This is a genomic window from Pedobacter africanus, assembly GCF_040548825.1.
Classification (GTDB): Bacteria; Bacteroidota; Bacteroidia; order Sphingobacteriales; family Sphingobacteriaceae; genus Pedobacter; species Pedobacter africanus_A.
Window position 1 is genome coordinate 1 of sequence record NZ_JBEPSL010000005.1, and the last position, 57671, is coordinate 57671.

Here is a 57671-nt window from a genome sequence, read left to right on the forward strand (position 1 = left end):
GGAAGGGACAATGTTCGGTTTGCGTACATGCCTACCGTAATGGATGGGGCAAGACCCCGCTATACCTATAAAATGGAAGAAGGGATCACTGAAGACCGCCAGGGCATGATGATCATCAGGAATGAAGGTATTCTGGATTTAATCGGATCGTGATATGAAAAGATGTCTTTTATTTGGCATTTGTTTGTGGTTAAGCGTAACAGCAGTTAAAGGGCAAAGTCGCGGAGCAGAAAATGAGTATGTAAAATATAACGAATTTATTGGTGAGGCACTCCGGGAAGGTTTTATGTCGGGCAAGGAGAGCAAGTCCAAAACCATTAAGGAAATACGGGCGGCCTCTGCTTTACTGGTAGATGAAAAAGAGCCAATGGAAGCTGTTACGGCACTAAAAGGAAAGTCGAAAGTGCTCGATGGGGAAGAAATTTTTAAACAAAGAAAGCGTAGTGTCTTCATCTTTGGTAAGATATTGTCGTCAGATCCTAAAGCACTGAAATTTGACCTCTCCGGGACAGCGTTCGCTATTGCTGGAGATGGGGTTTGCATCACAAATTACCACGTCCTGAAGGACCTGATTGGTAAAGACGGGCCGACTAGTAAAGACAGCATCTATTTCCTGATGTCGGCCGATAAGAAAATTTATCGGATAGACAGGATACTGGCTTTTTCTCAGAACAACGATTTGGCCGTGTTTAAAGTCGACACCCATGGAGAGCAACTTAGTGCCATACCTATCGGAAGGCCCGCAAATACCGGCGCGCCGGTATACTGCCTCTCCCATCCATTAGGGCATTTTTACTATTTCAGTAAAGGTATAATGGCCAGAAACGTAGCCGTTGATAGTTTGAGCATTACATATGGCTACAATAAAAACGGGAAGGCTCCTGTCAGGATGGAGATTACAGCGGATTACGGTGTTGGGTCAAGCGGCGGGCCAATTCTGGATAAATACGGAAACCTCATAGGAGTTGTTACTTCCACTCACCCGGTGGGTACCCAGGGCGGGCCCGGTGCGGGTTCGTATATCCAGATGATGGTGAAAGAAACCATTCCTGTAAAAGCACTAATTGATCTTTTAGGCACTAATTTAAACTATAAACGATAATGGATAGCATTTTAAGAATAGAAGGACTTTCGCACAGGTATAGCAGCAGCTGGGCCGTACGCGATATCAATATGGAAATCAGCCAGAATGGCATTACCGGTTTACTGGGTTCAAACGGGGCAGGTAAATCAACCACCATGAACATCATTTGCGGGGTGCTGAACCAAACAGAAGGCAGTGTGCTTGTGAATGGCTTTGACATCAGGGTCCAGCCCGAGCTGGCAAAAAAACAGATTGGATTTTTGCCCCAGAACCCACCCCTGTATACCGACCTGACCATTGATGAATACCTGACCTATTGTGCAGAGTTGCGGTTTATTGAAAAAAGTAAAATAAAAGCAGCTGTGACCGAGGTAAAGGAGCGATGCGGTATTGCACATTTCAGTAGCCGGCTGATCCATAACCTCTCGGGAGGGTACCGGCAGCGGGTAGGCATAGCGCAGGCCATTATACATAAACCCAAACTGGTGGTATTGGATGAACCCACCAATGGATTAGATCCAAATCAATTGATTGAAGCGAGGAAGCTGATTAAAGAAATAGCACTTGATCATGCCGTGCTGCTTTCATCACATATCCTGACAGAGATACACTTACTCTGTAAAGAAATTGTAATGATTGAGGGGGGCAGGATTGTATTTGCTGATTCTATGGACGCCTTTGACAATTATGTGCAGCCTAATAGTTTAATTGTAAAAATGGAAAACCCACCAGCGACAGAGGAATTGCTTAAAATACAGGGAATTACCAAAATAGAAGTGCTTACTTATAAAGAGATCCGGGTATACTTTGATGGTGACGAAGAGATTACGGAAAGACTGGTCGCTGCCAGTTTGCAGCACAAATGGCAATTGCGTGAGATCAGCCTGGAGAAAAGTCTGCTGGATGATATTTTCAAACAATTGTCCGGCACTCAGACCTACTAATATTCAAACATATGAAGATCATATTCAAAATTGCCAAAAATGAGGTGCGGAACCTTGTTTACTCGCCCGTAGCCTGGTTTCTGGTAATTGTATTTTTAGTCCAGTGCGCTATTTTTTATGCGGAACCGATAACTATGGGTTCAATGCTTCAGGAGATCCTGTCAAAAAATAACCCGAAGTTTAAACAGTTTCCTTCAGCGCTTACTGCTCCTCTTTTTTTAAGTGAAACAGGGGTTTTTGCTAAAGCACTACAGAATTTATTTCTGTTTATCCCATTGCTTACCATGGGCATATTGAGCCGGGAGGTTAATAGTGGCACCATCAAATTATTGTATTCCTCGCCAATCAGGTTGCGGGATCTTGTTTTGGGGAAATACCTGGCCCTGATGTGCTATAGCCTGGTGTTGGTGGGGATACTGTGCATATTTATGGTTTCAGGAGCTTTTCAGATTAAATCGATTGACTATCCCGTATTGTTATCTGCCACCCTGGGCTTTTATTTGCTGGCCTGTGCTTACTCCGCTATAGGTTTGTTTATGTCAAGCCTCAGTAATTACCAGATCATATCTGCGATCGGTACTTTCATGGTCCTTTTTATATTGGGCCGAATAGGGGGCTTTTGGCAGCAATATGATTTTGTACGCGACCTTACCTATTTTTTATCCATCGCAGGGCGAACGGCTAAGATGATGGCGGGTCTGATCACGACCAAAGATGTGATCTATTTTGTCGTTGTGGTTTATATGTTCCTGGGCTTTACGCTTTTTAAACTCAAAGGCGGAAGGGAGGCAAAACCCTGGACGATTAAGGCGCTAAGATATATTGGGGTGGTTATTTCGGGAGTCTTAATTGGTTATGTCAGTTCCCGTCCGGCCCTTACAGGCTACCTGGATGTTACCGTAGGAAAAATCAATACCATTCACCCCCGCAGCCAGAAAATACTGGCGCGCATGGGCGATAATGCCCCTCTGGAAGTAACACTTTATACCAATTTACTGGGTAGCGGGGCTCAAAGAGGGATGCCGGTAGGGAGAAACCCATACTTAACCACACTTTGGGAATCCTTTTTGCGGTTTAAGCCTGATATTCAATTTAAATATGTATACTATTATTATAACGATGGTAGTTTGGACAACAGGCAATATTACAAGGCTTATCCGGGAAAAACAGAAAAACAGATCGCTGGAATCACGGCAAAACAAATTAACGTTGATTCGGCCATGTTTATGCCTCCGGCAGAGATTCGCAAAATAATTGACCCCAATTTGGAAAATGGGCGGGTTTTTATGCAGCTGAGATATAAGGACAAGAAAGTGAACCTGCGTACTTTTGATGACAGTTATTTTTGGCCGGACGAAACGCATGTTGATGATGCCCTAAAACTTCTGATCGGGGACAAGGGGCCCAAAATATATTTTCTTTCGGGCAACCTGGAACGCAGTATACACAAAACAGGTGAACGGGAATATTCAGGAATAGCTATTGATAAAGGCAGTCGGAATGCATTGATTAACCATGGTTTTGATACAGATACCTTGTCACTGGATAGTCGGGATATTCCTGCAGATGCCGATATCCTTGTAATAGCTGACCCTAAGACTAACTTAAGCCAGGCAACCGAGGAAAAAGTTGAGCAGTATATAGATAAGGGAGGGAATTTGCTGATATTTGGCGAGCCGCGGAAACAAGGGGTGCTCAATCCCCTGCTCGGGCATCTGGGGGTACAATTCAGAAATGGCACATTGGTAGAATTGAGCAAAAATGAAACGCCAGATAAAGTAATACCCTATGTAACGGCGACCGGTGCTAATCTTGCGGAGGAATCTAAGCTCTTACAATGGAAAGAAGCCCTGCGAAAGAAAGCGACCGAAGACGATACCGTGACGGTCCCCATGCCAGGTGCAATGGCACTTTCCTATGCGATAAATGGCCCTTTTACCATAAGCCCCTTGTTAGAAACCAGACCCAACAAAACATGGCTTAAAATAGGCTCCATGGTATTAGATTCTGTAGCGCCGGTATTTAACCCGCGTGAAGGAGATGTGAAGGCTTCGTCATTTATTACTGCCGTTCAGTTAACCCGGCAGATCAATAACAAGCAGCAACGCATCATTGTATGTGGAGATGCCGATTTTACCAGCAATATGAGAATGACCAACAATTCTTTCCGGAATGCTTTTTACAGCTGGATGGCCTATGGCATATACCCTCAGTACCTTCCCCGAAGGATCGACGTTAAAGATAACCTTTTGCTGATCAGTCATCGTACGGGTAAAACCTTAAAAATAATTTACATATGGGTATTACCCGGATTATTGCTGTTGGGGGGGGGCTTGCTTTTAATCAGGCGGAAAAGAAAATAATTGTGCGGGATGTTGCGGCCCCTGGCTTATAAAATGAATTCTAAATTGAAAAATAAACTAGAGGTAATCGTTGGTAGCACTGCGTTCGTTATTTTAATCCTTGGCGGAAGGACACTAATGTTAATCTTTGGATAGTGATAACCACGTGAATTTAGTGATGTTTTTTTGCCTTATTGAGAAATAAACAATCGAAAAAGAAGAGAAAAAATAATTTATTAGAGAATATTAGTTTCTTGGGTTTATTTTTTTATGTTTGATTGTTACAAAACACTAATTACTCAAATAGACCGCCAATGAAATAAAAATAATATATCATATAACCATTACTTCTTAACCGAGGTATTAATTAAAGAGTCTCGCTCGCTAAATTCTGAGAACTAAGGGCCAGAGACAATAGATTAATGCCCATAACATTTATTATAGTACTTTTGAAGTGCAAATAGCGTTATGGGCTCTATTGTAGATCCATGCCCAAGGCCGTCAGAAGCCCAGCGAGATGGTCTTTAGAGCCCGCTATTTGCATTTCTGTTTACGATATCTATTGTTGCTATTTGGAGATCAAATGTAGGCTGCTAAATTCTTTTGAGACTCATTTTAAGTTTAAACCAACTAAAGTGAGTATATGACAAAGATCTCAAAAAAATCAGTTCTATCTAATGAAACGACAAAGCCAATACCTCTGCAAGTTCAGGAATTTGCATGCAGGATCGCTAACCTTATATCAATAGAGGAAATTTATTTCAATCATTTTAAGTATCAGGATGTGGACTTTAAGGAGTTAATTATTCTGATCCCCAAAACGAGCCGCCTGCATATTATGGAGGCCCGCCCATTGATGTTCAGAATGGGATAACACAAGGAAGCATTCCCTTTTTCTTGATCTGTAAACCAGAAAACCTGGTGTATAAAAGCTCCGAAGGTAGCTTTGCTCTAAAACCAGCATGGTTAGCGGCGAATGACATATTAGATAAAGCCAGAGAGAATTTTAAAGGGGAGCAGCATAAAATAAAAGGATTTAATACTGGGGTAGCATTTTACATAAAAACGCATAACTATCCGCTTGCCACTTTAATGCTACATCAGGTAATGGAATTAAGTTATAGGGTTGCTGAACAAATTATAGTTGGTCGTGAAAAAATCTCGCATAGGATCCGGAACCATCAAAAATTTCTACAGCCATATCTTCCGAGAGTCAATCAGATTTTTGATGAACATAATGAAGGGGATATGCAATTGCTGGATAAAGCTTACCATGCAGTCCGCTATGAAGAAAATTATAGAATAGGTTGCCGTTTTAATAAGCAAAGCCCAGCTACTACAGTTATTGGTAAAGGAATCATACACAATTGCTATACATCAATTTGAATCAAATATTTAGATCAGGAAATTTAAATTACGGTAATTAATCCCAGGTATTGACTAGTACTGCGCCGCTTCCTATCTTCAGATAAATGTCAGGTAAACATCTACGTGTTTTCCGGCGTAAGTTTCATCCAACTTAAGTGTTGCATGTCCGCTGTTTGCCTTTTCAGATGCCGTATTAAAAGTAGCAGTGCCGCCGGTAATGTCATAAACCAACAACATGGCCCTGTCATTATATACAAAGTTGCCACCACTCCAATTGAAGCTAATGATGTTGGCTCCTTCGGCAATGGCGAAAGCACCTGCCGGTTGTTTCATGTCTCCGTAACTGACCACAGTCAGAGTGGGGTCGATCTGGAAATAAGGAGAAAATCCAATAACAGCATTTTTACTATTGTAAGATTTAGCTGCTACAAAACCCTGAAAATTGGGATTATAGTCTTGAAAACCAACTCTCAAAAAGTCTGTCAATGGTTGTAGCCAGGCTTGTACATAGGCAAATTTCTCCCTGTTTATCAGTTCTTTTTCAGAGGGGGCACTTGTTCTTAATTTTGGTATACCCCGCATCAAATCTTTCCGTAAGCGTGATAGCCTGCAACTTTACCAGCTTTACCTTTAAAACCGCCAAGAATTCCATTTAATAATAGCCATAGTCTTTAGTATTAATTGATACTTTCTAATATGCTATAAATCTGAAATTTATTTCTAATTAACCAGTAACAAAAACGGAGTTTACAAGGTCTTATCCCTATAAAGTTCGGACTATATCCGAGTTATATCCGGGTAGTAACCCCGCTTGTCTTAGTGATATGCGAATCTAAGTAAGGAGCTCATTGGAGAAATTACAAAGGAAGCACACCGGCAAGGCCTGATGGCCTGGGCCCATGGGGCTATTTTTCCTTCAAAGCCGATACAGCGATCCTGGACCGGTTGCTGTTGGCCATGAAGCAGGGGAACATATACCTGGATGCGACGGTTTTTCACGCCGAAAACAATAAAATGGTCAATGCCGCAATCATTACACGAAGGGCACACCAGCGGGGCGTAAAGATTGTTTCAGGAACAGATTGGATATATCCTACTAAAAACGAAGATGTTGCATTAATGCAGGAGGTAAAATTGCTGGCTTCCAAATGCGGAATGAACAACCTGGAGGTCATACAATGTGCAACATTGAATGGTGCGCAGGTAACCGGCTTAAACGACCGGGGGGTAATCCGGCCAGGAAAAAGAGCTGATCTGCTGCTTTTGGGACAAGATCCACTGAAGGATATCGGGCATCTCTTTCATCCGGAAATGGTTTTTAAGCAAGGACAGAATTTGAAAGGCGGGTTATAACCCGCCTTTCTGCTGATAAGTTCCGTTAACCTCTTTATCTTAAAAAAGGAATCGCTGGTTGGTAAAAGACCCTTTTGTTGTTATAGCTTGTGATGGAGTTGACAATGATCAGTATAATGTTGAAAATATAAATCAAAGGAATAAACAATGTGAGCAGCAGCTCTGCCCCATTTAGGTTTAACATGGAAAAAGAAAGACCAAGATGCATCACCGAACCCAGAAACAGAAAGATGAAAACGCCAAAAAACGCCATACACCAGGTAATCTGAAAGTTGATCAATTTTTTCCCAATCTGGTTCAGGTTTTTGATCTTGTCTTTCTTCATGAACCATAGTGCCAGCGGAATGATGATTCCCAAAAGGGGAAACGCAAGAAAACTCAATGCAGATAAATTTAAGAAGGCAAGGAAGCCCCTGTCCTCTTCCTCTGCCCAGTCAATCAGTTCATCGGGCGTAACGTTCAATGCCCGGGCCAATCGTTTCATACTATCGCCACGCGCCTCCGTCTCCCCGTTTTCTATTCGCTGAATGGTTCTCAGGTTCAAGCCAGAGGCTTCAGCGAGTTCTTCCTGGCTCATACCTTTACGGTTGCGGAGCTCTTTAATCTTTTTGGCAAGGTCGGTGTTTTTCATTTTTTGTCTTTTTCTGTTTTTCAAGGCAAAACTAAAATGAAGTCCTCATTTTTCTTGTCGGCATGTTTGCGGCATTCTTACGGCATCCTTGCCTAAGCCCTGTTAAAGCCGGTTTTTCCGTTAGCCGGGCACGCAAATACAAACCCATTAAAGAATGCTTTGTAAGTCGGCAGGCGAGTAGTTGACGGACTTTAAGGTCTTATCATCGTTGGAACGATATACCAGGAACAGGGAATCTTCTTCTTTATGATACGCATCGCACTGGTGGTTTTTCCGGTAATGCTGTATGGTTTCATTGGCTTCCTCGATTGACTTGCATGCTTTACTCATATTTGAGCGGTGCACCTCATCAAAAAGCTGTTTGAATTTTTCTCCAAGCCCGAATTCCAGGATGGCACCCGCCAGTACATATTGCAGGTCGCAAAGTGCATCGGCAACTTCAACAAAGTCGTTGGCTTCAATGGCCTGCTTTAATTCCTGCAGCTCTTCTGCCAGTAACGAAACCCTCAGGTTTGCCCTTTCCCTGGAAGGAATGCCCGGCGTTTCCTTGATCGGATGTTTAAATGTTTTATGAAATTCTGCTACCTGGTTTAATGAATTGGACTCTTGCATAGGTTTAAAATTGCGGATTAATTTACAATTGTTTCGATGCAAAACTAAACTATATTTTTCTGGAAAATTGGGGATGTCTAAAAAAATATAGCCGGTACTGTAGCGTTTTTGAAATCGCGCTCGTTTTAGGAACAAAAAGAGTTAATGGCCGTTAACCCCTTATTTAATTGAACTAAAATATATACGTCCTGATTTTGATGGCTGCCATCAAATATCAAAAGACTTTTACACAAAAGACACGATAATGAAAAACTCAAGTAAATTCAAAATGATATTTAAAACATTTGTTGCAGCAATAGCCCTTTCGGTAGTGTTTGCCGCTTGTTCAAAGGACAGAATAGAGCCTCAGCAGGTTGCAGGCCTTTCTGTGATCATGGCTTTTCCTGATACCATGTCTTTAGACTTTATCATTGATCAGACCCGGGTAAATGAGCGCAACCCCTTAAAGTACAACAGTAAAATTGATTATTTGAACCTGTTTCCTGGTACCAGAAGGTTAGGGGTAACCAAAAGAAACGGAAATAAACTGCTGATGTCCGAAAACTTTAACCTGAAATCTGGTGTGGGTTACTCTGTATTTGTACTGGATACACTTTCTACCAATACCAAGAAATTTCTTTTAACTGAGGACGACCTGAGCGCTCCTGAGGCCGACAAAGCAAAAGTTCGTTTCATCAACTTAAGTAAAGACGGAGGCGCACTGAGCCTGGGTATTCAGGGTAAAGAAACAAACCTCTTTACCAGCAAGGCTTTTTACGAGTATACTACCTTTGCTGCCGTTGATCCGGGTGAAAGCGTAACCTTTAACATCAAGGAAGGTGCGACGGCAACAGTTAAAGCAACGGTTCCTAATGTGAAGATTGAAAAAGGAAAAATCTATACGATCTATGCCAAGGGAATTCAAACGGCAACCATCGACAGCTTAAAACTGGGTGCTGCAATTTACACACACAAATAATATCTGCTTATATTTGAGGATGTTCTATACAAAAGTATAGGACATCCTCTTGTTTAAAAACAATTGTATACTGATGGACAACGTATAACCCAAACCCTTAATTGTACCAGGAAAGAATGCTCAGATTTGAGGACGCAATAGCGGGGTGTTTAAGGAATGACAGTAAGAGTAAAGAAATGGTCTATAAATCTTTCTATGGGTACTTAATGGGCGTAGTTTTGCGGTATGTTGATGACAGGAATGATGCCGAAGAGCTTGTAAATGACAGTTTTATAAAAATATTTAAGAGTATAGGGCAGTTTAGCGCCCCCAGGGTCGAGGACCAGCTGCAGAAAGCTTTCAAGGGCTGGATTGCCAGGATATCGTCCCGCACAGCGATAGATTTTTTAAGAGGTAAAAGAACTTTTTTATATGTAGATGATATCGTCGAGGAACAGCAGCCGGTAACTGAGCTCACTGCGGTTTCGCGGTTAAACGTGCAGGATATTATGCGGTTGCTCAATAATCTGCCCGAAACACATAAAGTGATTTTTAACATGTATGAAATTGAAGGCTTTTCGCATGAAGAGATTTCAAAAATGCTGAATATCCCTGAAAGCTCTTGCAGGGTTTATCTTACAAGAGCAAAGAACAAGTTGCGGGAGCTGTATAAAAACTCGCTGACGAATGTATATGAACAAACAACAATTCAAACCCGAAAGATATGAAACCAGCTGAAGACGAGCTGTTAGCTCATATTAGGGAAAGTTTAACCGGGCACGAGGAGGCCTATGCCCCCGGGGCATGGGAGCGCTTTGAAAAAAGAGCGGGAGGAGAGCGAATAGCGCAGGTAGCCAGCGGGGAACGCAAAGGCAAAAGACTGCTTTGGCTGCTAAGTCTGAGCAGTGCAGCTGCGGTATTGCTTATTGGATTTGCTCTGTTCTTTACAAATAGTCACAAAACTCCTGTAAATGAAATCCCGCAACAGGCGCAAACCAAAGCGGATCAGCCTCAGCAGATCCGGGAGCAAAAGCCTTCGGGGCAAGAAATAACCGCAGACCTGACAGGCGGTGCGACTAAAACAATAACTGAAAAATTCAACACTCCGATAACCGAAAACAAGGCCGTGGTTGTACAACGTGAAAACAACAATGTACCGAACAGCCCTTTAATTGTTGCCTCGCAGCAACCTTCGACGAGAAAAGCAGCAGATGTTACCGTAAGACCAATTGATGAAACCGTTAAAACAGCAGCGCTTGTTGTTGCGCCGCCTGTAAAAAAAGCAAATCCTGTTGATTCCGGGCTTATTGCAAAAACTCCCCCCAAAGCAGATAAGCCCCGGAGTTTCCAGGAGTTTCTGGAAGCAGAAGTAAAAGCTAATCCACAACTGGCCCAGAAAAAAATAACCGCTAAAAAGAGCGACAAATGGGAAATGGGGGTTATGGTGGCACCTTCCATTGGCAACAGTAAAAAATTGAATATGGGTTATGGTGTAAGTATGGCTTATGCCTTGTCCGACAAAGTTTCCATCGGTTCCGGGGTGTCTTATAGTGAAATGGGCGCTACAAAAGACATGACCAGTGGAAGAGAAGGCGTGTTAAACAATCCCTCCACGAGTATGGCCATGGTTGCTGAAACCAAAAACCTCCAGTCTGTTGATGCCAGTCTTGCAGGCCTGGATATTCCTTTAGAGATTAAATACCACTTTACAAAGAAACTGTACACCAATTTTGGGGTTTCAGCCTTTGCCATCTTAAACCAGAAACAGCGCAACAATTACCTGCAGGGATCAGTAGAAACCCTCGCTTCTGCCGATGTAAGCCAGCCCGGTTTTAATGCGGTGTTTAGCCAAAGGAGCGTTTCAGAACCCGTTCCAACCGGCGAGATCAGGAATAATAAATACCTGGGCTTTTACAATATCTCCTTTGGTTATAGACAAAAGGTTTCCGAGAAACAGTCATTTTCCGTGGAGCCCTTTATGAAACTGCCCATGAAGGAATTTTCAAAAGAAAACCTGTACCTTATTGGCACAGGTGTAAGGTTGAAATTTGATTTTTAATGCGCAGAAGCACTTAGTCTTCTTTGAGTGATTTCAACACGTTCTCTATTTCTGTTGCGTACTTCTGATAGTAGGCTTTGAGCCAGTACACGGCTGAAAAGTGCAGCATGATATAAATAATGACCACACTGAGCCCAAAATAAAGGTAAAAGCTGCTGTGTGAGAAATCAGATTGCAGGAACCGGAGCATCACCTCATACTTACTGTTAACCAAAAGCAGGCCCAGCATCAGGTAAAGGAAAGGGAACAGCATATAGCAGAACATTTTATAAAGTTCCATATTCAGTTTGATGTCGTAATGCACTTCATACAAAGCATCTTTAGTGCTCAGGGAGGCCGCACCTACACGTTTATAAAAAACATAAAAGCGGGTAAAAAAGTAAACACAGGTAATTACAAACAAAATGTATATGGCGTTGAAAGGTAAAAGTAGTGCCGGCTTAAGTTTGTAAAGCTGCGGCACAAAAGCGATCAGAATTACTGCAATCAGCTGTGCAATAAATTCATACCGCATGTTTTTCCTAATCTTGTCCAACGGCAGTTCTGCCCGCTTGATCTCTTCAATTTTATTGGGCACCTCTATATTTGATCCTGAATCCTTTTTCCAGGCCGATTTCATATCCTCAAAATTCATATCCTTGTTTTTTTATAAGTTCTTTTAATTTGTTTTTTGCCCTGTTTAATTTTACCCGAGCATTGCCTTCACTGATCCCCATATTTTCCCCGATTTCTTTGTGCGAATAATCCTCGAGATAATAGAACATCAGGGCTTTTTCTATCTTGTCCAACTGCTGTAATGCCTTGTAAAAATGCGCCAGCTGCAGCTCTTTTGTTTCTGCATCTTCTGACGGCATTTCTATTTCCCGTGCAATGATGACATAAGCATCTTCTTTTCTTTTGTGTTTTTTGAAGTATACAATTGCGGTATTTAAAGCCACTCGATACATCCAGGATGAAAACTTGCTTTGATGGTTAAATGAATCATAAGATTTCCACAGCTGGCAGATGATTTCCTGAAAAAGATCTTTCTGGTCGTCCTCATCATCTACATACATTCTGGATATCTTATGGATGATCCCCTTGTGGGCTTCCACCTGTTCCAGGAACTCTTTTTCTCTTGTTTTCAAACCTTACTTCAGTATGGGTTTAACGGTATAGCCCTGGTCTTTTAACAGTTGCAATATTCCGTCTTTTCCAGCCAAATGGCCAGATCCTACCGCAAAAAAACAACTTTTATCCTTCATCATTGGCGGTATCTGCTTTGCCCAGTTGGCATTTCTAACTTCCAGCATCCATTTGTTGCTTTCGTTGGTATTGCCAAATCTCTGATCGTTCAGTACGGCATACAACTTTTTCAGGTCTTCTTTTTTGTAGGCATCAACCATTTCAGTAAATACGGCTTTATAGTCGTCAAAGCTCAGGATCTGATCAATGATCATCTGATCTGAAAAGGCCTTTGCGAAATACTCGCTTTGTTGTTTCACGGTTTCCAATGCGCCAATTGGCTTGTGCTGTGTTTTTGCAAAATTAGCAAATTCCAGTTCATAAGACTTTATTTCGGTGCATGGCAGGGTCTTGGTAATGGCAAAACTGGAAATGGTGGTCATGCTCAGCTGCTCCATTGATTTCAGGCTGGTCCCGGTTTTTAAGGTCAATACAGAGTCGAGCAGTCTGAACTGTACGGGGCTTAGTTTTTTGCTCAGTGGTACTGGCGACATCATCGCTTTCTGGAGTTCGGCCGTTTCTGAAGGATCCGTGAAATTAACCTCCATTACCAGCTCCTCGGCTGTATCGAATGCTTTTTTTGTTTTATCAGTAATGCTGAAATCGGCCGGGCACATCATGTGTATAGTGCCAAAAATGTAGGATGGCCTAGTGAGGCCTTTCCCGCTAACCTCCCAAAGTAGGGAGTTTCCGTTATTTTTTGACTGGGCTTTGGCCGTTCCGGTTAATAAAAGTATGGTGCAAAGCGCAGCTGCGAACAAGTTTGTTATTTTCATGATGCAATAGTTTTAGTGTTTTTACATACAGTAAGTATTTGACCTGCCGCTTTCGTTACAGAAATTTTTGAATTTTATTTTTTCCTGCCTTAAGGCCGGTTCAACAAGGGAATGTCAAAAGATAAACGCGGCTGTACGGGTGGAAGTATTAATCTCTATTTTTACAGAAAGACGTTTGCCGATGAAGAAGATATTGAACAAAAAGAATATCATAAATGCTGTTTTCATAGGGTTTTTCCTGGTGCTGATATTTGTTCCGGCGGCAAAGGCGCTAATGATCAGAGGGCTAATGGAGATTGGGCTCTTTAGTGCAGATGTGAAGGAAAGTTCACTGAAACCGGCCGAAGCGCTCAGTCCGGCCGACCTTTCGGGGATCAGGTTTAAAGACGCATCTGGTAAGGAACTGGATTTAGGGAGCCTGAAGGGAAAAGTAATTTTTCTGAATTTCTGGGCCACCTGGTGCCCGCCCTGCCTGGCCGAAATGCCTTCTGTAAATAAATTGTACAATCAGTTTATTGATCACAAAGATGTGGTGTTTATACTGGTGGATGCCGACAGTGATCTTAAAAAGGCACAGCAGTATATGGATAGAAAGGGCTACAAACTTCCGGTATACAATGTCGCCGGCGATATCCCCGAAGTCATTTTTAAAGGGTCATTACCCACTACCGTAGTTTTCGATAAAAAAGGCCGCCTGGCCTATAACGAAGCCGGGGCAGCAAACTACGGCAGTGAAAAATTTATAGATTTTATTAAAAAATTAAAAGCCAGTAACATTTAAGGCGGTTTGTTCGTCTTATATACGGATGCGGTATGATTCCTGCTGCATCCATCAAATAAAAATTATACAAATGAAAACGAATTGGATTTTTGTATGGACTTGTGTAGCGGCATTGGCGTATTCATCAGGCGGCTATGCACAAAAAAATGATCCCGTTAAGGACCAGAACCCAAGGTATCAGGAAAGCCGCGCCAAGTATATAGAGCAGGCCGATTCTCTAAACAGAACGCAAGGCACAACTGTTCAGCAAACTTATAAGGCGTACGACTGGTATGAAGCCCGTGAAGAGCGCCGTAAGCTGAGAAGGGAAAGAAACTATCAGCTTAACCTCAACAACGGATACTATTACGGCAGCCCTTATTATTATCCTTCTATAAGCTATGGCCATTACGGTTTTGGCAGGGGCTTTAGTTATGGCGGCCATATCGGCTATAGCTGGGGCAACAGCAGACCCTGGTTTGGATGGTAAAAAAATAAAACAAGTAGAAACCTTATATTCAATAAAATGCAATTTAAAAAGTTAATGACCATAGCGGCTATCGCCGTTTCCGGAATGATGATCACATCATGCTCCAGGCAAGTTACACGTGTAAATACCGATCAGGCAATCGACGTAAGCGGTAACTGGAACAATACCGATTCCAGGCTGGTAGCAGAGGAAATGACCCAGACTGTTTTAGGCGGCAAGTGGTTGTCAACACATCTGGAAGAGAAACAAGGCAAAAGACCAGTAGTGGTTGTTGGTGTGGTAAAAAACAAAAGCCACGAACATATTGATGCCGAAACCTTTGTTAAAGATGTAGAACAGTCCTTTATAAAAAGTGAACGTGTGCGCTTGGTACAGGGCGGTAAAAAAAGAGAGGAACTACGTGCAGAGAAAGCAGACCAGCAGGACAATGCATCCGTATCTACCATGAAAAAATTTGGCCTGGAAAATGGTGCAGATTACATTCTTCAGGGTTCTATCAATTCTATCGTAGACTCTCATAAACGTAAGAAAGTGGTTTACTATCAGGTAAACCTGGAGCTTACAGATATCCAGACCAACGAGGTGGTATGGATTGGCGATAAGAAGATAGCTAAATACGTTAAGAATTAGTCGGCAGCAGCCCGCTAAAAACGATATGACAAATATCCGCAGGAATATTTTTAAAGCATCATTCCTTTTAGGGATGATGCTTTTTCTTTTCGGCTGTGCCAGTTACAATGACATGATCGCCTCTTACTACAAGCAGGTCTCATCTGGTAACTATACGGAAGCCCAGAAAGAACTGGATAAGAACAAACTGCTGCAAAAGCCACGTAACAAATTGCTTTTTTTAATGGAGAAAGGCAAAATGAGCCATCTGGCCGGCGATTATGAAAACAGCAACCGTTATTTCAATGAGGCCGATCAAATGCTGGAAAACGGTATGGGTGGGGCCATGGATGCCGTTGTAGGAACCCTGGTGAACCCAATGACGCAGAGTTATAAAGGAGAGGATTTTGAAAAGTTCATGATCCATTATTATAAGGCCCTGAATTATGTATACCTGAACCAGAGCGAAGATGCCATTGTAGAAGCAAGACGCATCAGCCTGCAATCGCAGGAACAGGGCGATAAGTTCAATGATAAAGACAGCCGATACTCAAAAGACGCTTTCTCTTTGATGCTTCAGGGACTTATTTATGAACGGGACGGCGATGTAAACAATGCTTTTATTGCTTACAGAAATGCTGCCGAAGTTTACCTGAAAAGTAAGGATCAAAGCTATTACGGCGTAAAAATGCCTTTAGAGCTGAAACAGGATGTGCTGCGGATGGCCGATAAAAATGGTTTCAGTTCAGAGCTAAGTCGTTTTGAAGAGCTGTTTGGAATGAAATATGAGCAGAAGAACGAGCCTGAAGGTGGCGCACTGATCTTTTTCTGGGAAAATGGCCTGGCTCCGGTAAAAAAGCAGGAAGAATTGTTTTTTTCGCTGATTAAAGGCAGCAATGGCGACCTGTTTTTCACCAACCTGGGCGGAACGATTGTTATTCCCTTTAACCATGCGTACAGCAACAGCAATTTTAGCCTGAATGGTGTAGAAAGCCTGCGCGCTACCTATCCAAAATATATAGCCCAAAACCCTTATTACAGCAGTGCCACACTGGCCAATGGGCAGCAGACTTTTTCATTTGAAAAAGCAGAAGATATTAATGAGCTGGCATTTAAAACCCTGGAGCAGCGTTTTATGAAGGAAATGGGCAAGGTTTTAACCCGCCTTGCGGTTAAAAAAAGTGCTGAATATGTCTTGAGGCAGAGCGCCAAGGGCAATGGAAAAGACGGTAAGGACAATTCCCTGCTGGAAGGCCTGGGCATAGGGATGCAATTGTACAGCCTGCTTTCAGAAAAGGCCGATACCCGTAACTGGCAATCGCTGCCGGCGCAGATCAGCTATAGCCGTATACCCCTCAAAAAAGGGCCTAATACCATTACCCTTAACTTAAAAAATGCCGCAGGAACTGATGAGTCTAAAACCATAGAAGTGAACGGAAATGGGAAACTTCAATTCTATAATTATTCTACTTTACGGTAATTATTGCCAAATTGCGTCGATTTTAATAAATAGTACCCGCACAGTATGCAACAACCCTTTGACATCAATATCGGACCAGACGCCTATGCCGTCTTCCCGGAAGGAAACGATACCTATGTGATCTTTAAAAACGGCAAAGAATATGTCCAGATCCAAAAAGACACCGAAGAGCAATGGTTAAAACTAGACCCGGAAACTGCTTTGCCGTTGTTTGAACCGGATGAAGAGATCAATGCCATAGGCCGGGAAATTGTGGCTTATGTGCCTGATGAGGACGACGAAGAGAGCGAAGAAGAGGATATAGAAGATTAAGCCGTCCAGCTGTCGCGGTCTAAACTGCGGTAATGAATGGCTTCGGCCAGGTGCTCCAGTTTAATCTCTTTGCTTTCCGCAAGGTCGGCAATGGTTCTGGCCACTTTTAAGATCCGGTCGTACGCACGGGCCGAAAGCCCAAGCTTTTCCATAGCCTGTTTGATCAATGCCTTCCCTGCCTCGTCTATTTTACAGATTTCCCTGACTGCCCTGGGGCTCATCTGTGCATTGTAATGCAGGTTGTTGTTGGCCTTAAACCTGGCATCCTGTATCGTGCGTGCGCGGATTACCCTGTTCCTGATCACCGAACTCTTTTCTGCCTGTATCTGCGATGTCAGTTCGTTAAAATTTACCGGGGTTACTTCTACATGCAGGTCGATGCGGTCTAACAAAGGGCCGGAAATTTTGCTCATGTATTTCTGTACCTGCCCTGGACCGCAGATGCATTCTTTCTCTGGATGGTTGTAAAAACCACATGGGCAGGGGTTCATAGAGGCAATGAGCATAAAACTTGCCGGGTATTCCACACTCAATCGCGCCCGTGATATGGTTACTTTCCTGTCTTCCAAAGGTTGTCGCATTACCTCCAGCACACTGCGCTTAAATTCGGGCAGTTCGTCTAAAAAAAGCACGCCGTTATGTGCCAGGGAAATTTCCCCGGCCTGCGGGTTGGCGCCCCCGCCTACCAGGGCCATGTCGGAAATGGTGTGGTGCGGGCTGCGGTAAGGCCGTTCCGTCATGAGTGATTCTGCAACACCAAGCTTCCCGGCTACAGAATGTATTTTGGTGGTTTCCAGCGCTTCCTGCAGGTTTAAAGGAGGCAATATTGTGGGAAGCCTTTTGGCCAGCATGGTCTTTCCTGCCCCGGGCGGACCAATCAGGATGAGGTTGTGCCCGCCTGCTGCTGCGATCTCGAGCGCCCGTTTGATGTTCTCCTGGCCTTTTACATCCGAGAAGTCCTGCTCATAGCTGCTTACATGATTAAAAAACTCGTCTCTCGTGTTTACCACAACCGGTTCCGGCACTGCGGTCCCGTTAAAGAAGGCTGCCACCTCTGCCAGGTTACGCATACCATACACCAGCAGATCGCTCACAATTGCCGCTTCCCTTGAGTTGGAGGCCGGCAATATGAAGCCTTTGAAGCCTGCCGATCTGGCCTGTATGGAAATGGGCAGGGCCCCTTTTATAGGTTGCAAACTGCCGTCGAGCGACAGCTCTCCCATGATAAAGTATTTGTCTGTTTCGGCGGTGCTTTCCAGCTGCTCTGAGGCAGCCAGAATGGCGATGGCAATGGGCAGGTCGTAGGCCGAGCCCTCCTTTCGGATGTCGGCCGGGGCAAGGTTGATCACGATCTTCTGCCGGGGCATTTTTAATCCGGCCGATTGGATGGCACTCTCAATCCTTCTTAAACTCTCTTTAATGGCATTGTCGGGCAGGCCCACAATGTGGTACCTGTTGCCGCCGCCTATACTTACCTCGATGGTAATGGTTAAAGCATTTACGCCAAAAACGGCGCTTCCATATGTTTTTATCAGCATAAAAAATCCGTATAAATCACTGTTGTGAATCTATACGGATTTCATCTTATAGCGGTCAAAAATGCCTGACTATTTTTTATAAAGGAATTACATCCTGCCCTGTGGCATTTTAGGCATGTTTTTCATCATCCTTGCTGCGGTGGCCGGATTAGAGAATTGTTTCATTACCTTACGCATATCCTCAAACTGTTTGATCAGCTTGGTCACATCTTCTACCTTATTGCCAGAGCCGTTGGCAATGCGCAGGCGACGGCTTTGCTGGATGCTGTCCGGGTTTTCGCGTTCGTATTTGGTCATAGACTGGATAATGGCCTCTACATTTTTAAAGGCATCGTCCTCTATATCCACATTTTTCATCATCTTTCCTACACCAGGTATCATGCCCATCAGGTCTTTCATGTTACCCATTTTTTTGATCTGCTGGATCTGGTTGTAGAAGTCGTTGAAGTCGAATTTATTCTTACGGATCTTTTTCTGAAGTTCTGCGGCTTCTTTTTCGTCAAACTGCTGTTGTGCACGTTCAACAAGGGAAACCACGTCGCCCATGCCCAGAATACGTGAGGCCATCCTTTCCGGGTAAAACACGTCAAGGGCCTCCATTTTCTCGCCGGTACCAATGAACTTGATGGGTTTGTTTACTACCGATTTAATGGAAAGCGCAGCCCCACCACGGGTATCGCCATCCAGTTTGGTAAGCACCACCCCGGTAAAGTCCAGGCGGTCGTTAAATGCCTTGGCTGTATTTACGGCATCCTGTCCGGTCATGGCATCCACAACAAATAGGATTTCGTGTGGCTTTGTACTGTCTTTTACAGCGGCAATCTCATCCATCATCTGCTCGTCTACTGCTAAACGGCCGGCTGTATCTATAATAATTACATTATTGTTTTGTTTTTTACCCTCGGCAATACCTTCCATAGCAATGCCCACCGGGTCTTTGGAAGCGGTATTGGCATATACAGGAACGCCGATCTGCTCGCCCAGGATCTGAAGCTGGTCAACCGCCGCCGGACGGTAAACGTCGCCCGCAACCAATAACGGTTTCTTGCCTTTGCTTTTCAGGAAGTTGGCCAGTTTTCCGGTAAAGGTAGTTTTACCGGCACCGTTTAAACCTGCGATCAATATGATGGTAGGATTTGCTTTCAGGTCAAGTTCTGTAACCTCGCCGCCCATTAAGGCGGTAAGCTCATCGTTCATGACTTTGGTCAGCAACTGACCCGGAGAAACAGCTGTAAGTACGTTCAGGCCAATTGCTTTTTCTTTTACCTCGTCGGTAAAGCTTTTGGCCGTCTTGTAATTTACGTCGGCATCCAATAAAGCCTTGCGGATCTCTTTCATGGTTTCGGCCACGTTGATCTCTGTGATGCTTCCTTGTCCTTTTAAAACTTTAAATGCGCGGTCTAGCTTATCCTGTAAATTTTCAAACATTTTTCTTTAATGCTTAGTGTTCAATTTTTTGTAGCCCCAAAGGTAATTAATTTTGGAGGAAAAGATTGGGTAATAATAAAAGTATTAGCGGGGGAAAACAAACATTACGCCAAGCGCAAGGGCCTGGCTGGCCTGTATCTTGGTGTCATTGTCCTTGTCAAATAAGCCCACACAGGTCAGTGAAACATTCATCAGCCGGTTTAATTTAGAGGTTACAGAAACATCCAGGCGGTGATCTACATGTGCCAGCGGCCTGTCGTATGGTATAAACATCTGATACCTTGCCTTAAGCATAGTATTGGTCAGTACTTCTTTTTCAAAATTGCTCACGATCTGAAAAGCCAGCTCATTTTTGAACTTTTTCCCAAAATCTACACCGTACTTGGTGGCTGCCTTTTTATCTTTTACCGGGTTATCCGGATCATTTGCATCTTTGGTGATGTAAACAGCCGTGTCCAACACGAAGGTTTGTCGTGCACTTCCTGTACCAATCCGGGTAGAAAAGAATTTATTGGGTTTATACTCAAAACCGAAAGACTCTGTCAGATAGCCAGGCGCCATGAACCTGGAAATGAGGTTCGGGAACTCCCTGCCATCACTGGTTTTGCCATAGGAATAACCGGCATCAAACTGCGATTCAAAACTCACCGAACCGAAGAAATACCAGTTCTTAGACAATTGTAAGGCAGCCTTGTTGTCCCAAAAAATACGATCGCGTGTCTTTTTCTGCAACTGATCCTTATTTTTTACCTTACCATATTCCAGGACAACCTCGCTGATATAACTATAACTTTCTTTAGCGTATTCGGCTTTATAATTTACCAGACCACCTACTGCCAGTGAGTTTACCCCGCCACCTTTCCAGTTGTTGGAAAATGTAGCCTGGTTTACATTGATCCCCACTGAAGTTCTGGTTTTCCAGTAATTTACCCGCGCATCTACTACAACGGGGTTCAGCTCAACAGGCTTAAACGGAATGGTTCCGGTTCTTGAAGGTAGCGGACTGCGTTTTAACTTAATGTCCAGACCTTTGGTGTTGATGGGGACGGTGTCAACCTCCTGCGCACGCAGGCTGGTGATACCCATAAAAACGAACAGTAAATAGGCATAAAAAATCTTCATTGTTACAAAGAAAAACAAAAAAGTGCTTGATTAAAAGTTTAATAGCAAACTAATTGGATCGGAGAATGCCGGAAGCATGCTTTCAGCAATATTTTAACCAGGCAAAGAACGGCCTGTTGCGGAGGTAAAGCGGCTTATGGTCGCAGGCGTAGGCTTCCTTTTCAAAAACGATATTGAAATAGGCCAGGTAATGGTTTTTATACCGGATCAGGTTAAACAGATAGTTAATCAGGTACAGCAGGTAGAAAGGGAAAACCAGTAGTTCCAATTGCTGCCTCAGGTGTATGCGTTCATGGTTGATCAAAACCGGATCGGCCTTCTGATCTTTGTCTTTTAACAGGATAAATGGAAAAAGGGCCATGGCGTTGGCCGGTATTTTAGGTACGATAATGAACCAAGGCTTCAAAACTCTTCAACTTTTATCTTCGGCAGTGCAGGCAGTCTGAAAGCCGAAGGGTTCCGTTTATAGCTGGTGTAACTGTTTTGCAGGTAAACCACAAAGGCATAATCGGAAGCACCCAGCACAAACTGGTATGAGGGGCGGTATTGCTGCATAAAGTCTGTGAGTTCAAAATCACTGATCCTTAAAATCCTTTTTACGTAATCCGGTGTAAAGCGGTAATCGACAATTGCTTCCTTATAGTCGCGCTCCAGTATTTTCTGTAAATGCCTTGCGTTTTTTCCCTCCCGGCTCAGCAGGTTATATATTGCGTCAATTCCCAGGCCGGCACCGCCCAATCCCAGGTTAAGCAAATCTTTCGCTTTTCCCTTATCCAGTGCGTATTTATACTCCTTCAGCGTTTGCTCGTGCCGCTGCATCGGGGTATACTTATTGCCCACAATGGAAACCTCCTTTAAGGGGATGCCCAGTGATTTTAACTGGAAATAAACGGCTTTTTGGTTTTTTACCACCAGGGTGTCCGGGGCATAGCCCTGCAGAACGGCAAATAAGGTGTCCCCTGCTTTGGCCTTAATCCCAAATTCCCCTTTTGGGTTATTGTAAATCCCTTCGTCGTTGGCCGGATTATAAACGTAAACTTTGGCCAGTCGTTGCCTGGAATCCTTGTCAACCACAAAGCCCTGCACCACAGTTTGCTGTGCAAAAACTTTAAAAGTTAAACCGTAAAAAATAAGCAGGAGGCCTAAAAACTTCATTTAAAACAAAATTACAAGATAACGATATCTGTGTAATAATATTAACATTATTTAACTAAGATCAGTTTTTGTCCGATTTTAATTCCTGTATCTGTAAGGTTATTTAAGGATTTCAGCTCGTCAATGCTGATTTTGAACTTTTTAGAAATGCCGTAAAGGGTATCCCCTTGTTTTACGGTATAGGAGGCCGGTTTAAAAATGGGTGCAATATCTGGTTGCGCTGCTATGGCGGTGTCGGCCGCTACAGGGGCTGATATCCTTAAAGTATCCGGGGTTTTGATCACCTGTTTTGACGGAGGGGTGTCAACCGGCGTGAACTTCTTTTTCTCATTGGGGATGTTGGCGTTGATCTCCGAAAATACTTTGTCTTCGCGTTTCAGCTTGTCTTTCTCAGATTCCGGCTGATCGTACTGGTACAATTGATATTTGTCTATCACATTGATCAGCAGGTCCGGGTATTTAGGGTTGGTGGCATAACCGGCCTGCTTTAGGCCGTAGGCCCAGTTCTTATAGTCGTTTTTATCCAGTTCAAACAAAAAGCTGTAGCGCTTTCTTTTCAGGAACTCTGAATGGTCTTTGTATGATTCCCGGGCATCTTTATAAACCCTGAAGCAGTCGTTCGCCTGGTCGTCATCCTTGTAGTAGGCCTTTCCCTTCCATTCGGAGGTGCATTTAATGCCAAAATGGTTGTTGGCATACTTAGCCAGGCTGCTGTTGCCGCTTCCCGATTCGATGATGCCCTGTGCCAGGGTAATGCTGGCCGGAATGCCGTATCTGTTCATCTCTTCAATTGCTACACCTTTAAACTGCTCAATATAGCTCAGGGTGGTGAATGATTTGGCATCGGGGTTTGCCTTATTGGCGGCCTTTTCAATCTGTTTGTTGTTACGGCTGTATTTTTTTGTTTTGCAGGCAGTCAGAAAAACAACTGCAAGGGCCAGGACAAATAGTTTTTTGTTCATTATAATTTTAGTTTTTGTCCGGGCTTAATTGCCGGGCTCTTTAAACCGTTCTTTTTCATTATCGCGGCTGGTGTGGTGTGGCGGGCCCTGGCGATGTTATGCAGGTTGTCGCCCCGCTTAACCGTATAGGTTTTTGAGGCGCTGCTTTTGCGTCCGGCACTTGCTTCGGCTACAGGCGCAGGGGGCTCTACATAATCATCCGGTCTTTCATCATACTGGTAAAGGTTGTTTTTTCTGATGATGCCGATGATTTGTGCTGCCCAGGTCCTGCTTCTGGCGTATCCTCCCCGCTGGATGCCCCTTGCCCAGTTTTTATAATCGTACTGGTCGTATTTATCGAACAGCTTGCTAAAGGAGATTCTGCTTTTCAGAAATTCAAGAAAATGACCGTACGACTCGGCTACCGTGGGGTAATCTTTATAGGAAGAGCGGATCTCGTTGCTACTGTTGGGCCCCTTTATGCCAAAATGATTGTTCAGGTAACGGGCAATTTTGCTGGTTCCTGAGGCCGATTCATGAATGGCTACAGCCAGGATAACACTTGCCGGGATTTTGTATTCACGCATCAGCATTTGTGCATTTTCGGCATAGGTGCTGATGTAATCGTCGGTAGTTTGTGCGGCAGCATGAAAATTGAACAGGGTAAAACTTAGCCAGGTATAAAATACTGTTTTAAGCATACTTTATTTTTTTCTGATGACAAACAGACCATCTCTCACCGGGAGGATAAGTTTCTCTACCCGGCTGTCTGCCGCTATTTTATCGTTAAATGTAGTGATATTTTTAGTGTCTTTGTCTGGGTTGCTGCTGAGTACTTTTCCACTCCACAGCACATTATCAACAATAATGAGCCCCCCCGGCCGAACCCTGTCGAAGATCAGGTGGTAGTATGTGCCGTTGTTTTTTTTATCGGCATCAATAAAAACAAGATCAAAGATTTCCTGAAGGGAATGAATGGTCTCTGTAGCGTCCCCCAGGATATAATTTATTCTGGAGTGGTATGGTGAAGCTTCAAAATTACGGCGTACCATTTCTTCCAGCTCTTCGTTGATATCCAGGGTGTAAATCATGCCGTTTTCGGTTAAGCCTTCTGCCAGGCAGAGGGTAGCATAGCCGGTAAATGTGCCTACTTCCAGTATCCTGTGGGGGCTGATCAGCTTACTGAGCATACTCAGTACCCGGCCCTGGTAGTGTCCGGAAAGCATTCTGGGCATTAAAACTTTCAGGTTGGTTTCCCGGTCTATCTTTTGCAGCAGGTCGCTTTCAGGTTCACAATAGTTGAGCAGCAGCTGCTGCATGTCTTCATTAATTAAACTCATCTTCGAATGCTATAAACGGGGTTGTTCCATAAAATATTGCAGGATCAGGGTGGCCGATATCGTGTCAACCCTTTCTTTATTCCTCCTGTCCTGTTTTTTTAATCCGCTTTGCAGAATAGTTTGGTGCGCCATTTTGGAGGTAAAACGCTCATCTATCCAGTACTGCGGAATATCGGGAAAGGTTTTTTTCAGGGTTTTTGCAAAGCCCTTTACGTGCTGTGCGGATTCGGAGGGCGATCCGTCCATTTGTTTGGGGTCGCCAAAAACAAAGGCCTCAACCGGTTCTGCAGAAAGGTATTTCTTTAAATATTCTACAATATCTTTCGGGTGTATGGTATCTAATCCGGTTGCAATAATCTGCAGGGGATCTGTAACAGCTATCCCGATACGTTTGGTCCCATAATCAAAGGCAATAATCCTTGGCATAAGGGCAAAGATAAGTAAATTCCAAAAAGGGACCAGCTATTGGTCAAATCAAGGACTGATCAGGGATTGCTTCGGGTTTTGTTCGGAAAGGAGGTACTTTACCCGAAACAGTCCCGAGCCAATCCCGAAGCAATCCTTGATCAGGTAGCAGGTTGTCCTGTTCCTGTCAAGTTTAAGGGGGCTTACAGGCAAGTGTTAAAATTTTACTATTTTGCACCAAATGCAATTTAAAGAGATCATCGGTCAGGAGAATATAAAGCAGCAATTGATACAGACAGTTGCCGAGAACAGGATTAGTCACGCCCAGTTGTTTTTGTCATGCGACGGCAGCGGGGCCCTGCCTCTGGCTATTGCCTATGCACAATACATCAATTGCCTCGACAAAAAAGCCGATGACAGCTGCGGCGAATGTTCTTCCTGCCGTAAATACGAGAGGTATATTCATCCCGATCTGCATTTTTCCTATCCCTTTTTCGCTTCGAAGGATGTAAGGGTTGCAGTTGATGTGCTGGAAGAGTGGCGAAGTATGCTGCTTGCAGATCCTTATTTTGACATAGACATCTGGCGTTCAAAATTGAATGCCGAGAACAAACAGGCCAATATCAATATTGCCGAATGTCATGACATCATTAAAAAATTAAGCTACAAGGCTTTTGAGGCGGAGACAAAAGTACTGATCATGTGGCTGCCTGAATACCTGGATAAGGAGGGCAATGCTTTACTGAAAATTATTGAGGAGCCACCTCAGAATACCCTGTTCATTCTGGTGGCCAATAACCAGGAACAGATCCTCTCTACCCTGCTTTCGCGTACGCAGATTGTCAAAATACCAAAGCTTTCCCACTCCATTGTAGAAAATTACCTGATGGAAGGCCATGGCTTACCGGAAAATCAGGCTACAGAATATAGTTTTCTGGCAGATGGAAATCTGATTGAAGCAAAATCACTGGTTTCCAATACACAAAACGAAAATGCGGATAAGTTTGCGGAGTGGCTGCGCATGGGCTATGGAAACAGGGTGCTGGATTTAACCGGTTTTGTAGAGCAGATTGCGGGATGGGGAAGAGAAAACCAAAAGAATTTTTTAAAATACGGGATCAGCTTTTTAAGGGAATGCAGCCTGTTGCTCAGCGGAGCTGAAGAACTGGTAAAACTGCCGCCCAGGGTATTGGAAACCGCTAAAAAACTGGCAACACATGTGCTGGACCTGAACATGGCGGATGCCATTATTTCAGAACTGGAACAGGCACATTATCACATTGAAAGAAATGCGAACCCGAAAATTCTGTTTTTAGATGTATCTTTACAATTGGTAAAAATAATTAAGTTTAAAACGCTCCCGAAAGGGACTCAATATATATACAATTAGTATGGGATGTGGAAGTTGTTCTACCGGTGGCGGTTGCGCCCCCGCAGGCTGCAAAAGTAATGGCTCATGCCTTACCGGAGGATGCCAGAAATTAGAAGTATACGATTGGCTGTCAAACCTTGACATGCCCTCAAATTATAAACCTTTCCAGGTAATAGAAGTTAAGTTTAAAGGCGCAAGGAAGGAATTTTTTGTAAATAACGATAACATTTACCTGGAAATAGGCGAGCTGGTGGCTGTTGAAGGCCCTACAGGCGGCTATGATGTCGGTCATGTTTCCTTAACTGGAGAACTGGTGAGGATGCAGATGAAGCGAAGGAAAACTACGCTGGACCAGGTAACCCGCAAGATTTACCGGAAAGCTACGGAAGCCGATGTAGAAAAATGGAAAATTGCCAAAGGGATGGAGTGGGAAACGATGCACAAAGCCCGTACCCTGGCCCTCGACCTGCGCTTGTCTATGAAGATCAGTGATGTGGATTACCAGGGAGATAAAACCAAAGCAACTTTCTTTTATACAGCCGAGGGGCGTGTCGATTTCCGGGAGCTGATCAAGAAAATGGCCGAGACCTTCCGGATCCGGATTGAAATGCGCCAGATTGGGATGCGCCAGGAAGCCGGACGTTTGGGCGGAATTGGTTCATGCGGACGGGAATTGTGCTGCTCTACCTGGCTTACCAATTTCAAAACTGTATCTACTGCCGCGGCCAGATACCAGAACCTCTCCTTAAATACCCTTAAACTTGCCGGTCAGTGCGGTAAGCTGAAATGCTGTTTAAATTATGAACTGGATACCTACCTGGATGCGCTGAAAGACATTCCAGACCGTGTAGACAGCTTACAGACAGAAATAGGCGTGGCCAGGCACCAGAAAACCGACATTTTTAAAAAACTGATGTGGTTTGCCTATCCGAATACGGAAGACTGGATCCCCTTGAAAGTTGACCGTGTGAAAGAGATCATGGCGATGAACAAGAGGGGGCAGAAGCCAGTTAACCTTAAAGAAGAAGCTGTTGAATTGGTTACAGCCACAGTATTGGATAAAATTCCGGATTATGAAAATGTGGTTGGCCAGGATAGCTTAACGCGCCTTGATGATAAGCCACGTAATAAGGGTAATAAAAACAACCGTAACAATAACCGCAATAGGAGCAACGGAGAGCGCGGAGAGCGTTCAGATCGCGCAGAACGAGGGGAAAGAACTGATAAGCCGCAAAAACAGCAGCAAGGAAAAAACAGGCCCGAAGGGAAAAAAGAAAATATTCCAGGGCAGCAGCAAGGTCAGCCTAAGCCTAAGGCTCCGCAGCAGCCAGCAGGTCAGCCGCAACAGGGAGAAACGAAACCATCGGGCAACAGAAACAACCGGAACAGGAACAATCGCAGGAAAAAGCCAACGGATAAGCCTAAAAATGAACCTCAGTAAAATTTTATTCTTATTTGTCGCAGTGCTGGTAGCCCTTAGTGGCTGCGACACCAATAATATTGCTGATACCAATCAGACCATGCCTTCACGCAACTGGAGTTATGCCAATAAAGTAAAGGTGGTGGTTGACATTAAGGACAGCAATAAATTGTTCAACATCTATTTTAAGCTGCGGCATACAGCAGATTACCGCTATTCCAACATCTTTGTGCTTTTTAACGTAAAAAGCCCCAAAAAGAAGCGCAACAGAAGGTATGAGTTTAAATTGGCGCAGGCAGACGGGCAATGGAATGGTTCTGGTTCAGGGAACCTGTATACTTATACTTTCCCTTTGCTGACCAATTTTAAATTCCCCGCCCCGGGTAAATACGAGCTGGAGCTGGAACAGAATATGCGCGATAATCCGCTCAAAGAAATAAGCGACGTGGGCATTAAAGTAGTTTCCGTAAATTAAAGCAAGGGAAGGAGCTGTTCAAGGGCCATTCCCCTTGATCCTTTTAACAGTACCAGGTTGTTTTTTACGGGTTTGTGCTTTAAAAACTCAGCGGCTTCGGCCGGGCTTTCAAAGAATTGTCCTTTGTGGCTACCTTTTGCCTTATGGAAATCTTTTCCAATAAAGATCAGGGTATCCACCTTTAGTTTTTCTGCCTGCTCTACAATGTTCTGATGCTGAACGGCAGATTCCTGCCCCAGTTCAAACATATCTCCTATGATGACGGTTTTATTTTCAGCACTCAATTGATTGATGTTGCTCAGGGCGGCCGACATGCTGCTCGGATTGGCATTGTAAAAGTCGCAGATCACAGTATTGTGTGCTGTTTTGCTGATCTGTGAGCGGTTATTGTTAGGCGAATAACCTGAAAGGCCGGCGTTGATCTGTTCTGGGCTCAGTTCAAAAAACTGTCCGATGCAAACGGCAGCCAGGATATTCTCGAAATTATATGCGCCTGTAAGCTGCACGTTTGTATGAAATGTACCTGCATTGTTCTCCCAGTTGAGTTCAATAAGCGGGTCAGCTTTTAACAGCTTCCCGGAGATGGTGTTGCTGGCTTCCGTGCCATAGTAAACCACTTTATTTAGTTCGGCTTTTTCGCTCATTTCCAATAGGTAAGGATTGTTCCGGTTGATGAAAGCAAAGCCATGATGCGCTTTGAGGTAGGCATACAATTCTGCTTTTCCTTTTTTTACACCTTCAAATCCACCAAATCCATCTAAATGTGCCAGGCCTACATTGGTAATCAGGCCATGTGTTGGCTGTGCGATATTGCAGAGAAATTCTATTTCCTTTTGATGGTTGGCCCCCATTTCGATGACGGCCATTTCTATTTCGGGGCCTAGCGACAGAATAGAAAGCGGAACGCCAATATGGTTGTTCAGGTTGCCCCTGGTAGCAAATGTTTTGTATTTGCGCGACAGTACCGCATTGATCAGTTCTTTGGTGGTGGTTTTTCCGTTGCTGCCGGTTAAACCCACTACCGGAATGTTAAGTTGTGTACGGTGGTGCCTGGCAAGTTCCTGCAAAGCACTGAGCGCATCTTCAACCAGAAGGCAGCGCTCATTGAGCTGGTAATCTTTATTGTCGATAACCACATAAGCCGCGCCTAGTGCCAAAGCCTGTTCAGCAAAGGTATTGGCATCAAACTTTTCTCCCTTCAGGGCAAAGAAAAGACAGCCCGCTACAATATTCCTCGTATCTGTACATATCGTTCTGTGTTTGAGGTAATGCTGGTATAAGGAGCCGGTGCTGATCATATGCTAAAATTAATGCAACAAATTTATTCTAATGAAGCCTAAACAAAGAATAATCTTTATTATTTTGGTATATTAACTACCACGTACCGGGCCATCACGAATGTAAATGAATCTATATGGTAAAATGCCTTCTGTTCTCCTTTTTGTTGTGGTGCGGCTGGAATATTGCAGAGGCACAGGTCAAATCTCCTGATGAGTTCCTTGGCTATTCACTGGGGAGCAGGTTTACTTCACACAATAAAGCACTGGAGTATTTCCGGTATCTGGGAAAGATGGCCAAAAACGTCAGGCTTGTAAATTATGGAAAAAGCTATGAAGGGCGCGAGTTACTGGTTGCTGTGGTATCGGCCAAAGAGAATGTCGACAACCTGGAACAGATCAGGAAGCACAACCTGCGTTTAAGCAGGGGCGAAAAGATCACAGGAAAAGCGGCTAAGCAACCAGCGATACTGTGGTTGAGTTATAATGTACATGGCAATGAGGCCAGTTCAACAGAGACGGCCTTAAAAACATTGTATGTTTTGGCAGAAGGTAAACTGCCGGGCGTTCAGGATTGGCTAAAGAACACCGTGGTTATTATAGACCCCTGCCTTAATCCGGATGGGAGGGAACGTTATGTCAATTATTTTAACAGTGTAAGCGGCACAAAGCCAAATCCTGACCCTATGGCCAGAGAGCACATGGAGCCGTGGCCAGGAGGAAGGTCCAACCATTATTACTTTGACCTCAATCGCGACTGGGCCTGGCAAACACAGGTGGAAACGCAGCAGCGCCTGGTGCTGTATCAGGACTGGATGCCACAGGTTCATGTTGATTTTCATGAACAGAACTATAATGAACCTTATTATTTTGCGCCTGCGGCCGAACCAGTGCACCAGGACGTCACCCCATGGCAAAGGGAATTTCAGGTCACTGTTGGAAAGAACAACGCTAAATATTTTGACCGCAAAGGCTGGCAGTATTTTACCAAGGAACAATTTGATCTGTTGTACCCCTCTTACGGAGATACTTACCCTCTATATAATGGTGCTATTGGCATGACCTATGAACAGGGAGGTATTGGTGCCGGTTTGGCGGTAATCACTATTGATAAAGATACTTTAACACTTAAAGATAGGATCGATCATCATTTCACCACCGGAATAGCCACACTGGAAACGGTGTCAAAAAATGCAGACAAGCTGGTAGACGAGTTCAGGAAGTATTTTGAAAAGGCACTGGTTACTCCTCCCGGTATTTTCCGAACCTATGTGGTTAAAGCTCAAAACCTGAGCAGACTAAAACGCCTGGCAGAACTTTTAAGGAAAAACCACATTGACTTTGCCTTTGGCGGTAGCAAGGAGTTAAATGGTTATAACTATGAAACAGGAAAGGTAGAGGCCTTTAAGGTAGAACGTAATGATTTAATTGTGAATGTAGAGCAGCCCAGGGCCATGCTGGCAAATGTGCTCTTTGAGCCGCAGACGGCAGTTAGCGACTCCAATACCTACGACATTACGGCCTGGGCTTTGCCTTATGCTTACGGCTTGAATGCCTACGCCTGTAAAGAATCTCTAAAAGGAGCGCACCCGCTTCCGGAAATAGCTGTTGCTGCGGTGGCGGGCGCTGACAAACCTTATGCCTGGCTTTTACCCTGGACTTCAATCGAGGATGCGAAGGCGCTGATAGCCTTGCAAAAATCGGGCATAAAAGTTAGAATGGCGGAAGAGGGTTTTACTATTAAGGGCAGGACCTACCCTATTGGTTCGCTGCTGATTTACAGATCGGAAAATGAACGATTGCTTAAAGACCTTACATTTCATATCGCTTCAATTGAAAAGACCGAAAAAGTAATGTTTGAGGTCGCTGCAGGAGGCTTTGTAGACAAAGGAAAGGATTTTGGATCGTCAGTTTATCCCATATTAAATATCCCTAAAGTAGGCATTGTTGCCGGATCGGAAAGTTCGGCCCAGAGTATGGGTGAAATATGGCACTTTTTTGAACAGGAACTGGGGTATCCCCTTACCATTATCAGCCCGGATGATATTGGTGCCCTGGACATCAATAAAATCAATACATTGATTTTTCCGGATGGCACATACGGGGACAATATCAATGAGAAACTGGAAGATTGGATTAAGATTGGCGGCCGGCTAATTTTAATGGAAGATGCGATCCTGAGTGCTGTAGGAAAGAAGCCTTTCGATGTGCTGAAAAAGGAACATCTTAAAGATGATCTGGTGATCAGCAATGCGCCAAGATTCTTTAGCCGTAAGCAGGCCAATTTATCGAATGCAATTCCAGGGGCAATTTTGAAAGTAGAGCTTGATCATAGTCACCCTATTACTGCGGGGCTGGGAAATTACTATTATACGCTGAAAACGGATGATAAACTGTATGAGTTTTTAAACAAAGGCTGGAATGTGGGGGTGCTGAAACCAGGAAGTTATGTGGCTGGAATTGCAGGACAAGGGGTGTTGAAGAAGTTGGGTAGCGGTATGCTCTTTGGGGTGCAACCAGAAGGTAAAGGAACAGTCATTTATTTTGGGACGAATTTGCTTTTCAGATCGTTTTGGGAGCATGGAAAGCAGCTCTTTACAAACGCGATTTTTTTTGTGAATTAGGTTTTAGATTAACATATATGATTTGTTGGATTATTTTCCTAGCGAAAAGAGATGATGAAAGTTGTTAAAAGATGTTAAATGTTCTGTTACAATATCGTGGTGTTTAGTTTTGTGAAACTTAAATCTGTATTGTGTTTATTATTGAAAATAATATTTTGACAAAGCCAAGGTTTGCTTGGTTGAAATGTTACATTTACAATGTCATACTAATGTCATTTGTTGTTTTGAGAGAGAAAGTAAGCTATGCAAGCATATCAAATTCGGTATATTTGATCATTATTAACTAACCTAAATTTTATTTTCTTATGAAAAAACTTTTACAAAGTTTGTTCATTTTGGTGTTTCTCGCAGGAGCTGCGATGGCACAGGACCGTACAGTTACGGGTACAATTACCGGAAAAGACGATGGTCTTCCTCTTCCTGGGGTTTCTGTAAAGGTAGTTGGAACACAAAATGGAACATCAACAGATGGTGCAGGTAAATTCGCTATCAGAGTCGGTGCTGGTGCAGTATCACTCGAAATCTCATCAATTGGATACCAGACTCAGATTGTTTCGGTCGGGTCTTCAAACGTGGTAAATGTTGCGCTGTCAACAGATGCCAAGCAATTGGGTGAGGTAGTTGTAACGGCAATGGGTATTACGAGACAGGCAAAGTCTCTGGGATATTCTGTTACTACAATAAAGGGTGATGATCTAACAAAGGCTAGAGAAACTAATGTGATCAACTCCCTCGCCGGTAAGGCTGCGGGCGTGAGGATTACATCACAATCGGGTACTGTAGGTGGGTCTTCCAAGATCATTATTCGGGGAGCGTCCTCCTTCAATTCGACAGGAACATCAAACCAACCTATATTTGTAATTGACGGATTGCCTGTAGACAACAGTTCTCAACAAATCAATACCATTACAACAAGTTCTGTTCCTCAGGGTAGTGCTGGTTCCGATTATGGTAACAGAGCAGGAGATTTAAATTCTGATGACATTGAAACAATTACAGTTTTGAAGGGTGCTGCTGCAACTGCGTTGTATGGAGCCAGAGCCAAGAACGGAGCGATTGTAATTACTACAAAAAAAGGTAAAAAAGGTCAGGCTTCAGTTTCCTTCAATTCATCAACACGAGTAGATAATGTGTTGAAACTTCCAAGCTTCCAAAATGAGTATGCTCAGGGTGTTCAAGGGGTGTATAGTACTGGTCCGGGTGTTAACAGTTCCAGTTTGAATGGTTGGGGACCAAAGATAAGTGAGGTACAGGATAGGCAGTTTACAGACTATCTTGGAAACCTGGTTACGTTGAAAGCCTATCCAAATAATGTAAAGGATTTTTATGAAACAGGTAAAACTTATATGAACTCTGTTGCTTTTGAGGGTGGAGGTGAATCCGGTGATTATCGCTTTGGTTTTACAAATACAACCCAAAATGGAATTATTCCGAACGAAAAGCTAAGGAAAAACTCTTTGAGTCTGAATGCAGGCCGAAATATTGCTCCAGGTCTGGACATCCGTACGAACGCCAATTATACACGTACAGCTGCGGATGGCCGTCCGGTTCAGAGTTCTAACAACCCAAGTGTATTGCAGTCGATTGTTTACGGTTTGCCTAGGACAATTGATGTGAATGTTTTGAGGAACAACTACGTTGATCCTGTGACAAAGCAACAAATTGCATTAACCCCAACCAGAACAGGTAATAACCCATTCTGGGTGGTGAACAACAATAATTTCTCCAATGTTGTTGATCGCTTCTATGGAAATGCTATTGTCACCTACAAGCCTATAGAGTGGCTGTCAATTTCTAATAACCTGGGTACTGATTTCTACAACGAATATAGAAGGGGGGTAACCAGGCAGGGAACTATTGGTTCATTAACAGGAGATTTCTATGCCGCAAACATTTATAACAGAATTATCAATAACGATTTGATTCTGACTGCGGATAAAAAATTAACAGAAGACCTGAGTTTAAAGGTAATTGCGGGTTACAACGTTTATGAAGCATTTTACCGTAGGGATTTAACGGATGCCCAACAATTAACTGTAGATGAATTGTATAACTATTCAAATGCAGGGAGCGTGGTAACTACCAATACTTCTAATAAGAGAAGAATTCAGGGCATTTACGGAGATATTGGTTTATCTTACAAAGACTATTTGTTCTTAAATGTAACGGGAAGAAACGATTGGTCTTCAACATTGCCTGTTCAGAACAGGTCCTATTTTTATCCTTCTGTGAGTTCGAGTTTTGTTTTTAGCGAAGTGCTACCGGAAAGTACCTGGTTTAACTATGGTAAAATAAGGGCCAGTTATGCAAATGTTGGAAGTGATACGGAGCCGTATCAGGGTATGTTTACCTATACCCCAATTAGTGCTGCTTTTGCACAATATGGTTATGGTTCAACTTTCCCGTTCAATGGCGTATTGGCATTCAGTAGTCCATCGGCTATCCCTAACTTAAATTTGAAGCCACAAAATCAGGCTTCCTACGAAGTTGGGGCGGAATTGAGGTTTCTGAACAGTCGTGTAAATCTGGATGTAACTTATTACAATACTAATACCTCAGATCAGATCGTAAGTTTACCACTTCCTCAATCGACAGGGTTTTCAACTGCTATAAGAAATGCAGGTTCAGTAAAAAACCAGGGTTTTGAGGTAGCTTTAGGCTTGGTTCCAGTTAAGACAACCGATTTCACCTGGAATATGGACATCAACTTCTCCAGAAATATTCAAAAGGTAGAACTCCCTGCTGAATTGACTTCTTATCAGCTGGCAAGCGGTTGGAGCGGCTTGTCTATTAAAGCGGAGTCTGGTAAATCATTTGGTATATATGGTGTCGCATGGCAGAGAGATAATGACGGGAACTTGGTGATTGATGCTGCGAACGGACTAAGAAAAACGGTAAGTGATAAAAGGTTAGGAAACATGAGTCCGGACTGGCTTGGAGGTATCAATAACACTCTTTCTTACAAGGGAGCTTCGCTAAGCTTTTTGGTTGATATTAGAAAAGGTGGCGTTATTTATTCGAACTCAGTGTCTTCTTTAAGAACAAGTGGATTGGCAGAAGAAACTTTGCTGAACAGAGGAAATATCTTTATAGACAAAGGTGTGGTTGCTTCTGGAAGTACATTTGTTCCTAATACAACGCCGGTAACAAGTATGCAAGAATATTGGGCCCAGTATACCACTACAAATACGGAAGCCAACATTTTTGACGCTTCCTATGTGAAGTTAAGAGAGGTTCGTCTGTCTTATCAGATTCCAGCTAAGTTATTACAAAGAAGTGTTAAGTTCATAAAATCTGCGGAAATTGGACTTGAGGGACGTAACTTATGGATCATACATGATAATGTACCGCACATTGACCCAGAAGCAAATTTCTTTGGAACTGAAAGTGTAGCGGAAGGTGTAGAGTTTAATTCAGTTCCATCTACCAGGACCCTTGGTTTTAATCTGAGATTTAAGATTTAAAGAAAATGAAAAAATTTATATATACGTTTAGTGTTCTGACATTATTGTTGACACTTTCATCCTGCAAAAAATATCTGGACATCAATCAGAGCCCGAATACAGCAACTGCCGTAGATCCGAAGCTTTTATTTTCATATGCCTCTGTTGCCTATATCAACTTAAAATCAAGTGGGGATTTATATATTCCTATTGGGCTTGCAAGTCAGGCATTAGGTGGCGGTGGTAATAATCCTACGGGCTGGTCAGGAGGAGACCCAAGTGCAGATACCTATACCTTTTCAGCAAACTTTCTGAACAATACTTGGGTATCTCTTTATGTGAGGGCGGGAGCAAACTTAAAACAGGCAATTAAACTCTCTGAAGCAGCAAGCCCTGTAAATAATAATGCTGCTGCTCAATGTAAGGTTTTGTTGGCAATGGTTATTTATGATATTACTACTACTTTTGGTGATGTACCATTTACAGAAGCCTGGAATCCTGATATTATTTATCCAAAGTTTGACGACCAGAAAACTGTCCTGGAAGGGCAAATGGCTCTTTTGGATGAGGCGCTGGCACAATTCGACGAAGCCAGTCCGTTGAAAATTGGTGCAGGAGATGGCTATGACCTGATTTACGGCGGAAATATTGGAAAATGGAAAAGATTAGCGAAATCACTTAAGCTGAGAACTTTACTTACCATGGTTGACAAAGATCCAAGTAAAGCTGCGGCTATCGGTTCGATTATTACAGCCGGAACAAGCAGTTTAGTAAATGCTGTAACTGATAATGCTCAAATTGCTTATCAGGATATTGCTAACAAAAGAAATCCAAAATATGCTATTGGTTTGCAATATAACAATGGAAATAATTTCTTTTTTGCCACAAAGCCGGTAACAGATATTATGGATCCGACTCCTACTCTTGCGATTAGTGATCCGAGGTTGCCTAAATTTTTTGATAAACCAGCTGGTCAGACAAAATATATCGGCGTTGTGCCCGGTGCTGATGGAATTGATGCTACCAATCCAAGAATTGCTAAAACACTACATTCGGCAACGGCTCCCGAGGTTATGTACACTTATCAAGAGCAATTATTTAATGAAGCCGAAGTTTATGCCAGAGGGCTTGGTGTTCCTGTTGATTTAGCTAAAGCTACTACTTTGTATAGAAAGGGTGTTGAAGAATCATGTAAATATTTTGGTGCTGATCCAACCGTTTCCTTAAACTTCTCTAATCAATTTCCTGTAGGTGCTTTTGCCAGCGCTGCAATTGCAATTAAGTCTATACACGAGCAGCAATGGGTTGATAAAATGGATAGGGGGCTGGATGGCTTTACACAATGGAGAAGGTCTGGTGCCGACGGAAGTGAGGTTCCCGTTTTGACGCTACCTATTGGGGCGCCTGCTGGTCCGATTTTTAGGAGATATGAATATCCTATTGTAAATGAGATATCAAGGAATCCTAATGCGCCAAAAACAACAATTAAGTACAATGAAAAAATGTGGTTTGATTTATAATAGAGATATGAAAAAGATATTAGTTTTACTATCGTTGACTGCTGTTTTCTTCCTGCAGGCATGTGAGAAAAAAGGTCCGGGCGATAACTATGATTTTAGCAATTCTTTGCCTCCTTATGTTGCCCTGAGCAATACAACGGCCAAGACTGTAAAAGAAGGGGCTAATGCTACTTTTACTTTCCAGGTAAAAACATCTCTTCAACAAACGGTTACAGTTACCTATAAAGTTGAAGGCGCGATAAACTCAGGAACGAAAACTGTAGTTATCAGTAGGGATGCACTATCTGCTGATGCGGTAGTTGCGGTGCCTGTTGGAACAATAGTTGCACCTGCTACCACTGCTACAGCCACACTGACTTTGGTTAGTGCAACAAAGGCTGATGGTACGGCAATGACGATAGGATCGAAAAATGATGCTGCCACGCAAAAGGTCACAATTAATATTACCAAATAGAATAATATCAGATAAGCAAATTGCCTTATTTATTGTTTGGCCTATAAAAAGTCCGGAAAACTAAGTTTTTCGGACTTTAATTTTTAGAGTAAATTAACCGGATGCGCTGAGGTGTCGTTGTAACAGATGCAACGTGTTTATTAGCTGAGCTATTTTTCTATCAGAAAAGCAAAAAGTCTGCTAAAATATCTTAAATTTAGATTATAGCTCTCCAACAATTAGGACAGCTGTATAGAGGCAGTCGAAAATCTATAACAGAGTAGACATAACGTAATCATCTCTAAAAATTTATGAAAACTTTTTTATCCCTTCTGAAAATCAGAAAGAGCATTAGTATGTGCGTACTGTTTATTTTAATGCTCGCAGCGTGTACCAAACCTAAAACTTTAACTGATTTCGCTAATGAAGTACCTGTTTCCACTCAGAGAAGTTGTGCAACGGATGAGCACTTCGAAAATTTGATTCAGTCAAAGCCATCTATTATGCAAATCAGGAATTCAATTGAAGCGCAAACCCAGAATTTTTTACGAACCAGAATGCAAAACCGGTCAATCGATCCGAGTGGAAATATTACTATTCCGGTATTTGTTCATGTTATTTATAGTCAATCCAATGAGAATATTTCACTGGAACAAATCCAGTCACAAATCGATGTTTTGAATAGGGATTTCAATGCAATAAATACAGATTTTTCTAGTATTCCTTCAGTTTTTCAAAGTGTGGCAGCCGATTTTCAGATGTCGTTTGTATTAAAAGGTGTTGATAGAAGGGCGTCGACCCAGGTTATTTGGGATGCGAGAGCTGAGCTCTATAAAAGTTATTCAACTGGAGGGTTGGATGCAGTTTCTACCAACAATACGTTAAATATTTGGGTATGTAATTTATCAAATTCTGGAAGTGCTATTCTTGGTTATGGAACCTCGCCTGGCTCAGTTGATCCAACTCAAGATGGTGTGGCGGTGTCTCCATATTGCTTCGGTACCTTAGGGTATCTAAATTATCCGTTCGATGCTGGTCGTACCACCACACATGAAGTTGGACATTGGCTAAATTTAATCCATATTTGGGGCAATGCCAGTTGCGGCACAGACCTCGTAGATGATACTCCCGTGCATCCTACTGAGAATTATTTTTGCCCTTCTTTTCCTCTTTACAGTACTTGTACTGGGCAAAATCAAATCCAGATGACAATGAATTACATGGATTATACCGATGATAGATGTATGTTTATGTTTACAGCAGGTCAGAAAGCACGTGCACGAGCATTGTTTGAACCTAACGGATATAGACGTGGTTTCGTTACCCCAACTGTACTTGCAGTAACAGGGCCAAGTTCTGTATGTCCTTCTAATACGGCAACGTATACCATAAATAACGTGCCAGCAGGTGCTGTTGTGACATGGAACCACACAATGTGGTCAGCCGGTTCGGTGGTGAGTACCTCAGGGAACAGTATAACTATTATGGCTAATGGTATTGGTTATGCATCCATTGGGGCCACAATTGTAGATCCTGGATATGCTTACGAGGTAAATTCTAAACAGATTTCACTTGGGGCCGTTACGCCCGGACCTATTACCGCAACAACAGGTCCCACTATCGGTTGTGACAGAGTGCACCTGGAAATCGCTGCGGTGCCTGGTGCAACGTCCTACAAGTGGTATATTGACGGTGCGTTTGCAGGTGAAACAGCAGCACGATTTATTTCAAGAATTCTTGAATCGGATGGAGTAGACCACCTTATAGAAGTTGAGGCTGTAAGCCCCTGTGGCACCTCCACAAAAAGATCAACAATGGTAACCGGGTGGTGTGGATAGTAGGTGGCAAGCTTAAACCTAAAAAATAAGGGAGTTTCAGGATTTTCCTGAACTCCTTCTTAATCAAACTTGTGACATTTTTTTGCGGCTGACAATTTAAAATATGTGATGATAAATGCCCTAAAATGCTAACAATAGCCATTATGTCTGCATGCATCCACATTTTACCCTGCTCGCTCTTTTTAACCTTTGTTCCCGGTTCAAGTTTTTGTTTTTCCTGTGTTTTTAATTGAATTGCAAATCATTTGTAATGACCCGGAATGGAAACTAGCTAAATATAGGATGATTTTAAATGTTAATGAAAAATTAGGGTACAAGCTAGTGCAGACTGTCCGGGGCTAAAATATCCCGGTTTTTAGCCACATTATATAATATTTCAAACATTCTTTCCGGCGAGAAAGGCTTATTCAGAATATCAAAAATATGCATTTTGGCCAGCTTCAATTTAACTTCGGTCATGATGTCGGCAGTAAAAATAACGATATGTATGCCTGGGTACTGTTGCTGTATCAAGTCGGCCAGCGCATAGCCATCAATTTCCGGCATATGGAGGTCCAATAGTGCCACATCATAAGTGTTATGCTCAAGCAATTTCAGTGCCTCTTTTCCGCTATAGGCACAATCGGGTGTGGTGCCAAAGTATTCTAATTGTTTTTTAGCGACCATCACATTGATGGAGTTGTCTTCTACAAACAAAATACGTAAGCCTTTAAGCTTGTTTTCATAAACGCTTATTTCCGGGCCGGGCAGGAAGCTGCCGGGCGAATTTTGGTCTGTAGCCAGTTCAAAACAGATCTCAAAGTGAAATTCTGTACCTACACCTACTGTGCTGTTGAGCACAACTTGACTATTGTGCAGCTCAATCAGTTTTTGGGTAATGGCCAGACCAAGCCCCGTTCCGGTATGTTTGCGATGCGCAGATTGCTGTACTTGTTTAAAGCTTTCAAAAACCGTGTCATAGAGTTCTTCCGGAATGCCCATGCCGGTATCTTTTACAGAAAAGCGTATCCCTGCTTTATGATCTGTTAATGTGGTAAGGCGCAATACGATCGTCACCTCCCCCTGGTCGGTAAACTTAATGGCATTGCTGATCAGGTTATTTAATATTTGGCCAAGCCGCACCGGATCAGCAATCAGCCTTTGAGGGATTTCATCATCTACAAAACTCTTCAGCTGGATTCCTTTAGATTCGGCCAGCGATTTGAATTGATTTTTAATGTTCTTCACCAGTTCAAAAATATTTATCTCGGCCAGAACCAGTTCCAGTTTGTCGCTTTCTATTTTTGTGAGATCCAGTATATCATTGATAAGCTGCAGCAGGTGATCTGCCGAAAAAATAAGGCTACGTACATATTCTTCCTGGTCCATCGTATGTTTGAGTTTCAACAAATTGGCAATACCGATGATCCCGTTTAAAGGCGTTCTGATCTCATGGCTCATTACCGATAGGAAATCAGTTTTTGCTTTTGCCGAATTTTCGGCAATATTTCTTGCCTGGATCAATTCAAGTTCGATTTCTTTTTTTTGAGTAATGTCTGTAATAGCGCCTCTGAGCGCTACCACCTGTTTGTCTGCCATAACCGGGATGCCTACCCCTCTGCCCCATTTTTTTATGCCATCAGGGGTGCGCAGCCTGAATTCAAAGTCGTAGGGTATCTGCTGTTCAATAGCAGCTTTCACATGGGCTTTCAGCAACTCGGCGTACCCTTCGTCATAGAGTTCAAGGATGCCTTCAAAGGTAGGAATGAAATCTGCAGTTACTCCATGAATCTCGTAAATCTGCTTTGTCCAGAATACTTCACCGGTTAGCAGATTGAACTCCCAGCCGCCGGTAGTACTCAATTCCTGACTTACATCGAGAATCAGATTGCTCCGCTCCAGTTTTTCTTTTACCTCCCTTAATGCCTGTTCATCTAGTGTCCGCTCGGTAATATCTTCTAAAAAGCCTATATAGTAAGAAATTACCCCTTGTTCGTCAAAAATAAACTTCGCATTTACTTTTAGCCAGCGAATTCCTTTTAGAGGGTGATGGATACGGTAAACAAAATCAAAGATCTCTTTGCCTGCTGCCATTACATCCTGCAGCAGGTTGTTGATATGAACAATATCTTCCTGGTAAATTAATTTCATCCAACCCTTGCCAAGCGACTGCTTTATGCTCACCCCCGAAATATTTTTCCATTGGTGGTTCAAAAACAAACAATTGCCTTGGGTATCGGCCTGAAAAGCAGCCATAGGGCTAACTTCGAGTATTTTTTGTGTTTTAGCCAATTCTTCACTTGAAATGCTTAGCGGTTTGCTGTTCATTAGGTATTACATTAGGGATATGCTGTTAATTTACCAATATAATTAGTGCGATACAAAAAAAAAGTCCAGGCATTCTTAATGAATGAACTGAATAAATAGCTATGCACAATCTTCGGCAGTGAAAAAACTCCTAATAGAGCGGCCAACTCAATTGCTGAGCCGCTGTCTTGCTTTTTGGATAATGTAATTAGCTGATCAGCTGCAGTGTCGAATTCCCATCTTCAACATCTAACTTTACCTCAGCTCCGACCACCATGGCCCTGTTATCATTGATATGTCCCACAGGAAAATTAAAACATACCGGGTAATCGTATTCCTTAACGATATCCCATATCACCTGCTCTGGTGTTTGCCCAAAAGGAATACTCTCTGGTGTCATTTCATTGAATGCGCCTACAATCAGGCCCTTTAATTTAGCCAGTTTGCCAGACCTTTTCAATATCCGCATCATGCGGTCTATAGCATATTCATGCTCGCCAACATCTTCTATAAAAAGGATTTTATCGGTATAATCTATATCAGATACAGAGCCCTGAACGGCAATCAGCAGGGTTAAATTCCCTCCGATTAAGATTCCTTCAGCAGAGCCCTTCCTGCCGGGAAAACTATGCTGATAAGTATAACTTAGCGCTTCACCAAAAAGTGCCGCATGAAGCGACTCCAGGGATTCTGGCGTAGCTTCATCAAAAGTATAAGGCATCTGGCCATGGATGCTTTGAACCCCTGTTTCGGCAAGTAAATGTGAAAGCAACACCGTGATGTCACTAAAACCAACAATCCATTTAGGATGAGCCTTAAATTTAGTGAAATCGAGCTCATCAATGATGCGTATAGTGCCATAACCACCCCTGCCGGCAATAATTGCCTTAATTTCCGGGTCATCTAAAAAAACCTGCAGGTCTGATGTTCTCAGCGCGTCTTCGCCTGCGAACTGGTGATAAGCTGCATGCACTGTTTCGCCAATAATTACTTCCAGCCCCCACTGTTCCAAGATCTTTATCGCGGTATCAATACTTTTTGGAAGTTTCTTTGCTGGACAAACAATTGCAATTTTGTCGCCTTTTTTTAAATGAGCTGGCTGTTTAATCATAGGTAAAACACTTATCTTTGACAAAATAATAAAAATAGTTTTGGATAACAGTAAAATAAAAAGATATACGGTCACCGCCGCGCTCCCTTATACCAACGGACCGGTGCACATTGGTCACCTGGCAGGTGTCTATTTACCTGCGGATACTTATGTGAGGTACCTGCGCTCTAACAAAAGGGATGTGAAGTTTATTTGCGGCTCTGATGAAAATGGGGTTCCAATAACGCTAAAGGCCAAGAAAGAGGGGGTAACGCCACAGGTAGTAGTGGATAAATACCATAAAATTATTGGGGATTCCTTTAGGGAATTTGGTGTTTCCTTTGATATCTATCACCGTACATCCTCGCTGATGCACCATCAGACGGCGTCCGACTTTTTTGAGACCCTGTACAATAAAGGGGTGTTTACCGAAGAAATTACAGAGCAGTATTACGATGAAAAGGCACAAACCTTTCTGGCCGACCGCTACATTACCGGAACCTGCCCGAAATGTGGAAATGAGAATGCCTATGGTGATCAGTGTGAAAACTGTGGCAGTACGCTGAATGCAACCGACCTGATCAATCCTAAATCTACCTTGTCTGGTGAGCCTCCGGTAAGAAAAGAAACCAAAAACTGGTTTTTGCCCTTAGATAAATACGAAGAACAGTTAAGAAAATACATCGACGGCCATAAAGAATGGAAACCCAATGTGTTTGGACAATGCCAATCCTGGCTAAATGCTGGTTTACAGCCGCGCGCCATGACCCGTGATCTGGACTGGGGTGTTAAAGTACCTTTAAAAGATGCCGATGGAAAAGTGCTTTATGTATGGTTTGATGCTCCGATAGGCTATATTTCGGCCACAAAGGAGTTGTTCGAATATGCACGCCTGGACGTATGGAACCCTAAAGCCGAAGAATACTACATCAACCAGAAAGAAGTAGAAAAAGGTAGCTGGGAAGATTACTGGAAAGATGAAAACACCAAACTGGTACATTTTATTGGGAAAGACAATATCGTTTTCCACTGCATCATATTTCCTGCCATGTTGATGGCACATGGTGATTACACCCTGGCCGACAATGTGCCTGCCAATGAATTTTTAAACCTGGAAGGACAAAAGATCTCCACCTCTAAGAACTGGGCGGTATGGTTAAATGAATACCTGGAAGAGTTTAAAGACAAACAGGATGTATTGCGTTACGTGTTAACGGCAACAGCTCCGGAAACGAAAGACAACGACTTTACCTGGAAAGATTTTCAGGCCAGGAACAACAATGAGCTGGTAGCCATTCTGGGTAATTTTGTAAACCGGGTGGTGGTGTTAACACACAAATATTTTGACGGTAAAGTGCCAATGTGCATGCACATTACCCCGGAAGACCAGCAGGTTATAGATGAGCTGGCAGCATATCCGGCCAAAATCAGTGCTTCAATTGAAAATTATCGTTTCAGAGAGGCCTTAAGTGAAGTCATGAATGTTGCCCGTTTAGGGAACAAATACCTGGCAGATACAGAGCCCTGGAAGGTCATCAAAACAGATGAAGACCGCGTGCGCACCATTCTAAATATCAGTTTGCAGATTGCAGCCAATATAGAAATCCTGATTGAGCCATTTTTACCTTTTACGGCCGATAAGCTGATGAAAATGCTGAACTACGGCGGACACCAGTGGGAAAATGCGGGTAAGCTGAATTTATTGCATCGCGGCCACCAGTTGAACGAGCCTGTGCTGCTGTTTGAGAAAATCGAAGACGAGGCGGTGCAGGCCCAGATCGACAAGCTGAACAAAAGCAAGGCCGATAATAGTGCTGCGACTGCTGTTGCTGCTCCGGCAAAAGAAAATATACAGTTTGAACAGTTTACAGCGGTTGATCTGCGTGTGGCGACCATCATTACCGCAGAAAAAGTAGAAAAGACCAAGAAACTACTTAAATTGACGCTGGATACAGGAATTGATCAGCGCACGGTTGTCTCGGGTATTGCCGAGTATTACAAACCTGAAGAGATCATCGGGCAGCAGGTAAGCTTAATCGTGAACCTTGCGCCGCGGGAAATCAAAGGAATTGTTTCGCAGGGAATGATCCTGATGTCGGAAGATGCAGATGGTAAGCTGGCCTTTGTAGCGCCAATAGCTAAACATCAGAACGGCAGTGTGATTCGCTAAATAATAATAAACCGTATAAAATTGTTTAATAGGTTATTTAAACAAAACGTTTTATTGCTATATTTGCGCCCGTTAGTAATTATACTAACTATTGGTTTCGTAGTTCAACGGATAGAATAGAAGTTTCCTAAACTTTAGATATGGGTTCGATTCCCGTCGAGACCACTGGAATGATAATCAAATCATTTAAAGACACTAAAAAGGCCGCAGATCATAGATTTGAGGCCTTTTTTGATTTTTGGTGGATGCCAAAATATACGCGAAATCGCAAATTATAAGTGAGACTTCTGGTGAGTCACTGAAAATGGATAAAAGACTCACTGAGAATCACATAAATATTTGTAGTACAGCGTGTTCGAGTGTCGCGCATCTTGATTTAGCCATAGCCGCAAGCTTAATTTTGTATAACTTAAAAAGCTTGTTTATGACAACAAATTATCAGGTTTTATTCTACCTAAAGAAGCCAAAAAAGTGGATTAAGGGTCCGATCCCAATTTATCTCCGCATCACTATTGCGGGAGTACCAAAAGAAACATCAGTAGGAAGAAAGTGCGATCCTGAATGCTGGAGCAGTGAGTTCCACAGGATGACTGGCAAAGGAGAAAATGTAAGGTTATTAAACACATACCTGGATTCCCTCGAGCGTAAAGTTGAAGAATCACATACGCAAATGAGTAAAGAGAGGAAAGAAATAACCACTACAACTTTAAGAGACCACTTCAACGGAATAGAGGAAAAGAAGCCCATGGTCGTAGATTTGTATACCCAACACAATCAAAGGATCAAAGAACTTGTAGGAACTGAGTATGAAAAAGAAACGCTCAAGACTTACAACACTTCCCTGGGACACATTCGTGAGTTCGTCAGGAAATTCTATAAAAAAGAAGACATTGGTATCAATCTGCTCGATTATATTTTCATCAGCGAATTTGAACATTACCTAAAGACAAAGGGTGGCATCCAACCCATTTCAGCGAAGAAATACATCACACACTTGAAAAGTGTAGTAAAGACCCAGTGTGTATTAACCAAACTCCTTCCCGGAGATCCCTTTCTTCAGTACAAAAACAAAGCAAAGTCAAACATCCGGCAATTTTTAGATAAAGCGGAATTGACTAAGCTGGAAAATAAAGTAATAAAGATCGAGCGGGTAGAGCGTGTTAGGGATTTGTTTTTATTCTGTTGTTACACAGGGCTGTCCTATGCCGATATTGCAAAACTGCGCCGCAGTGAAATCGGAACAGGGGTAGGCAGCGGGAAATGGATTTTTACAAATCGTAAGAAAACGATGACCAATACTAATATCCCTCTGATTGCCCCAGCATTGGCTTTAATTGAAAAATATAAGGATCACCCGATGTGTGAAGATAAGGTATTTCCGGTGATGAGCAACCAGCGAATGAACAGCTATCTGAAAGAGGTCGCAGATATTTGTGGGATCGAGAAGAATTTAACTTTTCATTTGTCGAGACATACTTTCGCCACTACTGTGACACTTACCAATGGCGTTCCAATAGAGAGTGTAAGCAAAATGCTCGGTCACACCAACATCAAAACAACCCAGCTGTATGCAAAAATTGTCGATGTTAAAGTGAGTCAGGATATGAATAAGCTCAAGAGAAAGTATAAATAGGAATTTCAGCGCAGGACTTCAATGGTATCGAGTCCTGTTTGCTTTTTAAAAAAAATATCGTTCACCAGTTCGGTATATGGGGAAAAGAATTGATTTTGTTAAGGCAGTTTTGTGGCTTAATCATAAAATATGAATCAATTGGATTTAGTATCGAAGCAAGACTTGGAGCAATTTAAGCATGATCTTTTAAAGGAAATCCTCCCTCTTTTGAAGGCGGTTAGACAAGAAAGTAAGCAATGGCTTAGGAGCAAAGATGTGCGGAAGATGTTAAGGATTTCACCAGGGACTCTCCAAAACTTAAGGGTTACCCAGGCATTGCCATTTACTAAAGTTGGAGGGATTTTTTTCTACCGTGAATCTGATGTAATCAAGATTTTGGAAGCTAAAGGAAGTCAATGAGAAAATCTCCCGACCACCAGCTTATAAAGTATTTCGGAATGGCAATGAAGGATAACCGATTGAGCAATTCCTATAGAAACCTTTATCTGGCAATACTAATCTGCTGGAAGGAGCAATCATTCCCGGATCAAATTAAAGTGACCAGGAAAGATTTAATGGGTCGCAGCAAAATTGCATCGAGCAGTACCTATCACTTAGCAATTAAACGTTTAGTTGACCTAAGGTATATTGTATATTCGCCGACTTATGATTCTTACGAAGGAACTTCAGTTCAACTATTTACTAACATTAAAACCTCAATTTTAATGGACTAATCATAACAAAAAAATAACATCTGCTTAATAGGAGAAAATTTGGCCGCTTGTAGAAAGAAAAGATCATTCGGGAATAATCTTCGGAATATTGACTAATATTGGCGGACTAATTCGTAAATTTAAGCCAATCAACACCTATAGAACGATTGGCACCATGACATAAAAGATAATGGACAACTATAGCGTATATACTGATCAACAGCTTACCGAAACTCTTCGGAAGGGAGATCAGCGTGCGTTCGCCGAAATCTATAATCGTTATCATGCCTTACTTTTCATACATGCAGACAGCAGGTTGAAAAACCACGATGAATCAGGGGACATCATTCAGGATGTATTTGCCCATCTGTGGGAAAAGCGGGAAGAGCTGAACATAGATAACCTTGTAGGCTACCTCTATAAATCTGTACGAAATAGAATTTTCAACCTCATCAAGCACAAAAAGGTCATTACAGGCTACCTGGAATGGTTCAGCTTACCGGATATAAACCAGCAGGAATTTGCAGATCACCTTATACGGGAGAAGCAGTTCAGCGCTATGATTACCGCTGAAATTGAAGCCTTGCCGCCTCGGGAAAGGCAGGTTTTTGAATTACGAAGATTCGAAAACCTTTCCAATAAAGAAGTAGCCAGCCGCCTGGACATCAGCGAAGCAACAGCCGCCGATTACATGAAAAAGGCCGTAAAAACGCTAAAACCACGTATAGGTCTTATTTTATTCTTCGCATTTAATCATTTTAATTCACTGTAAATCAGTTAATTAAAATTTTTAATATTTATTTTATAATTCCGTCCCCCCGATTTGCCGCCTTAAGTTGTCTTTCTAACATAAAACGCAAATCACAATGACAAAAGAAGAACAATTCAGAGAAATCCTAAACCGGTATACCACAGGAAAAGCAACCGAACAGGAAATCGCATTTTTGGAAAGTAGCTATCAATCCTGGGATGACAAGGATAGATCTGCCTATACCCCTGAATTTCTAGACCAAATCAATGCACTCTTGTGGGCCCGTCTCTCTGCCCGCTTGCAACTTACAGAGACAAAGTCAGTTCCGATCATCCACATCCAATCCAATCAATCGCTGGGCAGGCGTATTGCGATTGCCGCAGCAGTGGCCACCATCATCGTTGGTGCCGCGCTATTTTATTATATACAAAAGACCGACACCAACCAACCCGTTCAGCTAGCGCATCAGAACGACATAGCACCAGGCAGAAATGGTGCAACGCTCACCTTAGGCAACGGTAAGAAAATATACCTTTCAGACGTTAAGAATGGAACAATTGCAGATGAATCCGGCGTAAGTATAACCAAAGACAGCAAAGGTCAGATCATTTATACCATAAACCAAGCTGTGTCTTCCGGCAATGCGATCAATACGCTGGAAACATCTAAAGGAGAGCAATCTCAGGTTCAGTTACCCGATGGCTCAACAGTATATCTCAATGCTGCTTCCAGCCTGAGTTACCCGGCAAACTTCACAAAGCAACATGAGCGGAAGGTAAAACTTTCAGGCGAAGCATTTTTTCAGGTGGCCAAAGATAAAGCACATCCATTCATAGTTCAGACGAGAGGACAGCAGGTTCAGGTGCTAGGTACACACTTCAACATCAACGCCTATACAGATGAAACAGATATTAAAACAACCTTGCTAGAGGGTTCAGTACGTGTTACACCCCTTTCCCCTCCTGATAATAGGAGGGGTGCCGGAGGTGGGGAGGTAATCGCCTTCAAAGGCGGGATAGTCTTAAAGCCTGGTCAACAATCAGCCTTAACACAAACCAAAAAAATCAACATACGTGATGTAGATGCCGAAGCCGAAGTGGCATGGAAAAATGGAGAATTTGTATTTGAGCGTGAAAACATTAAAAGCATTATGCGCAAAATCTCCCGCTGGTATAATGTAGACATCGTCTATGAAGGGGATGTGGAGAAAAAAGCTTTATGGGGCTCCATCTCTAGATATTCGACGGTAAAAGAAGTCCTGGAGATGCTTTCAGGAACAGGCGCGGTGGTGTTTGAGATCAGAAATAAAACAATTATAGTAAAACCGGCTACTAAATAACGGTATAAAGGGAGGACGAAAAGAAATAAGATGAGACAATCAGAGCAATTCAATTCCGAAACATCCACGCAAATATCTCTATTGGAGGTACACCGAACTCCTGCATTGCTAATGCAGAAGTTGGACAATCTAATTGAGCAGCATTTCATGGAACAACGGAGTGCAGAATTTTATAGTAGTGCTTTGGCTTACATCACCCGTACCTTGAATGAAATAACACATTGTGAGCGGGGAAAAACAACTTTTATGATGATCCAGGATAGAATATTTAAGGAAGCCCAATCCCTGCTGGAGACAACGCCGATGTCAATAAAGGCAATGTCTTTTATCTTAGGATTTGAAGATCCGTCCTATTTTGGCAAATTCTTTAAAAAAATGAGTGGGAAGCCGCCAAAAGCCTATAGACTACAGGCGCTAAAAATGGCAGAACCACCCCTTACCCCTCCTTTGAAAGGAGGGGAGACAAGAGATCAATCTCCCTTTGAATTAAGAGGAATACCCACAGGGGGAGGTGATATAAACCTAATGCAATAATCAGAATCAACCAAAGCAATCATATGTTTAACTAAACCAAACTAACAAGGACATGAAAAAGAAAGATCAGAAAGACCCGTAAATGTGAACCGGAAGTCCATTAAAAGTAAACAGGGATGCTATCAACACCCCTGTCACCGATGGCAAAATTATGAACAAACACAATTTTAAATGCAGTACCTGCGTCAGTATCCTCGAAGATCAATGCAGATACCGCTTAACCAGTACGTAAATGTATAAAAATTTTACAAGAAAACTTTGTAGGCCTCATGGCTACAAAGCAAAGCATTTTGGTACAGTATTGATGTATCCAAAAGGCATCAATCTTATTTTAGCGATGAAAATAACCACACTATTATTGATCGTTAGCATCCTGCAAGTTAGTGCCAGCACTTTTGCTCAGAAAGTGACCATTAACCAAAAGGACATGCAATTGGAACAAGTGTTCAAGTTAATTCGGGCTCAGTCCGGATATAACATTTTAATTGATGTTGACCTCCTGAAAAGCACCAGAACGGTCAGTTTAAACATCAAGGACTATACCGTTGAAGAAGCGGTAGAAGCTGCACTCAAAAATCAGAACCTGGAATATGAGATGAAAGATAAGTTGATCCTAATAAAACCTAAAACGCCTTCCTTTCTTGATGTTTTGGCTGCTATTGATGTGCGCGGCAGAGTGGTGGATGAAAAAAATGAACCCATGGTAGGGGCAGTAATCAAGGTAAAGGGAACACAAATATCCACTTCAACCAATTCGAAGGGAGAGTTTTTATTAAAAAATGTGGATGAGAATGTCATGCTGGTCATTTCATTTTTAGGTTATGAGCAGAAGGAAATTAGAGCTACAGAGAAGCTAGGGGACGTTAAGTTAAATATAAGTGAAGATAACTTGAAAGAGGTAGAGATTAATGCTGGGTATTATACAGTAAAAGAGCGGGAACGTACGGGTAACATTTCAAAAGTTGAAGCGACAACGATTGCCCAACAGCCGATAAGTAATCCCTTAATGGCGCTACAAAATCGGGTTCCTGGACTGGAGGTTACTCAACAATCGGGTGTTCCTGGATCAGGATTCAGAATACGTGTACGTGGTCAAAGTAGCATAATAAGAGGCAGTGAACCCTTGTATATCATTGATGGGGTTACTTACCCATCGTCCAATATCAATACTGCATTCTCCAACAACATCAACACTGGTGGAGCAAACCCACTTGGTCTCATCAATCCAAACGATATTGAGAGCATTGAGGTATTAAAAGATGCGGATGCAACAGCGATATACGGTTCAAGGGGGGCAAATGGTGTGATTTTGATTACTACCAAAAAAGGAAGTTATGGCGAAACCCGTGTTAATGGCAGTGTTTTTCAGGGCTTTAGTGAAGTGGGGCACAGGCTTGATCTCATGAACACTGAACAATACCTGGCAATGAGGATGGAGGCCTTTCAAAATGATAAAACTAATCCGGTCGCTACAGATTATGATGTAAACGGGGTATGGGATAAAAATAAGTATACCGATTGGCAGGAGTATTTTATAGGCGGTCGGGCAAATCAAACCAACGCTTCCTTAACTGTTTCAGGGGGAGGGAACAAAACAAACTATCTTATAGGAGGAAATTACTACGGTGAAGGCACTGTATTTCGTGGTAATTTTGGCTTTAAACGCCTAGGCTTTCATAGTAGTATCAATTTTGGAACTATCGAAAGCAGGTTTCAGGCGGGGTTTACGGCAACGTATGGTCATACGATAAGCAATTTGCTATCTCAGGACCCTACTGTAAATGCAACATTGGCTCCAAATCATCCCGATCTACTGGACCAATACGGACAGTTGAATTGGAACTATAATAATACTCCGCTTAGGGTAAACCCTATGGCTCTCCTAAACAATACTATTGATGCAAAAACAGATAACTTGATTGGAAATATCAACTTAACATATAGGCTTATCAAAAATTTATCTATCAAAGCATCTATAGGGTATAGTACTATCAAAAGAGAAGAGCTGGCCAAAAGCCCGAATATCTCGCGTGCACCATCAAACAACCCAGTAGCTGCCGACAGGACTAGCTACTTTGGGAACAACTACAATAACTCATGGATTGCAGAACCACAGTTGAATTATTCCACCAACATTGGCAGTGGAAAACTTTCTGCATTAGCAGGAATGAGCTTTCAAAAAGAACAACGGGAAACCAGGAACATCAGGGCTGAGAACTTTAGCAGTGACGAATTGATGGATAATATCGCCTCTGCATCTGTCTTCAGTATTGCGCAACAGGAATATTATGAGTATAAATATGCTGCGTTGTTTTCCAGATTAAACTACAACTTATTAGATAAATATTTTCTAAACCTTACTGGACGCAGGGATGGTAGCAGCCGTTTCGGCAGCAACAGACGATTTGCCAATTTCGGTGCTATTGGCACAGCCTGGCTTTTTTCAGAAGAGCAATTCTTTAAGGATCAGGTGAGCTTTGTAAATTTTGGAAAATTAAGGGCTAGCTATGGTCTTACTGGTAATGATCAGATTGGCGATTACCTTTTTCTGCAATTATATGAGAATGGAAGTAATACTTACGAGGGAAGTCCTACCCTGATCACTACAAGAATATCTAATTCCGATTTATCCTGGGAAACAAATAAAAAGGCAGAAATTGCAACAGAACTGGGATTGTTCGAAAACAAAGTTAGGCTGCAAGTGGCTTGGTTCAGGAACCGGTCTTCCAATCAACTAGTTACTATTCCACTTTCTCCAAGTGTTGGATCCCCAACAATACAGGCTAATCTCCCTGCAACAGTACAAAATACTGGTCTGGAAGTTGAAACTAGTTTTCAACTGATAAAGGGTAAAAACTGGGATTGGACCAGTAGCCTCAACTTTACACTCCCTAAAAATAAACTTCTTAAATACGAAAACCTCGATAAGTCTTCTAATGCAACAGTATATATCATCGGAGAACCACTTAACATCCGAAGGTATTACCATACCTATGTAGATACGCAAACTGGAAGTTTTGCTTTTGAGGACACAGACGGAAATTCTCTTCAAAACGACGCAGACCGTTATTTACACAAATTTATCGGACAGTTTTTTTACGGAGGATGGCATAATAGCATTCGATACAAACGCTTTAATCTTGATTTCCTATTCTCTTTCAGTAAGCAAAATGGGAACAGTTTACTTTCTGGAATGGATTATCCTCCTGGCTATTTTGTTGTAACCTATCCTAATCAAAATGCAACTCAAGCTATGATGAATCGTTGGCAGAATCCAGGAGACCAAACCGGCATTGCAAAATATACAACTACAGTTTCCGGCCGTACCAATTTTTTAATGGGTAAAAGGGATACTGGCGAGCAATCTATTGACGACCTCTCGTTTATCAGGTTGAAAAATCTCTCATTCAACTATGAACTGCCTTCAAACTGGCTTGGGAAATTGGGAATAAAAAAACTTGATTTGAACTTACAGGCACAGAACATTTTTACAATCACCAAATTTAAAGGTTTTGATCCCGAAAGTCAAACTCTCTTGCGCCTTCCTCCGCTAAGGACCTGGGCACTTGGTTTAAAATTCACACTATAGGAAAAGTTATGAAAGTCAATATTATACTGATCTTTACAATAATGGCAATAAGCAGCTTATTGTCCTGTAAAAAGTTTATCGAAATAGATCCTCCCAAAAACAGTCTAGTTCCTGAATCTGTATATCAGAATCCCGAACTGGCAACCTCGGTGCTTCTGGGTATTTACCAACAAATGGCTGCTTCTGGATTTTCATCAGCTGACAATTCAAGTATATCGACGTTATGCGGTCTTACCGCCGATGAACTGATCGGACACAATCCTGTGCTCCAAAGCGCATACCAGAACCTGATCATCCCTGAAAACCAAACTATAGGAGGGATATGGGCAGGCATTTATAACCGGTTGTACGATGCAAATGCTCTTATAGAAGGGGTTACTGGCTCTATAGCAATTACACCTACACTGAAGGCCCAATTAGAGGGGGAAGCCTATTTCATAAGAGCATATTGTTATTTCTACCTGATAAATTTATTTGGAGATGTGCCTTTGATTTTAACCAGTGACTATAAGGCAAATAGCGCTTCCCCAAAATCAAGTACTGATGAGATTTATGAACAAATAGTGAAAGATCTACGACTGGCGGAAAATCTGCTACCTGAAAATTACCCAAAAACAGAACGGGTGCGTCCCAATAAGGCGGTTGTGCAGGCATTGCTGTCAAGAGTCTTTCTTTATAAAAGCGATTGGATAAATGCAGAGAAATACAGCACCCTAGTGATTAACAGAACAAGTACTTACAAACTGGTCGCCCTTGATGCTATCTTTTTAAAGAACAGTTTGGAAACAATCTGGCAACTGATGCCTAATGCGAATTCAAACTCCCGTGCAAGTTTTCTCTTGATAACAGGTACAGCAGCCCCTTCTCAGGCTTCATTAAGGGCTGACTTTGCTACTCAGGCTTTTGAAGCCAATGATCAGCGGAAAGTTGCCTGGGTAAAAAGCATGGTAGCCAATGGCGTAACTTATTATTATCCCTATAAATATCGTGCGTTGAGCTCTGCTACACCCGTTACTGAATATACAATGGTATTGAGACTAGCCGAACAGTTTTTGATCAGGGCCGATGCCAGGGCACAGTTGAATAACCTAACAGGAGCCATTGAAGACGTAGATTTGATCAGAAGTCGGGCTGTTTTGCCATTAATTAAAACTACCAATCCCGGTATCTCGCAGACGGATTTGCTTAATGTTATCGCTAGGGAAAGAAGAGTGGAACTGTTTACCGAATCTGGAGACAGGTGGTTTAATCTGAAGAGATCAAATAGATTGAATGCTACACTTAGTGGCTTAAAACCCAATTGGAAATCTAATTATGTACTTTTTCCAATTCCGTTTTCAGAAATCAGAAACAATACAAATATTAGCCAAAATGAGGGTTATTAAATATTTACTTCAAGAATATAAAACATATGAAAATACAATATATTTTAATTCCGTTAATGTGCTGCTGCAACTTACTGTTTGCGCAGTCTAATGTTACCCGACCTAGCTTTAAAGGAAAAGTGATACAAAATGGATCGGCCAGAATAGATACTTTTACTGTACAATATAGAATCCCATATGCTTCCGTAGCTGATAAACTGGAAAACGTTGAAGTAATAACAGATATTAACGGGAACTTCAATTTCAATTTACCCAGATATGAAGCACCAGCGATTATGGTAATTAAGCCAAGAATAAATACAAAATCTGTTTTGCTATACAATGGCTTTTTTTTTGAACCAACAGATAATGTCTTCATTAGCCTGTTTAAAAATAATACCGGTATAATAGATAGTGCACATTTTACAGGTGTTGGTGCTGCTAAATATAACCTGATAGCACAACTCTCGTCAACCTTTCCAACTGGATTGAAAATTAAGGGGATATCAGTATCTCCTCCTGAAAATTTGAAAAATTACCTTGATAAATTGGACGAAATCGTAAATGAGCTACAAGAATACAAGCTAAGTTTGGTCAAACAGGGGGGGCTGGATCCGCAAATGGAAAAAATAATTACTTATAACTTCGCTGATACATACAGCAACTGGCTTGTTGCTATTAAATACTGGTATACGAAAAGCTATAAAGGTAAATTACCAGAGCGTGAGTTACTCAAAAAACACTTCAATGCTTTTAAAACGACATTTAGTTTTCCTAAAGATCCAGCCATGGCGCTTGCCCCTGCATTTCTTGAAAAGATAGCGATGCGAGAAAGTTTAGATTTGGTAATGAACTCAACTGGAGATAGCATCTCATTAAAAACCCTTTACGATACTTTGAAAGCTAAATATACTGGTTACGTTCGTGAGGGACTTCTCGCTAACCTGTTCCTGGCAGGGAGAGGAATTACAAATGACGTAAAATTCCAGAGCTCACAATACGCATCGCTTTTCAGAGATGGGGCTAAGCTGATTACGCTTCCAGTGTTGAAAACCCTCATGGATTATCAGCTCAAAACCCTTGAAGGTCAGGAGTTTTTTTATGCCAAATTTACTGATAATAAAGGAAATGTCTTTGATTCTGCTACTCTTAAAGGAAAGGTAATTTTGATGGATATGTGGGCAACTGGCTGTACCTGGTGTGCGGTATTTCACAAAGCATTTCATCAAGACTTTTATCCATTATTGAAAGATAATCCTGATTTTGTGTATCTATCTGTTGGCACTAACAGACAAGTTGAGCGTTGGAAGGAAGGTATTGCCAGTGGTAAATTTACTGCCAGAGAGTACATTAATGTTTACACATCAGGACGAGATATTAACCATCCTTTTCCCAAATATTACAATGTTCAGGGAGTACCTTTCATCTTAATTATTGATAGAGAGGGAAAAATAGTTTCAGGCAATATTGTTGATGCAAAAGGAGCTTACAGGCATATTCTGCATGCATTGAATATGCCAAAACAAAGCGAATAGATGAATACCTTTTAACCTAAACTTCGGGCTAAACGGTATTTTACCATACAGGTTTTGTAAAGTGCAATGATGCAGTCTTTACGAATACTAAAATCCCGCATCTTTTCACCTTTAACCTTTGGAATATAAAAGCTGTATAAATATTTCCGATTAAAATTAGCAGTTTGTTCATTATCAGAATTCTATTGTAAAATATACAGCATTTGCAGGGACGGTTGGCTATTTAAACAAACAACGTCATTTATAAAGAATATTGAAAGACGAAATGAAGCTAGAAGAAAGTGTAGGAGATAATTTAAAATCCTTCGAGGAAATAATTTCCAGTATAGCCAATGACAATTACGACGATGCTTGTATAGCCAAGATATTGCAGTTGATATGTATGGATATACACATGGAAGCAGAAATCTCAATGACATTGTATCCGGATTGTACCAGGCCCTGGTTAAACTTATATGTTTTTAACATCAGTAGGTACCTGGGTAATATTGAAAAAACACAAAAGAGCGTAGGTAAAGTGCACCACGAGAGACTGAATCTGATATACACTAAGCTTTATAGATTGAGCAGGTTTATTGAGGAGTTGTTGCTGAATGCAAATAATTAAAGAACTGATTGATGCTTTAACAGTGGAGAAGCTACTGCTGTTGACTGGTATTGATGAGGCGGAGATGTTAGGTATTGCAAGGTGGAAAAATAGATATTGAAAATTAATATAACAACAAATTAACGACTCAGATATGATAATAAATTCAGGTTAATTAATAGTAACAATTGAGGCAAATGGCAGGATCGCATGATTCTGCCATTCCTTTTTCGCTCACGTTTCGGCAGGACTTTTTTGCTTTGTTTTTCTTCGACATTTTTGTGTGCGAATAGGCAAGTTTTTGTCTTTGTTTTTAGGTTTATGATTAAGTGTAATTTACAGTAAATCAGATAATTAAATATTGTGAAAAATAAGTTAATAATAGTGCGCCCAACTCACCACTAAGTCGTAATTCATGCTATAGTTTTGCCCTACTAACTTAATATAACGCTATGAAAATTGACTTTGCAAAAGCAAGTTTTAAGGATTTTGAAAATCCTGTCGGTATGAATGCTTATGAACGGGCGGCATACTTTAATGAGTTCCTGGATTTCCTTCAGGAAAGAGGACATTTAAATTATCGTTTGGAAGGGCTGACTGGTTGTGGTCCGGTTGTAGATCTGGATATTCCTGGCTATGGCGGAAGACGATCTTATGTGAGTCTGGTATCTAATGACTATCTGGGATTTACCCAACATCAGTACCATTTATTTGCATGCGCCTTAAATGGCCTTTCCCCATCAGCCGCTCTAGCCTACGGGCAGAGAACCTACTGGTTGAAATTGCATTT

The 57671-nt window shown here is 42.3% G+C and carries 50 protein-coding genes and 1 tRNA gene (1 of these 51 running past the window's edge); 33 read left to right on the plus strand and 18 right to left on the minus strand.

The genetic code is table 11. From position 1 onward, the window contains the following. Window positions 1-154: 154 nt before the first annotated feature. The 4 genes from ABIE26_RS21750 (at window position 155) to ABIE26_RS21765 (ending at window position 5756) form a co-directional block, all read left to right on the plus strand. The gene (locus ABIE26_RS21750; RefSeq protein WP_310146232.1) at window positions 155-1102 is read left to right on the plus strand and encodes a S1 family peptidase; all 948 of its coding nucleotides are present in this window, start codon (window positions 155-157) and stop codon (window positions 1100-1102) included. Further along, on the plus strand, window positions 1102-2028 hold the full coding sequence (locus tag ABIE26_RS21755; RefSeq protein WP_310146231.1) for an ABC transporter ATP-binding protein: 927 nt from the start codon (window positions 1102-1104) through the stop codon (window positions 2026-2028). Before ABIE26_RS21750 ends, ABIE26_RS21755 begins: the two co-directional genes overlap by 1 nt. A gap of 11 nt (window positions 2029-2039) precedes the next feature. Continuing rightward, on the plus strand, window positions 2040-4391 hold the full coding sequence (locus ABIE26_RS21760; RefSeq protein ID WP_310146230.1) for a Gldg family protein: 2352 nt from the start codon (window positions 2040-2042) through the stop codon (window positions 4389-4391). 900 nt (window positions 4392-5291) lie between these two features. Beyond that, on the plus strand, window positions 5292-5756 hold the full coding sequence (locus tag ABIE26_RS21765; protein WP_310146229.1) for a hypothetical protein: 465 nt from the start codon (window positions 5292-5294) through the stop codon (window positions 5754-5756). A 78-nt stretch (window positions 5757-5834) separates the two neighbouring features. Here ABIE26_RS21765 and ABIE26_RS21770 read toward each other — a convergent pair whose 3' ends face one another. Beyond that, window positions 5835-6320: a DUF6266 family protein gene (locus tag ABIE26_RS21770; protein WP_310146228.1), complete on the minus strand. Its 486-nt coding sequence runs from the start codon at window positions 6318-6320 to the stop codon at window positions 5835-5837. A gap of 375 nt (window positions 6321-6695) precedes the next feature. On the opposite strand from ABIE26_RS21770, the gene ABIE26_RS21775 reads away from it, so the two are divergent. After that, entirely contained in the window at window positions 6696-7091 is a 396-nt protein-coding gene (locus ABIE26_RS21775; protein WP_310146227.1) for an amidohydrolase family protein, read from the plus strand. A gap of 34 nt (window positions 7092-7125) precedes the next feature. Here the strand turns inward: ABIE26_RS21775 and ABIE26_RS21780 are convergent, their stop codons facing one another. Both ABIE26_RS21780 and ABIE26_RS21785 read right to left on the minus strand, forming a co-directional pair. Then, window positions 7126-7722 (minus strand): helix-turn-helix domain-containing protein, encoded by a 597-nt coding sequence (locus ABIE26_RS21780; RefSeq protein WP_310146226.1) that lies wholly within the window; start codon window positions 7720-7722, stop codon window positions 7126-7128. Between the two features lie 147 nt (window positions 7723-7869). Further along, entirely contained in the window at window positions 7870-8334 is a 465-nt protein-coding gene (locus ABIE26_RS21785; protein WP_310146225.1) for a nucleoside triphosphate pyrophosphohydrolase family protein, read from the minus strand. Between the two features lie 244 nt (window positions 8335-8578). Here ABIE26_RS21785 and ABIE26_RS21790 point away from each other — a divergent pair, with 244 nt between their 5' ends. The 3 genes from ABIE26_RS21790 to ABIE26_RS21800 all read left to right on the plus strand — a co-directional run bounded on the left by ABIE26_RS21790 (window position 8579) and on the right by ABIE26_RS21800 (window position 11330). Beyond that, a complete protein-coding gene (locus tag ABIE26_RS21790) occupies window positions 8579-9292 on the plus strand; it encodes a DUF4397 domain-containing protein (RefSeq protein ID WP_310146224.1) in 714 nt (237 codons plus the stop codon). A 116-nt stretch (window positions 9293-9408) separates the two neighbouring features. Beyond that, window positions 9409-9999 carry an RNA polymerase sigma factor gene (locus tag ABIE26_RS21795; protein WP_310146223.1) on the plus strand — a complete coding sequence of 197 codons (591 nt, stop codon included), beginning with the start codon at window positions 9409-9411 and terminating at the stop codon, window positions 9997-9999. Next, complete coding sequence (locus tag ABIE26_RS21800) at window positions 9996-11330, plus strand: hypothetical protein (protein WP_310146222.1); 1335 nt, start codon at window positions 9996-9998, stop codon at window positions 11328-11330. The genes ABIE26_RS21795 and ABIE26_RS21800 overlap by 4 nt, the downstream gene beginning before the upstream one ends. Before the next feature lie 13 nt (window positions 11331-11343). Here ABIE26_RS21800 and ABIE26_RS21805 read toward each other — a convergent pair whose 3' ends face one another. From ABIE26_RS21805 to ABIE26_RS21815, 3 genes are read right to left on the minus strand one after another with little or no spacing between them, the layout of a single operon-like run. Continuing rightward, window positions 11344-11964, minus strand: a complete 621-nt coding sequence (locus ABIE26_RS21805) for a hypothetical protein (RefSeq protein ID WP_310146221.1) — start codon at window positions 11962-11964, stop codon at window positions 11344-11346. Then, window positions 11954-12457, minus strand: a complete 504-nt coding sequence (locus ABIE26_RS21810) for an RNA polymerase sigma factor (RefSeq protein WP_310146220.1) — start codon at window positions 12455-12457, stop codon at window positions 11954-11956. Before ABIE26_RS21810 ends, ABIE26_RS21805 begins: the two co-directional genes overlap by 11 nt. 3 nt (window positions 12458-12460) lie before the next feature. Continuing rightward, complete coding sequence (locus ABIE26_RS21815; protein WP_310146218.1) at window positions 12461-13330, minus strand: TraB/GumN family protein; 870 nt, start codon at window positions 13328-13330, stop codon at window positions 12461-12463. 181 nt (window positions 13331-13511) lie between these two features. Between ABIE26_RS21815 and ABIE26_RS21820 the strand changes: the two genes are divergently transcribed. From ABIE26_RS21820 to ABIE26_RS21840, 5 genes are all read left to right on the plus strand, one after another. Continuing rightward, the gene (locus ABIE26_RS21820; RefSeq protein ID WP_310146216.1) at window positions 13512-14111 is read left to right on the plus strand and encodes a TlpA family protein disulfide reductase; all 600 of its coding nucleotides are present in this window, start codon (window positions 13512-13514) and stop codon (window positions 14109-14111) included. Window positions 14112-14181: 70 nt separating this feature from the next. Further along, the gene (locus ABIE26_RS21825) at window positions 14182-14580 is read left to right on the plus strand and encodes a hypothetical protein (RefSeq protein ID WP_310146215.1); all 399 of its coding nucleotides are present in this window, start codon (window positions 14182-14184) and stop codon (window positions 14578-14580) included. Between the two features lie 36 nt (window positions 14581-14616). Next, complete coding sequence (locus tag ABIE26_RS21830; protein WP_310146214.1) at window positions 14617-15210, plus strand: penicillin-binding protein activator LpoB; 594 nt, start codon at window positions 14617-14619, stop codon at window positions 15208-15210. Window positions 15211-15235: 25 nt separating this feature from the next. Next, entirely contained in the window at window positions 15236-16669 is a 1434-nt protein-coding gene (locus ABIE26_RS21835) for a COG3014 family protein (RefSeq protein WP_310146212.1), read from the plus strand. Between the two features lie 45 nt (window positions 16670-16714). After that, the gene (locus ABIE26_RS21840; RefSeq protein WP_310146210.1) at window positions 16715-16981 is read left to right on the plus strand and encodes a hypothetical protein; all 267 of its coding nucleotides are present in this window, start codon (window positions 16715-16717) and stop codon (window positions 16979-16981) included. Here the strand turns inward: ABIE26_RS21840 and ABIE26_RS21845 are convergent. The 9 genes from ABIE26_RS21845 to ruvX all read right to left on the minus strand — a co-directional run bounded on the left by ABIE26_RS21845 (window position 16978) and on the right by ruvX (window position 24931). Then, window positions 16978-18519, minus strand: a complete 1542-nt coding sequence (locus tag ABIE26_RS21845; protein ID WP_310146208.1) for a YifB family Mg chelatase-like AAA ATPase — start codon at window positions 18517-18519, stop codon at window positions 16978-16980. The two genes, ABIE26_RS21840 and ABIE26_RS21845, sit on opposite strands and share 4 nt — an antisense overlap. An 87-nt stretch (window positions 18520-18606) precedes the next feature. After that, complete coding sequence (gene ffh, locus ABIE26_RS21850) at window positions 18607-19947, minus strand: signal recognition particle protein (protein WP_310146206.1); 1341 nt, start codon at window positions 19945-19947, stop codon at window positions 18607-18609. 84 nt (window positions 19948-20031) lie between these two features. Then, a complete protein-coding gene (locus ABIE26_RS21855; protein WP_310146204.1) occupies window positions 20032-21069 on the minus strand; it encodes a DUF3078 domain-containing protein in 1038 nt (345 codons plus the stop codon). 82 nt (window positions 21070-21151) lie between these two features. Next, complete coding sequence (locus ABIE26_RS21860; RefSeq protein ID WP_310146203.1) at window positions 21152-21475, minus strand: hypothetical protein; 324 nt, start codon at window positions 21473-21475, stop codon at window positions 21152-21154. Further along, on the minus strand, window positions 21472-22224 hold the full coding sequence (locus ABIE26_RS21865; protein WP_310146201.1) for a hypothetical protein: 753 nt from the start codon (window positions 22222-22224) through the stop codon (window positions 21472-21474). Before ABIE26_RS21865 ends, ABIE26_RS21860 begins: the two co-directional genes overlap by 4 nt. Window positions 22225-22271: 47 nt before the next feature. Further along, the gene (locus ABIE26_RS21870) at window positions 22272-23186 is read right to left on the minus strand and encodes a glucosaminidase domain-containing protein (RefSeq protein WP_310146200.1); all 915 of its coding nucleotides are present in this window, start codon (window positions 23184-23186) and stop codon (window positions 22272-22274) included. Continuing rightward, window positions 23186-23866 (minus strand): glucosaminidase domain-containing protein, encoded by a 681-nt coding sequence (locus ABIE26_RS21875; protein WP_310146198.1) that lies wholly within the window; start codon window positions 23864-23866, stop codon window positions 23186-23188. The genes ABIE26_RS21870 and ABIE26_RS21875 overlap by 1 nt, the downstream gene beginning before the upstream one ends. Window positions 23867-23869: 3 nt before the next feature. Then, window positions 23870-24505, minus strand: coding sequence for an O-methyltransferase (locus ABIE26_RS21880; protein WP_310146197.1), 636 nt, complete (start codon window positions 24503-24505; stop codon window positions 23870-23872). Between the two features lie 9 nt (window positions 24506-24514). After that, window positions 24515-24931: a Holliday junction resolvase RuvX gene (gene ruvX / locus ABIE26_RS21885; RefSeq protein ID WP_310146196.1), complete on the minus strand. Its 417-nt coding sequence runs from the start codon at window positions 24929-24931 to the stop codon at window positions 24515-24517. Between the two features lie 220 nt (window positions 24932-25151). On the opposite strand from ruvX, the gene ABIE26_RS21890 reads away from it, so the two are divergent. Genes ABIE26_RS21890 through ABIE26_RS21900 form a run of 3 tightly spaced genes read left to right on the plus strand, consistent with a single transcriptional unit; the run spans window position 25152 to window position 28177 of the window. Beyond that, the gene (locus ABIE26_RS21890) at window positions 25152-26300 is read left to right on the plus strand and encodes an ATP-binding protein (protein WP_310146195.1); all 1149 of its coding nucleotides are present in this window, start codon (window positions 25152-25154) and stop codon (window positions 26298-26300) included. A 1-nt stretch (window position 26301) separates the two neighbouring features. Continuing rightward, complete coding sequence (locus tag ABIE26_RS21895; protein ID WP_310146192.1) at window positions 26302-27723, plus strand: PSP1 domain-containing protein; 1422 nt, start codon at window positions 26302-26304, stop codon at window positions 27721-27723. Further along, window positions 27710-28177, plus strand: a complete 468-nt coding sequence (locus ABIE26_RS21900; protein ID WP_310146190.1) for a gliding motility lipoprotein GldH — start codon at window positions 27710-27712, stop codon at window positions 28175-28177. The genes ABIE26_RS21895 and ABIE26_RS21900 overlap by 14 nt, the downstream gene beginning before the upstream one ends. On the opposite strand, the gene ABIE26_RS21905 is transcribed toward ABIE26_RS21900, so the two are convergent. After that, window positions 28174-29475, minus strand: a complete 1302-nt coding sequence (locus ABIE26_RS21905) for a UDP-N-acetylmuramoyl-tripeptide--D-alanyl-D-alanine ligase (RefSeq protein ID WP_310146188.1) — start codon at window positions 29473-29475, stop codon at window positions 28174-28176. The genes ABIE26_RS21900 and ABIE26_RS21905 overlap by 4 nt on opposite strands. 116 nt (window positions 29476-29591) lie before the next feature. Between ABIE26_RS21905 and ABIE26_RS21910 the strand changes: the two genes are divergently transcribed. The 5 genes from ABIE26_RS21910 to ABIE26_RS21930 all read left to right on the plus strand — a co-directional run bounded on the left by ABIE26_RS21910 (window position 29592) and on the right by ABIE26_RS21930 (window position 39312). Beyond that, on the plus strand, window positions 29592-32078 hold the full coding sequence (locus ABIE26_RS21910; RefSeq protein ID WP_310146187.1) for a M14 family metallopeptidase: 2487 nt from the start codon (window positions 29592-29594) through the stop codon (window positions 32076-32078). 305 nt (window positions 32079-32383) lie between these two features. After that, window positions 32384-35542 (plus strand): SusC/RagA family TonB-linked outer membrane protein, encoded by a 3159-nt coding sequence (locus ABIE26_RS21915; protein ID WP_310146185.1) that lies wholly within the window; start codon window positions 32384-32386, stop codon window positions 35540-35542. 5 nt (window positions 35543-35547) lie between these two features. Further along, the gene (locus ABIE26_RS21920) at window positions 35548-37041 is read left to right on the plus strand and encodes a SusD/RagB family nutrient-binding outer membrane lipoprotein (protein ID WP_310146182.1); all 1494 of its coding nucleotides are present in this window, start codon (window positions 35548-35550) and stop codon (window positions 37039-37041) included. A 7-nt stretch (window positions 37042-37048) separates the two neighbouring features. Continuing rightward, window positions 37049-37495 carry a hypothetical protein gene (locus ABIE26_RS21925; protein ID WP_310146179.1) on the plus strand — a complete coding sequence of 149 codons (447 nt, stop codon included), beginning with the start codon at window positions 37049-37051 and terminating at the stop codon, window positions 37493-37495. Between the two features lie 290 nt (window positions 37496-37785). Next, window positions 37786-39312, plus strand: a complete 1527-nt coding sequence (locus tag ABIE26_RS21930; protein WP_310146177.1) for a M43 family zinc metalloprotease — start codon at window positions 37786-37788, stop codon at window positions 39310-39312. A 318-nt stretch (window positions 39313-39630) separates the two neighbouring features. On the opposite strand, the gene ABIE26_RS21935 is transcribed toward ABIE26_RS21930, so the two are convergent. Both ABIE26_RS21935 and ABIE26_RS21940 read right to left on the minus strand, forming a co-directional pair. After that, window positions 39631-41619 (minus strand): ATP-binding protein, encoded by a 1989-nt coding sequence (locus ABIE26_RS21935; protein ID WP_354376254.1) that lies wholly within the window; start codon window positions 41617-41619, stop codon window positions 39631-39633. 187 nt (window positions 41620-41806) lie between these two features. Next, complete coding sequence (locus ABIE26_RS21940; RefSeq protein ID WP_310146173.1) at window positions 41807-42709, minus strand: S66 peptidase family protein; 903 nt, start codon at window positions 42707-42709, stop codon at window positions 41807-41809. A 40-nt stretch (window positions 42710-42749) separates the two neighbouring features. On the opposite strand from ABIE26_RS21940, the gene metG reads away from it, so the two are divergent. The 12 genes from metG to ABIE26_RS22000 all read left to right on the plus strand — a co-directional run. Continuing rightward, window positions 42750-44858, plus strand: a complete 2109-nt coding sequence (gene metG, locus ABIE26_RS21945; RefSeq protein WP_310146171.1) for a methionine--tRNA ligase — start codon at window positions 42750-42752, stop codon at window positions 44856-44858. A gap of 93 nt (window positions 44859-44951) precedes the next feature. Continuing rightward, window positions 44952-45023 (plus strand) — tRNA-Arg (locus ABIE26_RS21950). A 259-nt stretch (window positions 45024-45282) separates the two neighbouring features. Beyond that, entirely contained in the window at window positions 45283-46491 is a 1209-nt protein-coding gene (locus ABIE26_RS21955; RefSeq protein ID WP_310146169.1) for a site-specific integrase, read from the plus strand. Window positions 46492-46620: 129 nt separating this feature from the next. After that, window positions 46621-46890, plus strand: coding sequence for a helix-turn-helix domain-containing protein (locus ABIE26_RS21960; protein ID WP_310146167.1), 270 nt, complete (start codon window positions 46621-46623; stop codon window positions 46888-46890). Window positions 46891-47373: 483 nt separating this feature from the next. Beyond that, on the plus strand, window positions 47374-47955 hold the full coding sequence (locus ABIE26_RS21965; RefSeq protein WP_310146165.1) for an RNA polymerase sigma factor: 582 nt from the start codon (window positions 47374-47376) through the stop codon (window positions 47953-47955). A 94-nt stretch (window positions 47956-48049) separates the two neighbouring features. Then, window positions 48050-49273, plus strand: a complete 1224-nt coding sequence (locus tag ABIE26_RS21970) for a FecR family protein (RefSeq protein WP_310146163.1) — start codon at window positions 48050-48052, stop codon at window positions 49271-49273. Window positions 49274-49303: 30 nt separating this feature from the next. Continuing rightward, the gene (locus ABIE26_RS21975) at window positions 49304-49807 is read left to right on the plus strand and encodes a helix-turn-helix domain-containing protein (protein WP_310146161.1); all 504 of its coding nucleotides are present in this window, start codon (window positions 49304-49306) and stop codon (window positions 49805-49807) included. Window positions 49808-50039: 232 nt separating this feature from the next. After that, window positions 50040-53396, plus strand: coding sequence for a SusC/RagA family TonB-linked outer membrane protein (locus ABIE26_RS21980; protein WP_310146159.1), 3357 nt, complete (start codon window positions 50040-50042; stop codon window positions 53394-53396). A gap of 8 nt (window positions 53397-53404) precedes the next feature. After that, window positions 53405-54781, plus strand: coding sequence for a RagB/SusD family nutrient uptake outer membrane protein (locus ABIE26_RS21985; protein ID WP_310146158.1), 1377 nt, complete (start codon window positions 53405-53407; stop codon window positions 54779-54781). A gap of 26 nt (window positions 54782-54807) precedes the next feature. After that, window positions 54808-56295 carry a TlpA family protein disulfide reductase gene (locus ABIE26_RS21990; protein WP_310146156.1) on the plus strand — a complete coding sequence of 496 codons (1488 nt, stop codon included), beginning with the start codon at window positions 54808-54810 and terminating at the stop codon, window positions 56293-56295. Between the two features lie 265 nt (window positions 56296-56560). After that, the gene (locus ABIE26_RS21995; protein ID WP_310146154.1) at window positions 56561-56902 is read left to right on the plus strand and encodes a hypothetical protein; all 342 of its coding nucleotides are present in this window, start codon (window positions 56561-56563) and stop codon (window positions 56900-56902) included. A gap of 431 nt (window positions 56903-57333) precedes the next feature. Further along, on the plus strand, window positions 57334-57671 hold the 5' portion of the coding sequence (locus tag ABIE26_RS22000; RefSeq protein WP_310146153.1) for a hypothetical protein. The gene runs 28 nt beyond the window's last position; the window shows 338 of its 366 coding nt (coding positions 1-338); its start codon is at window positions 57334-57336; its stop codon lies beyond the right edge, outside the window.

Excerpts from the sequence above, each read along its gene's own strand:
- ABIE26_RS21835 (WP_310146212.1), top strand. The coding sequence starts at position 15,236 with ATGACAAATATCCGCAGGAATATTTTTAAAGCATCATTCCTTTTAGGG.
- ABIE26_RS21755 (WP_310146231.1), top strand. The coding sequence starts at position 1,102 with ATGGATAGCATTTTAAGAATAGAAGGACTTTCGCACAGGTATAGCAGC.
- ABIE26_RS21905 (WP_310146188.1), bottom strand. The coding sequence starts at position 29,475 with ATGATCAGCACCGGCTCCTTATACCAGCATTACCTCAAACACAGAACG.
- ABIE26_RS21790 (WP_310146224.1), top strand. The coding sequence starts at position 8,579 with ATGAAAAACTCAAGTAAATTCAAAATGATATTTAAAACATTTGTTGCA.
- ABIE26_RS21840 (WP_310146210.1), top strand. The coding sequence starts at position 16,715 with ATGCAACAACCCTTTGACATCAATATCGGACCAGACGCCTATGCCGTC.
- ABIE26_RS21940 (WP_310146173.1), bottom strand. The coding sequence starts at position 42,709 with ATGATTAAACAGCCAGCTCATTTAAAAAAAGGCGACAAAATTGCAATT.
- ruvX (WP_310146196.1), bottom strand. The coding sequence starts at position 24,931 with ATGCCAAGGATTATTGCCTTTGATTATGGGACCAAACGTATCGGGATA.
- ABIE26_RS21965 (WP_310146165.1), top strand. The coding sequence starts at position 47,374 with ATGGACAACTATAGCGTATATACTGATCAACAGCTTACCGAAACTCTT.
- ABIE26_RS21795 (WP_310146223.1), top strand. The coding sequence starts at position 9,409 with ATGCTCAGATTTGAGGACGCAATAGCGGGGTGTTTAAGGAATGACAGT.
- ABIE26_RS21775 (WP_310146227.1), top strand. The coding sequence starts at position 6,696 with ATGAAGCAGGGGAACATATACCTGGATGCGACGGTTTTTCACGCCGAA.
- ABIE26_RS21845 (WP_310146208.1), bottom strand. The coding sequence starts at position 18,519 with ATGCTGATAAAAACATATGGAAGCGCCGTTTTTGGCGTAAATGCTTTA.
- ABIE26_RS21820 (WP_310146216.1), top strand. The coding sequence starts at position 13,512 with ATGAAGAAGATATTGAACAAAAAGAATATCATAAATGCTGTTTTCATA.
- ABIE26_RS21910 (WP_310146187.1), top strand. The coding sequence starts at position 29,592 with ATGGTAAAATGCCTTCTGTTCTCCTTTTTGTTGTGGTGCGGCTGGAAT.
- ABIE26_RS21825 (WP_310146215.1), top strand. The coding sequence starts at position 14,182 with ATGAAAACGAATTGGATTTTTGTATGGACTTGTGTAGCGGCATTGGCG.
- ABIE26_RS21760 (WP_310146230.1), top strand. The coding sequence starts at position 2,040 with ATGAAGATCATATTCAAAATTGCCAAAAATGAGGTGCGGAACCTTGTT.
- ABIE26_RS21770 (WP_310146228.1), bottom strand. The coding sequence starts at position 6,320 with ATGCGGGGTATACCAAAATTAAGAACAAGTGCCCCCTCTGAAAAAGAA.
- ABIE26_RS21805 (WP_310146221.1), bottom strand. The coding sequence starts at position 11,964 with ATGAATTTTGAGGATATGAAATCGGCCTGGAAAAAGGATTCAGGATCA.
- ABIE26_RS21780 (WP_310146226.1), bottom strand. The coding sequence starts at position 7,722 with ATGAAAAACACCGACCTTGCCAAAAAGATTAAAGAGCTCCGCAACCGT.
- ABIE26_RS21920 (WP_310146182.1), top strand. The coding sequence starts at position 35,548 with ATGAAAAAATTTATATATACGTTTAGTGTTCTGACATTATTGTTGACA.
- ABIE26_RS21915 (WP_310146185.1), top strand. The coding sequence starts at position 32,384 with ATGAAAAAACTTTTACAAAGTTTGTTCATTTTGGTGTTTCTCGCAGGA.
- ABIE26_RS21960 (WP_310146167.1), top strand. The coding sequence starts at position 46,621 with ATGAATCAATTGGATTTAGTATCGAAGCAAGACTTGGAGCAATTTAAG.
- ABIE26_RS21855 (WP_310146204.1), bottom strand. The coding sequence starts at position 21,069 with ATGAAGATTTTTTATGCCTATTTACTGTTCGTTTTTATGGGTATCACC.
- ABIE26_RS21985 (WP_310146158.1), top strand. The coding sequence starts at position 53,405 with ATGAAAGTCAATATTATACTGATCTTTACAATAATGGCAATAAGCAGC.
- ABIE26_RS21935 (WP_354376254.1), bottom strand. The coding sequence starts at position 41,619 with ATGAACAGCAAACCGCTAAGCATTTCAAGTGAAGAATTGGCTAAAACA.
- ABIE26_RS21750 (WP_310146232.1), top strand. The coding sequence starts at position 155 with ATGAAAAGATGTCTTTTATTTGGCATTTGTTTGTGGTTAAGCGTAACA.
- ffh (WP_310146206.1), bottom strand. The coding sequence starts at position 19,947 with ATGTTTGAAAATTTACAGGATAAGCTAGACCGCGCATTTAAAGTTTTA.
- ABIE26_RS21890 (WP_310146195.1), top strand. The coding sequence starts at position 25,152 with ATGCAATTTAAAGAGATCATCGGTCAGGAGAATATAAAGCAGCAATTG.
- ABIE26_RS21815 (WP_310146218.1), bottom strand. The coding sequence starts at position 13,330 with ATGAAAATAACAAACTTGTTCGCAGCTGCGCTTTGCACCATACTTTTA.
- ABIE26_RS21875 (WP_310146198.1), bottom strand. The coding sequence starts at position 23,866 with ATGCTTAAAACAGTATTTTATACCTGGCTAAGTTTTACCCTGTTCAAT.
- ABIE26_RS21980 (WP_310146159.1), top strand. The coding sequence starts at position 50,040 with ATGTATAAAAATTTTACAAGAAAACTTTGTAGGCCTCATGGCTACAAA.
- ABIE26_RS21900 (WP_310146190.1), top strand. The coding sequence starts at position 27,710 with ATGAACCTCAGTAAAATTTTATTCTTATTTGTCGCAGTGCTGGTAGCC.
- ABIE26_RS21870 (WP_310146200.1), bottom strand. The coding sequence starts at position 23,186 with ATGAACAAAAAACTATTTGTCCTGGCCCTTGCAGTTGTTTTTCTGACT.
- ABIE26_RS21895 (WP_310146192.1), top strand. The coding sequence starts at position 26,302 with ATGGGATGTGGAAGTTGTTCTACCGGTGGCGGTTGCGCCCCCGCAGGC.
- ABIE26_RS21865 (WP_310146201.1), bottom strand. The coding sequence starts at position 22,224 with ATGAAGTTTTTAGGCCTCCTGCTTATTTTTTACGGTTTAACTTTTAAA.
- ABIE26_RS21995 (WP_310146154.1), top strand. The coding sequence starts at position 56,561 with ATGAAGCTAGAAGAAAGTGTAGGAGATAATTTAAAATCCTTCGAGGAA.
- ABIE26_RS21800 (WP_310146222.1), top strand. The coding sequence starts at position 9,996 with ATGAAACCAGCTGAAGACGAGCTGTTAGCTCATATTAGGGAAAGTTTA.
- ABIE26_RS21930 (WP_310146177.1), top strand. The coding sequence starts at position 37,786 with ATGAAAACTTTTTTATCCCTTCTGAAAATCAGAAAGAGCATTAGTATG.
- ABIE26_RS21880 (WP_310146197.1), bottom strand. The coding sequence starts at position 24,505 with ATGAGTTTAATTAATGAAGACATGCAGCAGCTGCTGCTCAACTATTGT.
- ABIE26_RS21955 (WP_310146169.1), top strand. The coding sequence starts at position 45,283 with ATGACAACAAATTATCAGGTTTTATTCTACCTAAAGAAGCCAAAAAAG.
- ABIE26_RS21990 (WP_310146156.1), top strand. The coding sequence starts at position 54,808 with ATGAAAATACAATATATTTTAATTCCGTTAATGTGCTGCTGCAACTTA.
- ABIE26_RS21925 (WP_310146179.1), top strand. The coding sequence starts at position 37,049 with ATGAAAAAGATATTAGTTTTACTATCGTTGACTGCTGTTTTCTTCCTG.
- ABIE26_RS21970 (WP_310146163.1), top strand. The coding sequence starts at position 48,050 with ATGACAAAAGAAGAACAATTCAGAGAAATCCTAAACCGGTATACCACA.
- ABIE26_RS21830 (WP_310146214.1), top strand. The coding sequence starts at position 14,617 with ATGCAATTTAAAAAGTTAATGACCATAGCGGCTATCGCCGTTTCCGGA.
- ABIE26_RS21785 (WP_310146225.1), bottom strand. The coding sequence starts at position 8,334 with ATGCAAGAGTCCAATTCATTAAACCAGGTAGCAGAATTTCATAAAACA.
- ABIE26_RS21975 (WP_310146161.1), top strand. The coding sequence starts at position 49,304 with ATGAGACAATCAGAGCAATTCAATTCCGAAACATCCACGCAAATATCT.